The sequence below is a fragment of the Dokdonella ginsengisoli genome (assembly GCF_042652785.1).
Classification (GTDB): Bacteria; Pseudomonadota; Gammaproteobacteria; order Xanthomonadales; family Rhodanobacteraceae; genus Dokdonella_A; species Dokdonella_A ginsengisoli.
Genome location: NZ_JBHSHD010000007.1, coordinates 57,672 through 115,342 on the forward strand (window position 1 = coordinate 57,672; position 57,671 = coordinate 115,342).

42 protein-coding genes and 1 tRNA gene (2 of these 43 cut by a window edge) are annotated in these 57,671 nt (G+C 71.5%); 30 read left to right on the forward strand and 13 right to left on the reverse strand.

The genetic code is table 11. From position 1 onward, the window contains the following. The 6 genes from ACFO6Q_RS07930 to ACFO6Q_RS07955 form a co-directional block, all read left to right on the forward strand. Nucleotides 1-1,511, forward strand: partial view of an ADOP family duplicated permease gene (locus ACFO6Q_RS07930; protein ID WP_380020088.1) — the 3' portion only. 922 nt of this gene lie to the left of the window's left edge; the window shows 1,511 of its 2,433 coding nt (coding positions 923-2,433); the start codon falls outside the window, past its left edge; the stop codon is at nt 1,509-1,511. A 19-nt stretch (nt 1,512-1,530) separates the two neighbouring features. After that, nucleotides 1,531-3,918: an ABC transporter permease gene (locus ACFO6Q_RS07935; RefSeq protein ID WP_380020089.1), complete on the forward strand. Its 2,388-nt coding sequence runs from the start codon at nt 1,531-1,533 to the stop codon at nt 3,916-3,918. 51 nt (nt 3,919-3,969) lie between these two features. Beyond that, nucleotides 3,970-6,387 carry an ADOP family duplicated permease gene (locus ACFO6Q_RS07940; RefSeq protein WP_380020090.1) on the forward strand — a complete coding sequence of 806 codons (2,418 nt, stop codon included), beginning with the start codon at nt 3,970-3,972 and terminating at the stop codon, nt 6,385-6,387. A 25-nt stretch (nt 6,388-6,412) separates the two neighbouring features. Continuing rightward, complete coding sequence (locus tag ACFO6Q_RS07945; RefSeq protein WP_380020091.1) at nt 6,413-7,090, forward strand: ABC transporter ATP-binding protein; 678 nt, start codon at nt 6,413-6,415, stop codon at nt 7,088-7,090. A 73-nt stretch (nt 7,091-7,163) separates the two neighbouring features. Further along, a complete protein-coding gene (locus ACFO6Q_RS07950) occupies nt 7,164-8,549 on the forward strand; it encodes a sigma-54-dependent transcriptional regulator (RefSeq protein ID WP_380020092.1) in 1,386 nt (461 codons plus the stop codon). Nucleotides 8,550-8,643: 94 nt separating this feature from the next. Further along, complete coding sequence (locus tag ACFO6Q_RS07955; RefSeq protein WP_380020093.1) at nt 8,644-9,981, forward strand: sensor histidine kinase; 1,338 nt, start codon at nt 8,644-8,646, stop codon at nt 9,979-9,981. Nucleotides 9,982-9,985: 4 nt separating this feature from the next. On the opposite strand, the gene epmA is transcribed toward ACFO6Q_RS07955, so the two are convergent. Then, a complete protein-coding gene (gene epmA / locus ACFO6Q_RS07960; RefSeq protein ID WP_380020094.1) occupies nt 9,986-10,960 on the reverse strand; it encodes an EF-P lysine aminoacylase EpmA in 975 nt (324 codons plus the stop codon). Nucleotides 10,961-11,076: 116 nt separating this feature from the next. On the opposite strand from epmA, the gene ACFO6Q_RS07965 reads away from it, so the two are divergent. The 4 genes from ACFO6Q_RS07965 to ACFO6Q_RS07980 all read left to right on the forward strand — a co-directional run bounded on the left by ACFO6Q_RS07965 (nt 11,077) and on the right by ACFO6Q_RS07980 (nt 22,139). Further along, nucleotides 11,077-11,802: a hypothetical protein gene (locus ACFO6Q_RS07965; protein WP_380020095.1), complete on the forward strand. Its 726-nt coding sequence runs from the start codon at nt 11,077-11,079 to the stop codon at nt 11,800-11,802. Between the two features lie 229 nt (nt 11,803-12,031). After that, a complete protein-coding gene (locus ACFO6Q_RS07970; RefSeq protein ID WP_380020096.1) occupies nt 12,032-12,634 on the forward strand; it encodes an ECF-type sigma factor in 603 nt (200 codons plus the stop codon). Further along, nucleotides 12,618-15,356, forward strand: a complete 2,739-nt coding sequence (locus ACFO6Q_RS07975; RefSeq protein WP_380020097.1) for a serine/threonine-protein kinase — start codon at nt 12,618-12,620, stop codon at nt 15,354-15,356. Before ACFO6Q_RS07970 ends, ACFO6Q_RS07975 begins: the two co-directional genes overlap by 17 nt. 405 nt (nt 15,357-15,761) lie before the next feature. Beyond that, entirely contained in the window at nt 15,762-22,139 is a 6,378-nt protein-coding gene (locus ACFO6Q_RS07980; RefSeq protein ID WP_380020098.1) for an InlB B-repeat-containing protein, read from the forward strand. Nucleotides 22,140-22,250: 111 nt separating this feature from the next. Here the strand turns inward: ACFO6Q_RS07980 and ACFO6Q_RS07985 are convergent, their stop codons facing one another. Further along, a complete protein-coding gene (locus tag ACFO6Q_RS07985; RefSeq protein WP_380020099.1) occupies nt 22,251-22,883 on the reverse strand; it encodes a Vgb family protein in 633 nt (210 codons plus the stop codon). A gap of 9 nt (nt 22,884-22,892) precedes the next feature. Next, nucleotides 22,893-24,128, reverse strand: a complete 1,236-nt coding sequence (locus ACFO6Q_RS07990) for an ATP-binding protein (protein WP_380020100.1) — start codon at nt 24,126-24,128, stop codon at nt 22,893-22,895. 108 nt (nt 24,129-24,236) lie between these two features. Between ACFO6Q_RS07990 and ACFO6Q_RS07995 the strand changes: the two genes are divergently transcribed. Both ACFO6Q_RS07995 and ACFO6Q_RS08000 read left to right on the forward strand, forming a co-directional pair. After that, nucleotides 24,237-25,040, forward strand: a complete 804-nt coding sequence (locus tag ACFO6Q_RS07995) for a DUF899 domain-containing protein (protein WP_380020101.1) — start codon at nt 24,237-24,239, stop codon at nt 25,038-25,040. After that, a complete protein-coding gene (locus tag ACFO6Q_RS08000; protein ID WP_380020102.1) occupies nt 25,028-25,873 on the forward strand; it encodes a DUF2182 domain-containing protein in 846 nt (281 codons plus the stop codon). The genes ACFO6Q_RS07995 and ACFO6Q_RS08000 overlap by 13 nt, the downstream gene beginning before the upstream one ends. On the opposite strand, the gene ACFO6Q_RS08005 is transcribed toward ACFO6Q_RS08000, so the two are convergent. Beyond that, a complete protein-coding gene (locus ACFO6Q_RS08005; RefSeq protein ID WP_380020103.1) occupies nt 25,874-27,523 on the reverse strand; it encodes a M28 family metallopeptidase in 1,650 nt (549 codons plus the stop codon). Nucleotides 27,524-27,815: 292 nt separating this feature from the next. Between ACFO6Q_RS08005 and ACFO6Q_RS08010 the strand changes: the two genes are divergently transcribed. The 6 genes from ACFO6Q_RS08010 (at nt 27,816) to ACFO6Q_RS08035 (ending at nt 32,780) form a co-directional block, all read left to right on the forward strand. Continuing rightward, the gene (locus ACFO6Q_RS08010) at nt 27,816-28,394 is read left to right on the forward strand and encodes a gamma-glutamylcyclotransferase (RefSeq protein WP_380020104.1); all 579 of its coding nucleotides are present in this window, start codon (nt 27,816-27,818) and stop codon (nt 28,392-28,394) included. A gap of 127 nt (nt 28,395-28,521) precedes the next feature. After that, entirely contained in the window at nt 28,522-29,244 is a 723-nt protein-coding gene (locus ACFO6Q_RS08015; RefSeq protein ID WP_380020105.1) for an rRNA pseudouridine synthase, read from the forward strand. 10 nt (nt 29,245-29,254) lie between these two features. Next, entirely contained in the window at nt 29,255-29,761 is a 507-nt protein-coding gene (locus tag ACFO6Q_RS08020; protein ID WP_380020106.1) for a YgjP-like metallopeptidase domain-containing protein, read from the forward strand. Nucleotides 29,762-29,859: 98 nt separating this feature from the next. Further along, complete coding sequence (locus ACFO6Q_RS08025; RefSeq protein WP_380020108.1) at nt 29,860-30,297, forward strand: hypothetical protein; 438 nt, start codon at nt 29,860-29,862, stop codon at nt 30,295-30,297. Continuing rightward, nucleotides 30,287-31,699, forward strand: a complete 1,413-nt coding sequence (locus tag ACFO6Q_RS08030) for a UvrD-helicase domain-containing protein (protein ID WP_380020109.1) — start codon at nt 30,287-30,289, stop codon at nt 31,697-31,699. Before ACFO6Q_RS08025 ends, ACFO6Q_RS08030 begins: the two co-directional genes overlap by 11 nt. 154 nt (nt 31,700-31,853) lie before the next feature. Further along, nucleotides 31,854-32,780: a Dyp-type peroxidase gene (locus ACFO6Q_RS08035; RefSeq protein WP_380020110.1), complete on the forward strand. Its 927-nt coding sequence runs from the start codon at nt 31,854-31,856 to the stop codon at nt 32,778-32,780. Nucleotides 32,781-32,792: 12 nt separating this feature from the next. Here ACFO6Q_RS08035 and ligA read toward each other — a convergent pair whose 3' ends face one another. Continuing rightward, entirely contained in the window at nt 32,793-35,156 is a 2,364-nt protein-coding gene (gene ligA, locus ACFO6Q_RS08040) for an NAD-dependent DNA ligase LigA (RefSeq protein ID WP_380020111.1), read from the reverse strand. A gap of 386 nt (nt 35,157-35,542) precedes the next feature. Between ligA and ACFO6Q_RS08045 the strand changes: the two genes are divergently transcribed. Continuing rightward, on the forward strand, nt 35,543-36,385 hold the full coding sequence (locus ACFO6Q_RS08045; protein WP_380020112.1) for a tetratricopeptide repeat protein: 843 nt from the start codon (nt 35,543-35,545) through the stop codon (nt 36,383-36,385). A gap of 210 nt (nt 36,386-36,595) precedes the next feature. On the opposite strand, the gene ACFO6Q_RS08050 is transcribed toward ACFO6Q_RS08045, so the two are convergent. Beyond that, nucleotides 36,596-37,036 (reverse strand): hypothetical protein, encoded by a 441-nt coding sequence (locus ACFO6Q_RS08050; protein ID WP_380020113.1) that lies wholly within the window; start codon nt 37,034-37,036, stop codon nt 36,596-36,598. Further along, complete coding sequence (locus ACFO6Q_RS08055) at nt 37,033-37,596, reverse strand: RNA polymerase sigma factor (RefSeq protein ID WP_380020114.1); 564 nt, start codon at nt 37,594-37,596, stop codon at nt 37,033-37,035. The genes ACFO6Q_RS08050 and ACFO6Q_RS08055 overlap by 4 nt, the downstream gene beginning before the upstream one ends. A 125-nt stretch (nt 37,597-37,721) precedes the next feature. Here ACFO6Q_RS08055 and ACFO6Q_RS08060 point away from each other — a divergent pair, with 125 nt between their 5' ends. After that, the gene (locus ACFO6Q_RS08060) at nt 37,722-38,048 is read left to right on the forward strand and encodes a hypothetical protein (RefSeq protein WP_380020115.1); all 327 of its coding nucleotides are present in this window, start codon (nt 37,722-37,724) and stop codon (nt 38,046-38,048) included. Between the two features lie 74 nt (nt 38,049-38,122). Next, complete coding sequence (locus tag ACFO6Q_RS08065; protein WP_380020116.1) at nt 38,123-40,348, forward strand: M14 family zinc carboxypeptidase; 2,226 nt, start codon at nt 38,123-38,125, stop codon at nt 40,346-40,348. A 7-nt stretch (nt 40,349-40,355) separates the two neighbouring features. On the opposite strand, the gene ACFO6Q_RS08070 is transcribed toward ACFO6Q_RS08065, so the two are convergent. Together ACFO6Q_RS08070 and hisS are read right to left on the reverse strand one after the other, a co-directional pair. Further along, nucleotides 40,356-42,245, reverse strand: a complete 1,890-nt coding sequence (locus tag ACFO6Q_RS08070) for an HAL/PAL/TAL family ammonia-lyase (protein WP_380020117.1) — start codon at nt 42,243-42,245, stop codon at nt 40,356-40,358. A 190-nt stretch (nt 42,246-42,435) separates the two neighbouring features. Beyond that, entirely contained in the window at nt 42,436-43,824 is a 1,389-nt protein-coding gene (gene hisS / locus ACFO6Q_RS08075) for a histidine--tRNA ligase (protein WP_380020118.1), read from the reverse strand. A 195-nt stretch (nt 43,825-44,019) separates the two neighbouring features. Between hisS and ACFO6Q_RS08080 the strand changes: the two genes are divergently transcribed. The 4 genes from ACFO6Q_RS08080 to ACFO6Q_RS08095 all read left to right on the forward strand — a co-directional run bounded on the left by ACFO6Q_RS08080 (nt 44,020) and on the right by ACFO6Q_RS08095 (nt 50,513). Then, nucleotides 44,020-44,096, forward strand: a tRNA-Pro gene (locus tag ACFO6Q_RS08080). 184 nt (nt 44,097-44,280) lie between these two features. Beyond that, nucleotides 44,281-44,865, forward strand: a complete 585-nt coding sequence (locus ACFO6Q_RS08085; RefSeq protein WP_380020119.1) for an ECF-type sigma factor — start codon at nt 44,281-44,283, stop codon at nt 44,863-44,865. Beyond that, on the forward strand, nt 44,862-47,621 hold the full coding sequence (locus tag ACFO6Q_RS08090; protein WP_380020120.1) for a serine/threonine-protein kinase: 2,760 nt from the start codon (nt 44,862-44,864) through the stop codon (nt 47,619-47,621). Before ACFO6Q_RS08085 ends, ACFO6Q_RS08090 begins: the two co-directional genes overlap by 4 nt. 135 nt (nt 47,622-47,756) lie before the next feature. Continuing rightward, complete coding sequence (locus tag ACFO6Q_RS08095) at nt 47,757-50,513, forward strand: protein kinase domain-containing protein (protein WP_380020121.1); 2,757 nt, start codon at nt 47,757-47,759, stop codon at nt 50,511-50,513. Nucleotides 50,514-50,537: 24 nt separating this feature from the next. Here the strand turns inward: ACFO6Q_RS08095 and ACFO6Q_RS08100 are convergent, their stop codons facing one another. Next, nucleotides 50,538-50,825: a GNAT family N-acetyltransferase gene (locus ACFO6Q_RS08100; protein WP_380020122.1), complete on the reverse strand. Its 288-nt coding sequence runs from the start codon at nt 50,823-50,825 to the stop codon at nt 50,538-50,540. A gap of 263 nt (nt 50,826-51,088) precedes the next feature. Between ACFO6Q_RS08100 and ACFO6Q_RS08105 the strand changes: the two genes are divergently transcribed. Next, entirely contained in the window at nt 51,089-51,535 is a 447-nt protein-coding gene (locus ACFO6Q_RS08105; RefSeq protein WP_380020123.1) for a VOC family protein, read from the forward strand. A 6-nt stretch (nt 51,536-51,541) separates the two neighbouring features. Here ACFO6Q_RS08105 and ACFO6Q_RS08110 read toward each other — a convergent pair whose 3' ends face one another. Both ACFO6Q_RS08110 and ACFO6Q_RS08115 read right to left on the reverse strand, forming a co-directional pair. Further along, nucleotides 51,542-52,816, reverse strand: coding sequence for an NAD(P)/FAD-dependent oxidoreductase (locus ACFO6Q_RS08110; RefSeq protein ID WP_380020124.1), 1,275 nt, complete (start codon nt 52,814-52,816; stop codon nt 51,542-51,544). Between the two features lie 4 nt (nt 52,817-52,820). Continuing rightward, nucleotides 52,821-53,483, reverse strand: coding sequence for a Pr6Pr family membrane protein (locus tag ACFO6Q_RS08115; protein ID WP_380020125.1), 663 nt, complete (start codon nt 53,481-53,483; stop codon nt 52,821-52,823). 81 nt (nt 53,484-53,564) lie between these two features. On the opposite strand from ACFO6Q_RS08115, the gene ACFO6Q_RS08120 reads away from it, so the two are divergent. After that, a complete protein-coding gene (locus ACFO6Q_RS08120) occupies nt 53,565-54,419 on the forward strand; it encodes a DUF72 domain-containing protein (RefSeq protein ID WP_380020126.1) in 855 nt (284 codons plus the stop codon). Between the two features lie 25 nt (nt 54,420-54,444). Here ACFO6Q_RS08120 and ACFO6Q_RS08125 read toward each other — a convergent pair whose 3' ends face one another. After that, a complete protein-coding gene (locus ACFO6Q_RS08125) occupies nt 54,445-55,254 on the reverse strand; it encodes an aminotransferase class IV family protein (RefSeq protein WP_380020127.1) in 810 nt (269 codons plus the stop codon). Between the two features lie 487 nt (nt 55,255-55,741). Here ACFO6Q_RS08125 and ACFO6Q_RS08130 point away from each other — a divergent pair, with 487 nt between their 5' ends. From ACFO6Q_RS08130 to ACFO6Q_RS08140, 3 genes are all read left to right on the forward strand, one after another. Then, the gene (locus ACFO6Q_RS08130) at nt 55,742-56,692 is read left to right on the forward strand and encodes a DMT family transporter (protein WP_380020129.1); all 951 of its coding nucleotides are present in this window, start codon (nt 55,742-55,744) and stop codon (nt 56,690-56,692) included. Nucleotides 56,693-56,778: 86 nt separating this feature from the next. Next, a complete protein-coding gene (locus tag ACFO6Q_RS08135) occupies nt 56,779-57,138 on the forward strand; it encodes a DUF1428 domain-containing protein (RefSeq protein ID WP_380020130.1) in 360 nt (119 codons plus the stop codon). 80 nt (nt 57,139-57,218) lie between these two features. Beyond that, nucleotides 57,219-57,671, forward strand: partial view of an amidohydrolase family protein gene (locus ACFO6Q_RS08140; RefSeq protein WP_380020131.1) — the 5' portion only. 921 nt of this gene lie beyond the right edge of the window; the window shows 453 of its 1,374 coding nt (coding positions 1-453); it begins with the start codon at nt 57,219-57,221; its stop codon lies off the right edge, out of view.

Below are 57,671 nucleotides of genomic sequence, written 5' to 3' on the forward strand. Positions count from 1 at the left end.
GCGCCTCCGCCGCGCAACTCGCGCTGCCCGCGCTCGGCGAAGGCCTGGCGATCGGCTTGTGCGGTGCGCTCGGCGGCCTCGCCCTCGCCGCCGCCGCGCTGCAGCTCGCACGCGCGTGGCTGCCGCCGGACTGGATGGGCGCCCGGACCCATCTGATCGACGCCGGCGCCGTCGCGTTCGCCTTCGGCGCCGCCATCGCAGTCGCCCTGATCGCCGCCGCGTTCGGCGTCTGGCGCAGTCGCGGCGCCGGCGCGGCGCACGAACTCGCCGCCGGCACGCGCTCCGGCCCGGGTGCCGGCTCGCAGCGCTTCAGCCGTGCGCTGGTGGTGGCGCAGGCGAGTCTTGCGACCCTGCTGCTCGCCACCTCGGCCCTGCTCGCCCATTCGCTGTGGAAGCTGTCACGCGTGGACCTCGGCTTCGACGCGCGCGGCGTGCTGACCTTCCGCCTCAATCCCGCGCCCGCCCTGTATCCCGACACCGCCGCCGTGCAGCGCCTGGCCGAGCGCCTGCTCGAACGGCTGCGCGCGGAGCCGGGCGTGCGCGACGTCGCGCTGACCACGGGCCTGCCGATCGGCTCCCAGTTCAACGTTTCCGCCCGTCTGCCCGACGGCCGTTCGCCGCCGGAAGCGCCGCAGTACGGCGCGGTCAGCGCCGGCTCGTTCGCGACCTTCGGCATTCCCCTGGTCGCCGGGCGCGATTTCGCCGATGCCGACCGCGCCGGCGCCGAGCCCGTCGCCATCGTCAACGCGGCGTTCGCGCGGCAATACCTCGGCGGCGATGCGCTCGGAAAGTCGATCAAGGTCGAGGATGGCGCGGACCTGCCGATGCCGATGATGCGCATCGTCGGCGTCGTCGGCGACGTGCACAAGTTCGGACCGCAGGAAGACGCGCCGCCGACCTACTACGTGCCACTGGCGCAGGTTCCCGACGGCCTCTTCGGCCTGGTGCGCCAGTTCGTGCCGCTGAACGTGGCCGTGCGCGTCGACGACCACGTTCAGCACCACGCGCTGGCCGCCTACGCCGAGCGCATGCGCGCGGCGCTGCGCGAGATCGACGCGCGCCAGGGCGTGGCCGGCCTGCGCCTGCTCGAACGCGACGTCGCCGATGCCACCGCCGTGCAGCGCGCCAACGCCGCGTTGACCAGCCTGTTCGCGACCCTCGCCCTGCTGCTCGCCGGCATCGGCCTGTACTCGGTGACCGCCGTCGCCGTCGCCGCGCGCCAGCGCGAGTACGGCGTGCGCGCCGCGCTCGGCGCCGCGCCGTCGCGGCTGCTGCGCGGCGTGCTCGGCGCCGGCCTGCGCGACGTCGGCCTTGGCCTGGCCATCGGGCTGCTCGTCGCGATCGTCGCCGGGCGCGTGCTGCAGGGTTTCCTGTTCGGCGTCGACGCGGCCGATCCGCTGGCGCTGGCGGCGACGCTGTGCGCACTGCTGCTCGCCGGCCTCCTCGCCACCGCGCTGCCGGCGCTGCGCGCCGCGCGCGTCGATCCGATGCAGGCCTTGCGCAGCGAATGAGCCTCGACCGGGAGCGCCGATGAACCTCGCCCAGATCCTGCGCCGGCACGCGCGTGCGCCGGCCTTCACCCTGATCGTGCTGCTGCTCGTCGGCATCGCCGTGGCGATCAACGCGACCACCTTCGGCGCGCTGCACGCGGTGCGCTGGAAGTCGCTGCCGTTCGCCGACGGCGACCGGCTGGTGGAACTGAAGGTGGAGATGGCGAAGGCCGGATTCGGCTTCGCGCTGGCGGACCGCTTCCGCGACGCGCTGCTCGCCGACGGAGCGCCCTTCGCCGGCGCGCTCGGCTTCGCGCAGCAGGGGGTTTCGCGCTACCTCGCCGACGACGGCACGCCGTGGCAGGTGTCGCGCGTGACGCCGGATTTCGCGCAGGTGCTCGGCGTCGCGCCGGCGCTCGGACGCGCCTTCGTCGCCGACGACGCGAAGGACCGCGCCGCCGTCGTGCTGCTGTCGGACGCGGCCTGGCGCTCGCGCTTCGGCGCCGATCCGGACGTGGTCGGGCGCAGCGTGCGCTTCGGCGGCGCGAGCTACACGGTGGCCGGCGTCATGCCGCGCGGCTTCGCCTTTCCCGACCGCCGCGCGGACGCGTGGATTCCGCTGGTGTGGTCGGCGCAGGAGCGCGACTCGAACGCGCAGTCCTACCTCGGCGAGCTGGCGGTCGTCGCGCGCCTCGCGCCGGGCGCGAGCGTGGCGCAGGCGAGCGAAAAACTCGGCGCGCTGCTGGCGCGCGACGAAAAGCTGGCGCCGAAGTTCGCCGAGGACGATCCGCAGCCGCGCGTGACGCTGCTGCGCGAACGCTACGCCGGCACCGCCAGGACCCTCGAGCTGATGCAGCTCGCCGCGCTGATCCTGCTCGCCGCGGTGGTCGCCAGCACGGTCAACCTGATGTTCGACCGCGTGCTGGCGCGCGCGCGCGGGCAGGCGATCCGCCGTGCGCTCGGCGCCAGCGAAGCGGCGATCGCCGCCGACGCGGCCGTCGACCTCGCCCTGCCGCTGTTCGGCGGCCTCGTCGCCGGGCTCTGCCTCGCGCCGTTCGGACTGCGTTTGCTGCAGGAACTCTCCCTGCTGCCCGCCTCGCTGCCGCAGGGCGGGGATTTCGACTTCGCCGCCGTGGTCGCCGGCGCCGCCGCGGCGCTGGTCGTGCTCGCCGCCTCGCTCGCCACCGTGCCTTCGCGCCGTTCGCTGCACCGCTCCGCGCAGCGCCATGCCGGCGGCCTGGGCCGCGCGCGCAAGGCGATGCTCGTCGCGCAGGTGATGCTGGCCACGGCGATGACGGGCAGCGTCGCCCTGCTCGCGCGCAGCGCCGTCAACGTGCTCGGCGTCGATCGCGGCTTCGACAGCCGCGGCGTGCTGATGACCTCGATCGACGCCTTCGACGCCGCCGGTGCGCGCCAGCGCGGCGCCGTGCCGACCGCCGCGGGCGACGGCTTCGCGCTCGAGGTGGAGGCGCTGCGCGCCGACGTCGCCGGGCTGCCCGGCGTGCGCCACGCCGCCGTCGCCACGATGCCGCCGTTTTCCGGCATGGATTCGAGCGGCACGTTCGGCCTGCCTGCCCTGGCCGAAAAACAACAGGCGCGCGAACGCGAGATCGGCCGCGGCTACTTCGCGGCGATGGGCATCGGCTTCGTCGCCGGCGAGGATTTCCGCGCCGACGGCGAGGCGGCCACCGCCGTCGTCGACGAACGCTTCGTCGCGCGCTACTTCGGCGCCGCCGATCCGCTCGGCGCACGCATCGACCTGAGCGACGACCGCGGCGACCTGCATCCGGCGCGCATCGTCGGCGTGGTGCGCTCGGTCAAGAGCGGCAGCCTGGAGGAAAGCCAAACCCTGCCGACCCTCTATCGCCCGATGCAGGCGCATTCGCCGTACTTCTGGCTGATCACGCGCGCCGGCGAGGCAGACCCGTCGGCGACGGCCGCCGCCGTGCGCGAACGCGTGCTGGCGCGCTTCCCGCACGCGCGCCTGCGCGTGCACGCCGCGCTGGACACGCTGGTCGACGACACCCTCGCCGACCGCCGCCACCTGCTCGCCGCGATCGGCGGTTTCGCGGCGGCCGCGCTGGCGCTCGCCGCGATCGGACTGGCCGCCGTGCTCGCCTTCGCGGTGCGCCGCCGCACCGCCGAACTCGGCGTGCGCCTGGCGCTCGGCGCGACGCCGGCGCGCGTGCGCAACCTCGTGCTGCGCCAGGGCGGCGCGCTGACCGCCGCCGGCCTCGCGCTCGGCGCCGGCCTCGGCCTGGTCCTGTCACGGCTGCTCGCCGACCGGCTGTTCGGCATCGGCTACGCCGATCCGGCCAGCTGGACCGCGGCGCTGGCCGTGGTGGCCGCGGTGGCGCTCGCCACCTGCTGGCTGCCGGCACGGCGCGCCGCTGCGACCGATCCGATCCAGGCGCTGCGACATGAGTGACACCCCGGCCCGCACCCGGCTTTCCGACCTCCGTTCCTTCCCGGACCTGCCATGACCTTCTTCGACCTCCGCCTCCTCCTGCGCCGCCTGCTGCGCACGCCCGGCTTCAGCGCGGTGTCCGTGCTGCTGCTCGGCCTCGCCTTCGGCGCGTTCGCCTGCGTCGCCAGCGTGGTCTACGGCCTGCTGCTGAAGCCGCTGCCGTTTGCGCAGTCCGAGCGGCTGGTGACGGTGGAATCGCGCGTGCTCGGCATTCCGTTCGACGTCGGGCTGTCGACGCCGCTGCGCGAGGAGATCGCCCGCCATGCGCGCGGCCTCGACGGCATCGCGGCCTACCGCACCAGCGACGTGGTGCAGCGCGACGACGGCGGCCGCCGCATCGGCTCGCTGAGCACCGCGCTGGTCGAGCCGGGCCTGTTCGGACTGCTCGGCGCGCAGCCGGCGCTGGGGCGCCTGTTCGTCGCCGAAGACGCCGCCGAAGGCGCGGCGCGCAGCGCGGTGCTGTCGTGGGACGAGTGGCAGCAGCGCTACGGCGGCGCCGCCGATGCGGTCGGACGCACGCTGCGGCTGGAAGACCAGGACTACCGCGTCGTCGGCGTGCTGCCGAAGGGCTTCGTCTTCCCGAGCGGCGAGACGCGCCTGTGGCTGCCGCTCGCCTTCAGCGCCGAAGACCGCGCGCGCACGCGCGCCGGCAACTTCGACGGCACGCTGGCGATCGCGCGCCTGCGCGCGGGCGCCGATCGCGCCGCGGTCGCCGACGAACTGGCCGGTATCGCCAAGGCGATGCCGGAACTCGACGGCGCCTTCGGCGGCAGCTTCAAGCTGCGCGTGGACCCGCTGCGTTCGCTGTGGGCCGGCGATCGCGGCGACGCGCTGCTGCTGATGCTGCTGGCGGTATCGATGGTGTGGCTGGTCACCGCCGCCAACGTCACCAATCTGTTTCTCGCACGGGCGCTGGAGCGCCGCCACGAGACCGCGCTCACCGCCGCGCTCGGCGCGACACCGTGGCGCCGGGCGCGTGCGGCGGTGATCGAGGCGGCCACGCTGTGCGTGGCCGGTGCCGCGCTCGGCGGCGCGCTGCTGCCGGCGGGCCTGGCCCTGCTGCGCCGTTTCGACCTGCTGCCCACCGGCACGCCGCAGTCGATCGGCATCGACGCGCCGACCCTCGTGCTGCTGGCGCTGCTGGCGCTCGCGCTGTGCGTCGCGCTGGCCTTCGCCGGGCTGTCCATGCAGCGTGGCAACCTCAACGACATGATCCGCCACGGCGGCTCGCGCCAGACCGCCGGCGGCGCCGCGCAGACCGCGCGCAAGGGGCTGGTGGTGGCGCAGGTGGGGCTGACCGTCGCGCTGCTGTTCGGCATCGGCGTGCTGCTGCGCAGCTCGCACAACCTGCTCGCCGAAGACGTCGGCTTCCGCCGTGACCACCTGCTCTACGTCGGCCTCTACGATCTGGTTCCCTCCGGCGCGACGCCGGAGCTGCGCACCGCGCGCCTGAGCGAACTGGCCGAGCGCACGCGCGCCCTGCCCGGCGTCGCCGCCGCCGGACTGGGCAGCATGATTCCGTTCGGCACCAGCATCGCCACCACGAACTACTCGCCGCCCGGCCAGGAAGACATCAAGGACAAGCCGATCGGCTACGACCAGAAGGTCGACGCCGGTTACTTCGCCGCGCTCGGCATTCCGATCGTGCGCGGCCGCGGCTTCGACGCCGGCGAGGTGCGCTCGAAGGCAGCGGTGGCCATCGTCGACGAGACGTTCGTGAAGCGGCACTTCGGCGACGCCGATCCACTCGGCAGGCATTTCAAGGTCGGCGCCGGGCCGGGGCTGCCCGATCGCGAGGTCACCGTGGTCGGCGTGGTGCCGACGCTGAAGCAGCGTTCGCTCGACGAAGTGGCCGACCGGCCCGCCATCTACCAGCCGGACCCGGCGCCGCCCTACGCCGCGCTGGCGGTGCGCACGGCGGTCGATCCGTCCGCCGTGGTCGCGCCGCTGAAGGCGCTCGGCGGAGAGATCGCGCCGAAGGAGTCGATCGGTCCGATCGTCACGCTCGGCGAGCGCATCGCCGACACGCTGAAGGACCGCACACGCCTGAACGACCTGCTCGGCCTGCTCGGCCTGACCGCGCTGCTGCTGGCCGCGGTCGGGCTGTACGCGGTGCTCGCCTACGCGGTGCGCCAGCGCACCTCCGAGTTCGGCGTGCGCATGGCGCTCGGCGCGCGCGCCTCGGACGTACGCAGCCTGGTGCTCGGCCAGGGACTGCTGCTGGTCGGCGCCGGACTCGCGCTCGGCCTGCCGCTGGCCTGGGCGTTCGCGCGCCTGCTGTCGGCGCGGCTGTATCGTGTCGGCGCGTTCGACCTGCCCACGCTCGCCGCGGTCGCCGCCGCGCTCGCCGCGGTCGGACTGCTGGCATGCTGGTGGCCGGCGCGCCGCGCCGCCCGCGTCGATCCGCTGGTCGCCCTGCGCGACGAATGAACTCCCCTTTCGCAAGGAAACGCCCGTGTCCCTGATCGAACTGCGCAACGTCGAAAAATCCTTCCCCCTCGCCGGCGGCCGCACCTGGGTGCTGCGCAACATCACGCTGGACATCGTCGAGGGCGAGTTCGTCAGCGTGATGGGCCCGTCCGGCGCCGGCAAGAGCTCGCTGCTGAACGTGCTCGGCCTGATGGACCACGAATGGCAGGGCGCCTACTCGCTCGACGGCGTCCAGGTCGAGACCCTGAATCCGAAGCAGCGCCAGACGCTGCAGCGCGAGAAGATCGGCTTCATCTTCCAGCACTACCACCTGATCGACGACCTGAAGGTGTGGGAGAACCTCGACCTGCCGCTGCAGTACCGCGACGTGCCGGCGAAGGAACGCGCCGCGCGCGTGGCCGACCTGCTCGACCGCTTCCAGATCGTCGGCAAGAAGGACCTGTTCCCGGGCCAGCTGTCCGGCGGCCAGCAGCAGCTGGTGGCGGTGGCGCGCGCGGTCATCACGCGTCCGCGCCTGCTGCTCGCCGACGAGCCGACCGGCGCCCTGCATTCGAGCCAGGCGCGCACGATCATGGACCTGCTGCACGAGCTGAACCGCGAGGGCATGACGATCGTGCAGGTCACCCACAACGAGCCGTTCGCGCGGGAAGCGCAGCGCGTGATCCGCCTGGCCGACGGATGGATCGAGCAGGCCGTCGTATGATCTGCCGCCTTTCGCGCGCGACGCGCGAACTCCGCCGCGTCGCCGCACGCGCCTTTTCCAGTCCCCCGAACGCATGACTCCGAACCTTCTCATCGCCGACGACCAGCGCGACATCCGCGAGGCGCTGCGCCTGCTGCTGAAAGCCGAAGGCATCGGCTGCGTCGCGGCCGACGGTCCGGCCGCGGCGATCGAGGCCGCGCGCAAGCAGCGCTTCGACGCCGCGCTGATCGACCTCAACTACACGCGCGACACCACCTCCGGCGCCGAAGGCCTGGACCTGCTGCGCGAGCTGAAGAAGCTCGACGCCGAACTGCCGGTGATCGCGATGACCGCCTGGGGCACGATCGACGTCGCGGTCGAGGCGATGCGCCTGGGCGCCGGCGACTTCATCGAGAAACCGTGGGACAACCAGCGCCTGGTCAACGTCGTGCGCAACCAGCTCGCGCTGGGCAAGGCACGCCGCAACGAGCGCCGCCTGGCCGCCGAGAACGCGCTGCTGCGCGCCGGCGAGGACGAGGAATTCGTCGCCGCCTCGCCGCCGATGCGCGCGCTGCTGGCCACGCTGGCGCGCGTCGCGCCGTCGGATGCAAACGTGCTGATCCTCGGCGAGAACGGCACCGGCAAGGGCGTCATCGCGCGCAGGCTGCACGAGACCTCCCGGCGCGCCGCCGCCTCGTTCGTCAAGGTCAACATGGGCGGCATTCCCGAGAGCGTGTTCGAGGCCGAGATGTTCGGCCACGTACGCGGCGCGTTCACCGACGCCAAGAGCGACCGCATCGGCCGCTTCGAGCTGGCCGACGGCGGCACCCTGTTCCTCGACGAGATCGCCAACATTCCGCCGGCGCAGCAGCCCAAGCTGCTGCGCGTGCTCGAGGACGGCGAACTCGAGCGCGTGGGGTCCTCGCGCACGCTGAAGGTCGACGTGCGCCTGGTTTCGGCGACCAATGCCGACCTCGCCGCCGACGTCGCCCGCGGCGCATTCCGCAAGGACCTGATGTTCCGCCTCAATACGGTCGAGCTGCACCTGCCGCCGCTGCGCGAGCGCGGCGAGGACATCGCGCTGCTGGCGCAGTCGTTCCTGCAGCGCTTCGCCGCGCGCTACCAGCGCGACGGCCTGCGCTTCGCGCCGTCCGCGCTGCGCGCGCTGCAGAACTACGCCTGGCCCGGCAACGTGCGCGAGCTGTCGCACATCGTCGAGCGCGCCGCGCTGATGGCCGATGCGACCCAGCTCGACGAGGACGCGCTGAACCTGAAGCCGCCCGCGCCGCACGACATCAGCGGCGCCGCCGCGCTGGCGGCGAGCGAATCGCTGACCGTCGAGCAGGCCGAGGAACGCATGGTGCGCCAGGCGCTGGAGCGCACCGGCGGCAACATCCAGCGCGCCGCCGCCCTGCTCGGGCTGAGCCGCCCCTCGCTGTACCGCCGCCTGCAGAAGTACGGCATCGAGCCGGACGCGTGATGCGCACCGCCGCGCGCCGCGCCGGCGGCCGATCCGTGCGCGCGGGCCTTGCGGCTATCATGCCGCCTTCGTGCCACGGGCCGGGACCGCACTAGTGCCGCGCACATCGCGCTGGAGCTACGAACATCGCCTGCTGGCAGGCCTGCTGCTCGTCGCCCTGCCCGCCCTGCTGGCGTTCGGCGCCGCCGCCGCGTTCGCGTTCGACGCGATGTGGAAGGCGGCCGCGGCCACGGCCGCGCTCGCCGCGGTCACGCTGGCCCTCGCGCTCGCGCTGCAGCGCCGCGCGGTGTTTCCGCTGTACACGCTGTCGAACCTGCTCGAGGCGCTGCGCGAAGGCGACTACAGCCTGCGCGGCTCGCGCGCGCGCCGCGGCGACGCGGTCGGCGAGGTCGTATGGGAGATCAACGCGCTGGCGCAGACGCTGCGCGAGCAGCGCCTTTCGGTCGAGGAAAAAAGCGCGCAGCTGACCAAGGTCGTCGCGGCGCTCGACATCGCGGTGCTGAGCTTCGACGCCGACGGCTACCTCACGCTGGCCAATCCGGCCGCCGAACGCCTGCTCGCGCAGCCGTTCGCCGCGCTCGACGGACGCTCGGCGCAGGCGCTCGGCCTCGCCGGCTTCCTCGCCGCGGACGCCGCGCGCGTGGTCGAGCACGCGTTCCCTTCCGGCGCCGGACGCTGGGAGATCCGCCATTCGCGCTTCCGCGCCGACGGGCGTCCGCACGACCTGCTGGTCATCACCGACCTCAGCCGTGCGCTGCGCGAGGAGGAGCGCCTCGCCTGGCAGCGCCTGCTGCGCGTGCTCGGGCATGAGCTCAACAATTCGCTCGCGCCGATCCGATCGATGGCGGCGACCGTGTCCAAGCTGATCGCCGCCGAGCCGCCGCCGGAGGACTGGCGCGGCGACGCACGCAGCGGACTGGACGTGATCGGCGACCGCGCCGACGCGCTGGCGCGCTTCATGGCGCGCTACACCGCGCTGGCGCGGCTGCCGCCGCCGAACCTGCGCGAGGTCGCGTTCGACGAACTCGCGCGGCGCGCGGCGCGGCTGGAACAGCGCCTGGACGTGCGCGTCGCCGGACCCGCCCTGCGCGCCGCACTCGACCCGGACCAGATCGAACAGGCACTGATCAACCTGGTCCGCAACGCCGCCGATGCGGCGCTGACCAGCGGCGGCGACGTCGCCCTGAACTGGCGCGAGGAGAACGGCGCGCTGGTCACGGAGATCGTCGACGGCGGCCCCGGCCTGCCGCCGAGCGGCAACCTGTTCGTGCCGTTCTTCACCACCAAGCCCGGCGGCTCCGGCATCGGCCTGGTGCTGGCACGGCAGATCGTCGAGCAGCACGGCGGCACCCTGGCGCTGGAGAACCGCGCCGACGCGCGCGGCTGCGTCGCACGCCTGCGGCTGCCGATGTCGGCGGCGACGCCGAACTGAGCGCTCAGGCCTGCGCGAACCCGAACGCCAGCACGTCGCGGATATCGTCGGTCTGCGCCAGGCACATCAGCAGGCGCTCGACGCCGAGCGCGACGCCGGCGCAGGCCGGCAGGCGGTCGAGCACGGCGAGCAGGCGTTCGTCGAGCGGCAGCTCGCGCTGGCCGCGCGCGCGGCGGCGCGCGTTGTCGCGCTCGAAGCGCACGCGCTGTTCGGCCGCGTCATTGAGCTCGTGATAGCCGTTGGCCAGCTCGTACGGCCCGAGGTACAGCTCGAAGCGCTCGGCCAGCGGCGGTTCGCCGGCACGGATCCGCGCCAGCGCGCACTGCGTGGCCGGGAAGTCGTGGATCACGGCGATGCGGTCGCGCGCGATTTCCGGCTGCAGGCGATGCGTGATCAGCAGATCGAGCCAGTCGTCGCGCGACAGCTCGCCGGCGTCGATGCGCACGTCGGCCAGCGGCGCGCGCAACTGCTCGATCGACGCGGTGAACGGATCGAGGCCGAGCACGTCGGCGAACCACTCGCGGTAGCTGCTGCGGGTCACCTCGGCGCGCCGCCCGAGCAGGGCCAGCGCCGCCTGCACCAGCTCGACCGTCTCGTCGGCCAGACGCAGATGGTCCCAGCCGACGCGGTACCACTCCAGCATGGTGAATTCGGGATTGTGGCGCCGCCCGGCCTCGCCGTCGCGGAACACGCGGCCCAGTTCGTAGCAGTCGCCGATGCCGGCGGCGAGCAGGCGCTTGAGCGGGTACTCGGGCGAGGTGCGCAGCCAGCGCTGGCGCGAGCCGGCGTCGAGGTGGCCGCCGAACGTGGTGCAGAAGCTCTCGATGTTCGGCTCGGTGTTGCCGGCGGCGCTGAGGATCGGCGTCTCCACCTCGAGCACGCCGCGCTCGGCGAAGAAGGCGCGGATGCGCGCGTACAGCCGGGCGCGCAGCTGCAGCGCGGCGACGGTCGGTTCGGGCGTGGCGGACGGCGGCGTCAACGGGATTTCGCGGCGATACGGGCGGCGAAGTGTAAGGGGTTTCGCCGGCCGGCAGCGACGTCGTCACGCGCACCGGACCGCACTACACTGCCGCGACTTCGACCGGGAACCCGCGCATGCGCAATCTGGACTTCAGCTCGTGGCAGGCCCTGCTCTCGACCCTGCTCGGCATCGCCGTCATCACGCTGATCGGCGTCGGCATCCGCCTGCTCGCGATGCAGACCATCCAGCAACGCCGCGAGCGCGAGAACCGCCAGATCAACGAACGCCTGCGCACGCTGATCGCGGCCTACAAGACGCTCGGCGGCTCGTTCACCGGCAACCTCGCGGTCGATCCGACCCACCTGCGCGACCTGCGCCGGCAGGCCGCCGCGGCCGAAGGCGACGCGGACGCCGACGCGCCGTCCGGCAGCGACCGCGCGCGGCGCATGCGCGACGCGGTGGAGGCCGCGCTGTCGGACATCATCCTGCTCGGCACCGAGGAGCAGGTGCGGCTCGCCGCACGGGCCGCGACGGAACTCGTCGAAGGCCGGCCGATCCACACGCACGAACTGGTCGTCTCGCTGCGCGACTTCGTGCGCGAGGCGCTCGACCTCGATCCGGTGCCGGCCGCGCTGGCGCTGCCGAAGCAGGGTCCGACCCGTCCGGGCAGCGGCGCGGGCGGCGGTGGCGGCCGCGGCAAGGGCGAAGGCGGCGGCAGGGACGAGGCCAAGGGCGGCGGGCGCGGCGGCGGCTCCGGCGGCGGCATGGGCGCGGGCATGGGCCTGGGCGCCGGCCTGGGGCTCGGTTCCGGCGGTCTGCACGACGCCGGTGCGGGCGATGACAAGGACGCCGTGCGCTGAGCGTTTGCGCCGCTTCGGCGGCGAGGCGCGCACCGGCAATCGCGCAACGTGCACGAGTGGCCTGGACCGCGCGCGAACCGCGCGAGCGGCGCGCCTCGCGGCTCCCTCGCCTTCTTCCTCGTCGCTGCAGGCGGACCCGGCCGCGACGATCCGGTCGGCTCCCGGCCTGCCCGGCGGACCCTTCGCGACAGTCGCGGGGCCGGTTGCTAGACTTCGCCGGGGGGATTCGATGAGTGCAAAACCCGGCCAAGCCGCCGCCAGTCCCGAGCTGACGCGCCTGCTGCACGAATGGCGCAACGGCGACGGCCGCGTCTTTTCGGCGCTGATCGAGCAGGTCTATCCGGCGCTCAAGCGCATCGCCCTGCAGCGCGTCGACCAGCACAACGGCGTGGCCACGCTGTCGCCGACCGAGCTGGTGCACGAAACCGCACTCGGCATGATGCAGTCGCCGGCGGACTTCGCCAACCGCGCGCATTTCTTCGCCACCATGTCGCTGGCGATGCGCTCGATCCTGGTCGATCGCGCGCGTGCGCGCGCCGCCGACAAGCGCGGCGGCGACTGCGTGCAGATCAGCCTGTCCTGCGTCGACGCCGGCGAGGACGCGACGACGGCGGTCGACCTGCTGACGCTGGAACAGGCGCTCGGCGAGCTGGAAGCGCTCGACCCGCGCTGCGGCCAGGTCATGCACCTGACCTACTTCGGCGGATTGCAGCAGGAGGAAATCGCGCTCGTGCTCGGGGTGTCCGTGCCGACCGTGAAACGCGACCTGCGCTTCGCGCGTTCCTGGCTGCTGCGCGCGATCGGCGACGGGTCCGATGGCGATCGACGCTGAGCGCTACTCGAGGCTGCGCGACCTCCACGACGCCGTCGTCGACCTCGAGCCCGCCGCGCGTGCTCACGCGCTGGCGCACCTGGGCGCCGATGCCGGACTCGCCGCGCAGGTGCTGGCGCTGTGCGCGGCCGGCGACCGCGACCGCAGCGGCGCCTTGACCGCCGCGCGCGACGGCCTGCTCGACGGCGCGTCCGCGATGCGGCCGGCGGTCGGCGAGATCTTCGGCGCCTGGCGCATCGTCGAGGAAATCGGCCACGGCGGCATGGGCCGCGTCTACCGCGTCGAGCGCGGCGACGGCAGCTACGAGCAGACCGCCGCGCTGAAGTTCATCAAGGGCCTGGCCGGCAAGGCGGCGATCGCGAACTTCATGCGCGAGCGCCAGCTGCTGGCCGACCTCAGCCATCCCAACATCGCGCGCCTGCTCGACGGCGGCACCGGCGCGAACGGACAGCCGTACCTGGTGATGGAATACGTCGCCGGCCTGCCGATCGACGAGCACTGCCGGCGCCACCGTCCCGGCCTGAACGCGACCCTCGATCTGTTCGTCGCCGCCTGCGCCGCGGTGAGCCACGCGCACCGGCAGCTGATCGTGCACTGCGATCTGAAACCGTCGAACATCCTGGTCGACGCGCAGGGCCGGCCGATGCTGCTCGACTTCGGCATCGCGCAGCTCGCCGAGCGTCTGGCCGATGACGCCGCGCACGATCCCGGCGGCGCCTCCGCCGGCTACACGCCCGGTTACGCCAGCCCCGAGCAGCGTCGCGGCGAGCGCGTCGGCGTCGCCAGCGACGTCTACAGCCTCGGCGTGGTGCTGCGCGAGATGCTCGAGGCGGCGAACGTGCGCGCCGGGCCGGAACTCGCCGCCGTCGTCGCAATGGCGACGCGCGCGGATCCGGCCGCGCGCTACGCCTCGGTCGACGCGCTGCGCGAGGACCTGGCGCGACTGCGCGCGCATCGCCCGGTGCGCGCGTTGCCGGCGGCGGCCGGCTACCGCCTGGCGCGCTTCGCGCGGCGCCATTGGCTGGCGCTGTCGGTCGCCGGCGCCGTCGTGCTGCTGACGGCGTCGTTCACCTGGAGGCTCGCCGGCGAAAGCCGCCGCGCGCTGGCCGCCGAGCAGGCTGCGCTGGCCGAGCGCGATCGGGCGCGCCAGGCCGAAAGCCAGGCGCGCGCCTCCGAAGCCGCGGCGCGCGAGACCAGCCTGTTCCTGACTTCGGTGTTCGAAGGCGCCAATCCCGATGCCGGCAGCGGCAACGTCTCCATCGCCACGCTGCTCGACCAGGCGCTGCAACGCATCGAGCGCGACCTGGGCGACGATCCGGCAACGCGCGCGCAGATGTCGGCGGCCTTGGCCAAGGTGCTGTTCGTGATCGGCCAGCACGAGCGCGCGCGTGCGCTGTACGACAAGGCCATCGCACTGGAGCGTACGCAGAACCGGCCGCTGGTGCTGGCGCAGATGCTGATCGACGACGCCGAAGCGTCGCTGCGCTACTCCGACCGGGTCCGGCTGTCGGACTACGCGCGCGAAGCGCTGCGCCTGCTCGAGCGGCACGCCGAGCCGGATTCGCCGGTGCGCGTGAAGCTGACCCTGAGCGCGGCCAAGGTGCTCGGCGTCGACGAGCCCGACGCGGCGGCGGACCTGTTCGAGCGGATGCTGCCGTCGATGCGCCGGCTCGAACCCGACGGCATGGCCCTGTCGCTCAGCCTGTCCGACTACGGCTGGCTCGAACGCACGCGCGGCAACTACGCGCACGCCGTCGCGCTGCTGCAGGAGTCGATCGCGCTGCGCGCCCGGGTGGCGGGCGACGGCAACGAAGAATACGCGCAGGACCTGGAGATCCTCGCCAATACGCTCACCCTGGCGCGCCGCTTCGACGAGGCCGAGCCGCTGTTCCTGCGCGCGCAGGAGCTGCACCGCCGCACCGGCCACATGGACGGCCGCAGCGGCGCCTGGTCGCTGGACCAGTACGCGACCCTGCTCTACGAGGCCGGCCGCTCGCTGCAGGCGCTGCCGCTGTACGACGAGGTTTTCTCGATCGCCGCGCGCAAGGTGTCCGCCGACGACGATTCGCAGCTGGTCTGGCGCCACAACCTGGCCAAGAACGCCGCCATGGCCGGCGACGCGGAGCGCGCCGGGCGTGCGATCGCCGAGGCGCTCGCCGGTGCGCGGCGGACCGGCGCGGCCGACTACCTGCTCGCGCGCTTTCTGCGCACGCAGGGATACATCCTCGGCCTGACCGGCTGCACCGACGAGACCGGCAGCGCGCTCGGCGCGGCCGAAGCGATCTATGCCGCCCGGCACAAGCCCGAGGACGCCGACCTGAACGCGACCCAGGTCGAGCGCGCCCTGTGGCTGGCCACCTGTGGCCAGCCCGACGCGGCCTTGGCCGCGCTCGAGCAGGCGGCGCCCTACCGCGGCGCGCTGAGGCCGCTGCCGTCGTGGCAGTTCGCGCAGGCGCAGGCGCTGGCCCACCTGCAGCGCAACGGCGACGCGGCCGCCCTGGCCGAGGTGCAGCAGGCCGAAGCCCTCGCCGCGACGACCTTCGCCGCGGGCGATCCGCGCATCGCGCTGGCCACGCTGCCGCGCGCGCAATGGCTGCAGGCGCACGGCCGTCGCGACGAAGCGGCGGCGCTGGCGGCCGCCATCCTCGCCGGCGTCGACGGCAGGCTCGTGCCGCACTCGCCCCTGCTCGCGCGCATCCGCGCCTTGCGCGAACCGCGCTGACCTCGCCCGCGCGGGGCTCCGCGCCGGCAGATCGAGGGCGCCTCAGCCGGCGCCGTTCCGGCTCGCCGCGCCGGCCGGCAGCGGCCGCCGTCGCGGCGATGATCCCTGGCGACGCCGGAATACGATTACCGGGGCAGCGCTGCCATTGCTTGATTTCCAGGGGGAAAGACCGTGTCCGATCGCGTTGCCACCGCGCCGCTTCGCCGTGCGCCGACTTCGCCGCTGCGAAGCGATCCGCTGGATTTCAGGCGCGCACAGCCGTCCGTCCCGGCCGCGCAGGGCGCGCATTCGCCGCGCGGCGCAGACCGGTTCGGCGCGCGATCGCCGACGTCCGGCACGCCCGGCTGCCCCGCCGCGCGCCGGTTCGCATCGACATGGATTCCGTCTGTCCGTTCCGGCAACGCCGTGCGCGCCGGCCTGCTCGCCGCCCTCGCGCTGGCGCCGATGCCGCCGGCGCTCGCGGCCTACGCTCCGTGCGATACGCCCGCGTCCGACTGCGAGATCCTCAGCGACCGCACCTATACCGATCCCAATACCTACGACTACACCAACAAGAACACGCTCGACATCATGTCCGCGGGGGGCGTCTACCCCACCATCACGCAGACCGGCGGCACCGTCGTCACCAAGGGCCTGGGGCTGTGGAACGGCGTCACCTGGAACATGAGCGGCGGCACGATCAACGACGCCGGCGATCTGATCGTGGCCATCTACAGCTACGGCGCGATCACCTCGCGCATGACCCAGAGCGGCGGTACGGTGAACGTCGGAACCGACGTCAGGTTCTCGATCTACAACGGCAACACCGGCATCTACACCTTGAACGGCGGGCAGCTCAATGCCCGCTCGGTCGGCCTGGTGGCCGGCTCGGGGAACTCCGCGGCGGCCTACCTCTACCTCAACGGCGGCACGCTGACCGCCAACGAAATCAAGCGCGACGGCGACAGCTCGGGCCAGCAGACGACGGCCGAACTGCGCTTCAACGGCGGCACGCTGCGCGCCGGCAACACCGACAATCCGAACTGGATCAACTTCAACAACGGCTGGGACCGGCGCTACAGCACCACGGTCCTGGCGATCGACGCGGGCGGCGCGATCTTCGACACGAACGGGCGCAGCATGGGCATCCAGCAGCCGCTGCCCGTCGCGTTCTCGCTGGGCAGCCCGGTGGCGCCGGGCATCAGCGGCGGCGGCGTGACCAAGCGCGGCGCCGGCACGCTGACCCTGAGCGCCGGCAACGCCTACACCGGCAACACCGTGGTCGAAGCCGGCACGCTGGCGCTGGCCAACGCGAACGCGGCGGTGAACAGCACGGTGGTGTTGAACGGCGGCACGCTCGCGTTCAGCGCGATCGCGAACGCGACGTTCGGCGGGCTCGGCGGTTCGCAGAACTTCGCGCTGCAGAACGCCGGCGGCGCGGCCGTCGCGCTCGCCGTGGGCAACAACGGCTCGAACACGACCTATTCCGGCGCGATGAGCGGCCCGGGTTCGCTGACCAAGATCGGCGGCGGCACCTTGACCCTGGCCGGCAACAGCAGCTACGCCGGCACGACGTCGGTCAACGCGGGCACGCTGCGCGTCAACGGCACCAGCGGCAGCGGCGCCCTGACCATTGCCGGCGGCGCCACGCTCGGCGGCAGCGGCCGCGTCGCGGGCGCGGCGACCGCGCAGAACGGCAGCCGCCTCGCGCCCGGCAGTTCGCCGGGCACGCTGACGTTCTCCGGCGGACTCGCCTTGAACGCCGGCGCCGTGCTCGATCTGGAGATCGGCACGGCGAGCGACCTGATCAAGATCAGCGGCGGCACGTTCAGCGCGGCGAACGGCATCACGATCAACCTCGCCGACAGCGGCGGCTTCGGCGCGGGCGCCTACATACTGATCGACTTCACCGGCGCGACCGCCAACGCCGGCGCGGCGAATTTCGCGCTTGGCGCCAAGCCGGCCGGAACGTATCTCTACAGCCTCAGCGTGCAGGGCACGAAACTCGTGCTGACCGTGGCGCTGCCGCCGCCGGTGGTGACCGGCGTGAACGTGCCCGCCGACGGCCTCTACAACGCCGGCAGGCCACTCGACTTCACCGTGCACTTCGACAAGGCGGTGACGGCGACGGGCACGCCGCGCCTGCCGATCCTGCTCGACTCCGGCGCAGCGTACGCGAACTACTTTTCCGGCAGCGGCACACGCGACCTGGTTTTCCGCTACACCGTCGCCGCCGGCCACAACGACAGCGACGGCATCACGCTGGTGCCGACGATCAACGTCGCGGCCGGCACGCTGCGCGATTCGGCCGGCACCGATGCCGACCCGACCTTGAACAACCCGCCGTCGACCGCCGGCATCCGCATCGACACCACCGCGCCGCAGGCGACCTCGATGCGCCTCGTCGGTTCGCCGCCGCCGAGCAGCGTGAGCATTACCTACACGGTGACGTTCTCGGAAGGCGTCAGCGGCGTCGACGCGCCCGATTTCAACGTCGAGACGATCGACGGCAACGCGAGCGGCCAGGTCGCCACGGTCGGCGGCAGCGGCGACACCTACACGGTCGTCGTCCATCGCATCGGCGGCGTCGGCCACCTGTTGCTCACCTTGCGCAACGGCGGCACCGGCATCGTCGACGCCGCCGGCAACGCGGTCGCGGGCGGCTTCCGGCTCGGCGATGCGTTCCTGGCCGACGTGCAGCGCCGCTGCTACGTCGACCAGGCGGCCATCGGCGCGAACGACGGCACCCGTTGGGCCGACGCCTACCTCGACCTGCAATCGGCCGTGCGCGATGTCGGCTGCGTGGAAACCTGGGCGGCAAAAGGCGTGTACAAACCCGGCAGCGCGAAGAGCGACAGCTTCCAGCTGCGCGCCGGCGTGAAGCTCTACGGCGGTTTCTCCGGCGTCGAAACCGAGCTGGCGGAACGCACGGCGGCGGTGATCGCCGCCCATCCGACGGTGCTTTCCGGCGACATCGACGGCAACGACGCGACCGACGCGGACGGCGTCGTGCTCGACGCCAACCAGATCGCCGGCAGCAACAGCACCAACGTGATCCTGATGAACAAGGCCGGCGGACCCGGCTACGGCGAGGACACCGTGATCGACGGCTTCGTCGTCACCGCGGGCGACGCCGGCGGCAGCACCGGCGGCGGCCTGCGCTGCGATGCGTCGCTGGCGCAGACCCGATGCAATTTCACCCTGAGCAACCTCCTCTTCAGCGGCAATCGCGCACTCGCCGGCGGCGGCATGAGCCTGTCTTCCAGCGCCGGCAATGCCGATCCGCTCCTGTCGAAGATCGTGTTCCGCGGCAATCGCGGCACGCTGAGCGCCGGTGCGCTCAGCCTCGGCGCCAACCAGGCCGGCGCGACGACGAGCCCGTCGCTGTCCAACGTCGTGTTCAGCGGCAACTCCGCGCCGAACTGGGGCGGCGCGGTCGGGCTCAACGTCAATCTGGGCACGATCGCGCCGACGTTCGACAACGTCACCTTCAGCGGCAACGTCAGCGGCGCGCACCGCGGCGGCGCGATCGCCAGCCAGGCCTTCGGCGGCGGCACCAGCCGGCCGACGCTGCGCAACTCGATCCTGTGGGGCGACGGCGCCGCCGACGATCCGGAGATCGTCCTCGACGGCAGCGGCACCGCCGTGCTCGAGCGCAGCCTCGTGCAGGGCGGCTGCCCCGGCGCGAGCGACTGCACCGACCTGGTCGCCGGCGATCCGCAGCTGGGCGCGCTCGGCGACCACGGCGGCGCCGTGCCTTCCCTGCTGCCCGGCGCCGGCGGCGCGGCGATCGACACTGGCAGCTGCCGTCTGCTCGACGACCTGCGCGGCGTCGCCAGGCCGCAGGGCGCCGGCTGCGACCTCGGCGCGACCGAATACCGGCAGTCGAGCCTGACCATCGACGTCGAAGGCCGCGGCAGCGTCACGGCCGGCGTGCCGCCGACGCCGCTCGCGGGCGACATCGTCGACTGCGCGGACCACTGCAGCGCGACCTACGACGGCGAAGCCGCGCCGAGCGTCACGCTCACCGCGATGCCGGACGCGCTGCAGAACTTCGTCGGCTGGAGCGGCGACTGCAGCGGCAGCGAAGCGGTGGTCACCGTCGCGATGACGCAGGCGCGGACCTGCACGGCGAGCTTCGAGCCGATGCTGTTCACCGTCTCGCCAAGCGTCGACGGCGACCATGGCACGATCGATCCGTCGGCGCCGTTCACCGTCGCCGGCGGCGAAGCGGCCGTGTTCGAGCTGATGCCCGACCCCGACTACCACGTCGCCGGCGTCGACGGCAGCTGCGGCGGCGCGCTGTCCGGACCCGGCGGTACGACTTACACCACCGAGCCGATCGTCGGCGACTGCACGGTGGTGGCGCGCTTCGCCATCGACCAGCACACGGTCGACGCGAGTGTCGACGGCGGCCACGGCGCCATCAGTCCGTCCGGCGCGCTGCCGGTCGACCACGGCGCGGCACAAGCGTTCGTGCTGACGCCGGAAGCGAACTACCACCTCGACCGCGTCGACGGCAGCTGCAGCGGCACTCTGACCGGCAACGTCTACACCACCGATGCGGTGACGCAGGACTGCACGATCGTCGCGCACTTCGCGATCGACCAGCACACGCTGACGTCGAGCGTGGCGGGCGGCCACGGCGCGATCGCGCCGGCCGGCACGCAGCTCGTCGACCACGGCGACACGCGCCAGTTCGTGCTGACGCCGGAGGCGAACTATCACGTCGACCGCGTCGACGGCAGCTGCGGCGGCAGCCTCGCCGGCAACGTCTACACCACCGGCGCGGTGACGCAGGACTGCACGGTCGTCGCGCAGTTCGCCATCGACCAGCACGCGCTGACCTCGAGCGTGACGGGCGGCCACGGCGCGATCGCGCCGGCCGGCACGCAGCTCGTCGATCACGGCCAGACGCGCCAGTTCGTGCTGACGCCGGAGGTCAACTACCACGTCGACCACGTCGACGGAAGCTGCGGCGGCATTCTGGCCGGCAACGTCTACACCACCGCGGCGGTGACGCAGGACTGCACGGTCGTCGCGCAGTTCGCCATCGACCGGCACACGGTCGACGCGAGCGTCGACGGCGGCCACGGGAGCATCACGCCGTCCGGCGCGCTGCCGGTCGATCACGGCGCGACGCAGACATTCACGCTGACGCCGGAAGCGAACTACCACGTCGACCGCGTCGACGGCAGCTGCGGCGGCACTCTCGCCGGCAACGTCTACACCACCGCGGCGGTGACGCAGGACTGCACGGTCGTCGCGCATTTCGCCATCGACCGCCACACCGTCACGCCGAGCGTGGCCGGCGGCCACGGCACGATCAGCCCGTCCGAGGCGCAGACGGTCGATCACGGCACGACGCAGTCGTTCACCCTGGTAGCGGAGGCGAACTACCACGTCGCCAGCGTCGACGGCAGCTGCGGCGGGACCCTGGCCGGCGACGTCTACACCACCGCGGCGGTGACGCAGGACTGCACGGTCGTCGCGCACTTCGCGATCGACCGCCACACCGTCACGCCGAGCGTGGCCGGCGGCCACGGCACGATCAGTCCGTCCGAACCGCAAGCGGTCGACCACGGGGCGACGACCGCGTTCACCCTCACGCCCGCGCCGCACTATCACGTCGACGCGATCGACGGCAGCTGCGGCGGCCAGCTCGCCGGCCAGACCTACACCACCGACGCGATCGTCGCCAACTGCACGGTCGATGCGCACTTCGCCATCGACACCCACACGATCGGCGGAAGCGTGCAGGGCCTGCTCGGTTCCGGCCTGGTCCTGCGCCTGAACGGCAGCGACGACACGCCGATCGCCTCGAACGGCCACTTCACGCTGCAGCCGGCGCTCGACGACCTGGGCGCCTATGCGGTCACCGTTGCGCAGCAGCCGACCGCGCCGGCGCAGCTGTGCAGCGTCGTGGACGGCAGCGGCGTGCTCGACGGCAGCGACGTCACCGACGTCGTGGTCGACTGCGCCCCGCCGCAGCCGCATCTGCTCGTGTCGGTCAGCGACGATCGCGACCACGCGCGCTACGGCCGCCTGGTGAACTACCGGGTGACGGTCGGCAACGACGGCAGCGGCGACGCGACCGGCATCCGCGTGCGCGACCTGCAGCCGCCGCAGCTGGACGGCGCGTCGGCGACCTGGATCTGCATCGACGGCGGCGACGGCGCGAACTGCACCGCGCAGGGCAGCGGCCCGCTGCTCGACACCGAAGTGTCGATCGCGGCCGGCCGCTCGCTGACGTGGCTGGTGACCGCCCCCGTACTCCTCGATGCGCCCGGCCCGCGCGTCGACTACCAGGTCGAGGTCGACGGTCCGGACACCGCCGGCGCGCTCGACAGCGACCTGCTGGTACTGCTGCGCAGCGGCTTCGACGTGATCGGCAGCGACGGCGCCGAATCGATCGGCGAGGCGGCCTGCCGCGCGGCGACCGGACGCACGCAGACGCTCGATGCCGCCGGCGGCTTCGTCTTCGAGCTTGCGGCGGGCGCGGGCAATCGGGTCGAGCCGATCGTGCAGGCGCAGGCGCCGGACGGTACCGGCTTGCGCGTCGAGCGCCTGGGTACGACCGGCGCCGCGCGCGTGCGGCTGGTGGTGTCGGCGCGCGACAAGATCGAGCGCGCCAGCGCCTGGGTACCGGCGGAAGCAGGCATGCCGCTGCTGCTCGGCATCGCCGCGAGCGGCAGCGAGGCGAGCGTGCTGCTGGAAGGCGCGGCGCAGCCGATCGAGCTGGCGCTGCCGTCCGCCGCCGGCGCCGACTTCAGCCTGACCCCGTTCGACGGCAGCTGCCGCTGAGACGATCGCGGCGCGTGCATCACGCGCCGCGATCGGCGAGGGACTAAGGTTCCGCCGACCAGCGGCTGCGGAAGCCGGCGGCCGACCCGCGCAGCAACGCCGGCGGATCGCTCACTTCGGCCGGCGCACCGCCCTGATCCTGCCGCTGCTGCCGCCGCCGCAGTAGAAGCGGTCGGCGCCGTCGGATTCCAGTCCCGACACGAACACGCCGGGCGGCATCTCCAGCTGCTCCAGCACGTCGCCGGTCGCAGGTTCGACGCGGCGCAGCTCGCTTTGATCGCCTTCCCAGGTGGCGTGCCAGAGTTCGCCGTCGACCCAGGTGACGCCGGTGACGAAGCGGTCGGACTCGATCGTGCGCAGCACCGCACCGGTGTCCGGATCGATCTGGTGGATCTTGCGTTCGCGATACTGCCCGACCCACAGCGTGCCCTCGGCCCAGGTCAGGCCCGAATCGCCGCCGCCGCCGGGCGCCGGGATCGTGGCGAGCACGCGTCCGCTTTGCGGATCGATCTTGCGGATGCGGTCGTCGGCGATCTGGAACAGATGGCGGCCGTCGAACGCGGTCCCCGCATGTGCGGCGACCTCGATCGAGCGCACGGTCTCGCCGCTGGCCGGATCGAGCGCGTTCAGGCTGTCGCCGCTGGCGAACCAGACCTGCCGGCCGTCGTAACTGACGCCGTGCACGGCGTCGACGCCCTCGAAGGGACCGTACTCGCGGATGATTTGCGCAGGTGATCGTTTCATGCGGCCATCCTAGCCGCCGGGCAGCGGCACCGGGAGTAACAAGGTCGTCGCGAAACCGGGCAGCGGCGGCGCCAGCCAGCGGCGCGCGCGGCCGTGGCCGAGCGATTGCACCTTGCCGGCTGTGGCCAGCGTCTCCAGCGCGCGCTGTACGGTGCGCTGGCTGGCGCCGAGCGCGAGCGCCAAGGCCGAACTCGACCAGGCCTCGCCGTCGGCGAGCAGGGCCAGCACCGCGGCATGCGGCTCCTCGACCGGGCGCGCCAGCACGGCGACCTCGCCAACGCTGCGCGGCGCGAGCACGAAGCCGTCGCGCGTCGCGCTGATCGCGGCGAGCGGACGCAGCTTGGCACGCAGCCGGCCGATTTCCACGCGCAGGCGCGCGCGATGCGTCTCGTCCGCGTAGCGGGTGTGGAACGCCTGCGCGATCAGCACGTCGCGCGCCACGTCGGCCGGCCAGGCCTCGGCGAGCAGCCGCGCGAGCGCGAACAGCATCGGCCGCGTGGTCAGCGCGATCGTCGTGCCGCCGCCGTGCACGGCGTGGCGGCAGGCGTCGACGACCAGCGTGCGCGAGGCCAGCAGTGCCTCGACCTCGGCCAGCCGCAACGATCGCTCGCGGCCGCGCGAGATCGCGCGCGCCGCCGGCGCGTCGAGCAGCGCAGAGACCTCGTCGACTTCGGCGATCAAGGCCGGCACGCCAGCCTGGCGCGCGGCACGCGCCGCCGCGGCGAGGCGCGTGCGCGCCGCTTTCGCGTGCAGGCGGCGCAGCGCGATCCCGGCGCCGGCCAGTTCGTGCACGGCCTTCAGCGCGGGCGGCAGCGGCGCGGCGTCGAGCCGATCCAATTCGAGCCGGTCCAGTCCGCGCTCGGCTTCGTCGAGACGGCCGATCAGCAGCAGGCGCCGGATCTCCAGATGACGCGCATGCGCGGCGTTGGCGAGGTCGCCGTACGTTTCCAGCGTGGTGCGCGCCGCGGCCAACGCCTTCGTCGGCCAGCCCAGGTCGCGCGAGGCAAGCGCGATCTCGGCTTCGGCGACGACGCAGCGCGCGCGCGCCACCGCCTCCTTCGCACCGAACAGGCGCGCGGCGCGGCGCAGCAGCGCTTTCGCGCGCGCGAACTCGCCCAGCTGCGCCATCGCGATGCCGCGCAGCGCGAGCGCGGGCGCGTCCTCGCGCAGGGCGACGCGCTTGAGCGCACCGAGCGGATCGCCCGCCGCCAGCGCGCGTGCCGCCGCAGTGATCAACGAGTCCATCCAAATCCCGCCACACTTGTCACTCACCGCCGGCGGCGGTCCGCGCTCAATCTACCGCATGACCGGCGACCGACGGGGTCGCCGGCATCGCATCGAGGAGAACGAGCCATGACCCACCGGACCGGAACGCGCGAGGAATGGCGCGCCGAGCGCCTGCAATTGCTGCAGGCGGAAAAGGAGCTGACGCGGCGCAGCGACGAACTGGCGCGACGCCGGCAGGCGCTGCCGTGGGTGCGCGTCGAGGAGTCCTACCGCTTCGACACCGAGCAGGGCGAGGCCACGCTGGCCGAGCTGTTCCGCGGTCGCTCGCAGCTATTGGTCTACCACTTCATGTTCGGACCTGGCTTCGAGGCCGGCTGCCCTTCGTGCTCGTCGATCGCCGACGGCTTCGACGGCCTGTTCGTGCACCTGGAGAACCACGACGTGGCCTTCACCGCGGTGTCGCTCGCGCCGCTGGCCAAGCTGCAGGCGTACCGCCGGCGCATGGGCTGGTCCTTCCCCTGGGCTTCGTCGGCCGGCAGCGGCTTCAACGCCGATTTCAACGTCTGGTTCAGCGAGGAACAGCTGCGCGACGGGAGCATGGAATACAACTACCGGCGCGAGACCTCGCTCGCGTGGCGTGACGGCGAGAACGCCGGCGCCGGCGCGGAAGCGCAGCTGGCCGCGACCTGCGGCACCGACGTATCCACCTACCACCGCGACCGGCCGGGGCTGAGCGCGTTCGCGCTGCACGACGGTGCCGTGCATCACGCCTACTCCGCCTACGCGCGCGGCCTCGACGGCGTCTGGGGCATGTACCAGTGGCTCGATCGAGCGCCGAAGGGCCGCAACGAGACCGGCATCTGGTGGCGCCGCCACGACGAGTACGACGACGCCGCGGCGGGCAGCGCAGTCGCGTCATGCTGCGCCTGAATCCGGCCATCGGCTCGGGCGGTATCGCCGCCTGCCGGGACGTCCCGTCCCGGCACGGCGACTCGCGCGTCTTCTTCGGCCTCTGCGCGATGCTGTTCGTCGCCGGCGCGGCGGTGACGATCCTCTGCCACGGGCCGATGGCGAATGCGGAACCGGGGCTCGGCGGCTGGACGCTGCCGGGCGCGTGGGACGCGATGTGCGGAACGTCGCCGTCGGCATCGACGGCGACGTTCCTCGTCCTGTGGTCGGCGATGACGCTGGCGATGATGCTGCCCTCGTTCGCGCCGGCCTTGTGGCGCTGGCGCGTTTCGCTCGCGACCGGCCGCACGAGGTGGCTCGCCGGCGCTGTCGCGATGGCCGGCCTCGGCTACTTCGTCGCGTGGAGCGTCGTCGGCCTGTGCGCGTTCGCGGCGAGCCACGTCGCGGCGATCGTCGTTCTGCGCGAACCGGGTGTCGTGCTGGCGTTCCCGGTCGTCGGCGGCGCCGTCGTCACGCTCGCCGGCGCGTTGCAGTTCAGCGCCTGGAAGGCCCGCCATCTCGACGCCTGCCGCGGCTGGCCCGCCTGCAGCCGCGGCGGCAACGCGAGCCTCGCCTCGGCCTGGCGGCACGGCCTGCACATCGGCCGCCATTGCGTGTGCAGCTGCGCCGGATGGACGACGGCGCTGCTCGTCGGCGGCTCGATGGATCTCGGCGCGATGACGCTGGCGACGGTGGGGATCACGGCGGAACGCCTCGCGGCGGACGGCAAGTCGGCCGCGCGTATCGGCGGCGCTATCGCCGTCGGCCTCGGGTTGGCGCGCCTGGCGAGCGCCGCGGTTCTCGCCTGGCGGTGATCAGCGCCGCGCGGACGCCGTCCGCTCGCGCACCGCCTTGAATTCCGATCCGGCCTTCCACGCCGGCCAGCGCGTGGAATCGGCGAGGTCGCGGCCGATGTCGGCCATCACGGCGATGTCCTGCACCGCGCCGGCGAGATTCCAGTCCGGCCCGTAGGCGTCACAGGGCTGGTGGTAGCAGCGGCCAGTGTAGTCGTCGACCCACTTCTGCCCGGCCGCGCGCCCGCCGTCGACGAGATCGGACGCGCCGGCGATGCCCATCATCAGCAGCACCGGCACGCCGCGCTTGGCGAACGAGAAGTGGTCCGCGCGATAGAACAGGCCGCGCTCGGGCAAGCTCTCGGGCGTGACGCTGCGCCCCTGCGCCTTGGCGTATTTCGCCAGATCGTCTTCGAGCGTGTCCTGCCCCGCGCCGACGAGAATCACGTCGCGCGCCTTGCCGGCGGTCTGCAGGATGTCGAGGGTCAGGTTGGCGACCGTCTTCTCCAGCGGATGTACCGGGTCGAGCGCGTAGGCTTCTGAACCCAGCAGACCGCGTTCCTCCGCGGTCCACAGGCCGAACACCACGCTGCGCTTGGGCGCCGGCTGCGCCTTGAACGTGCGCGCGATCTCCAGCAACGCGGCGACGCCGAGCGCGTCGTCGTTCGCGCCGCGGCGGATCGTGTCGCCCTTCGCGTCCGCCGGGCCCTTGCCGTAGGCGTCCCAATGCGCGCCGTAGAACACGACTTCGTCCGGCCGCTCGCTGCCGGTCAGCTTCGCCAGCACGTTGTGGCTCTGCACGACTTCGTGCGCGACCGGAATGTCGGCGGAGAACGTCGTGCCCTTCAGAGCCACCGCGCGGAAATCCGGCCGCCGCGCGGCCTTGCGTTGCGCGGCGAGATCCAGCCCCGCGTCGGCGAACAGCTTCGTCGCCGCCTCGCCCGAGATCCAGCCTTGCAGCGCAAGGCGGCTCAGCTTGTCCCGCGTGCGCTCGATGTCGTAGTTCTCGCCCTGCGGACTGGTGACGACGTTCCAGCCGTATCCCGCGCCTGGCGTGTCGTGCACGATCAGCGCGCCGATCGCGCCGCGACGCGAGGCTTCCTCGAACTTGTAGGTCCAGCGGCCGTAGTAGGTCATCGTCTTGCCGCCGAAGCGGCCGGCGGCCGGCTCGCCCTTGGCCGCTTCGAAATCCGGATCGTTGACCAGGAACACCGCGACCTTGCCGGCGAGGTCAGCGCCCTTGAAGTCGTCCCACTTCCGCTCCGGCGCGTCGACGCCATAGCCGACGAAGACCAGCGGCGCATGGTCGATCACCGCGCGGTCCTCGGGGCGGACCGTCGAGAGATACACCTCCCGGCCACGCTGCCAGGTTTGCGTTTTTCCACCGATCGTCACGCCCAGCGTCGCCGGCGTGCCGAGTTTCGTGTGCAGCAGGGAGGCGACCTGCACCCAGCTGCCGTGGCGTCCGCCCGGTTCCAGTCCCAGCGCCTGGAAGCGGCCGATCAGATAGCCCACCGTGCGCTCCTCGCCCACCGTTCCCGGCGCGCGGCCCTCGAAGAAATCGGAGGCGAGCGTCCGCACGGTGTCGGCGAGGCGGTCGGCGTCGATGTCCTGCGCGGCAACGGGCGACGCGAGGGAGGAAAGCAGCAAGGCGACGAGCGGGAACTTCATTGGGCTGTCCGGTGCAAGATGGCGCGAAAGCGCGCGGGGAGACATTCACGCGATCAGGCGCGAACTTCGGAGGACTTCCGATTCTGCCGCTATTCCCACAAGGCGTTCCACCATCGAAGACTGCTCATCCAAGTCGCCGCCTTCCATGGATGCCTGCGTTCGCGGGCATGACGTCAGGCGAGTCAATCGGACTTTCCTCAGCCGTGCAGGCGCTTGCTTCCCGACGCCCAGAGGTCGGCAAGTGAACCGCACGCTGTACCATGCGCGCAGGACGTTTCGCTCGCCACTACCGATGTCTCACGACACGATCGCGCTCAACCAGCGCATGAACCGTTTCGGCGGCCACGCGCAGGTGTGGCTGTTCGGCTACGGGTCGCTGATCTACAAAGCCGATTTTCCGTACATCGAACGGCGCCAGGCGCGCATCCGCGACTGGTCGCGCCGCTTCTGGCAAGGCTCGCACGATCACCGCGGCACGCCCGACGCGCCCGGCCGCGTGCTGACCCTGGTGCCGGATCCGGGCGCGCTCTGCGCCGGCATGGCCTACCTGATCACGCCGGAAGTGTTCGCCCATCTCGACCATCGCGAAAAGAACGGCTACCTGCGTCACGCGACGACGATCGAGTTCGACGACTGCGACCGCGCGGAAGGACTCGTCTACATCGCAGCACGCACCAACGCGGCTTGGCTCGGCCCGGCCTCGGAGGCGGAGATCGCGCACCATATCGCGACGTCGGAAGGGCCGAGCGGCCCCAACCGCGACTACCTCACGCACCTCGCCGAGGCGCTGCGCGCGCTCGGCGAGCACGACGCGCACGTGTTTGCCGTCGAGAAGCACCTGAATGCGCTCGACCGTCGGGAACCCGGCTGAGGGTATCGACGTCCGGCCGATCGTTTTCTCTACAGGAGGAGGAATACTCGCGGCGGCATGACGGCCGAAACGCCTGCCCGCGGCGCACACCTTTAGACTGCACGCCCTGCTTTCCCGACCCTTGCCCATGTCCGACCCCGTTCGTCTCGCCAAACGCGTCGCCGCCCTGCTCCGCTGCTCCCGCGCGGAGGCCGAGCGCTACATCGAGGGCGGCTGGGTATCGGTCGACGGGATGGTGATCGAACAGCCGCAGCATCGGGTGTCGACCGAGACGGTGACCGTCGACCCCGATGCTCGCCTCGAAGCGGAAGAACCCGCGACCGTTCTGCTGCACAAGCCCGCCGGCTTAGACACCATCAGCGGCCCCAATCCGGCCACGGCACTGGTGACGCCGGCGACACGCTGGGCGGAAGACGTTTCCGGCGTGCGCCTGCTCAAGCGCCATTTCGTCCGGCTGACGCCGCTGGTGCCGCTCGACCGTGACGGCAGCGGCCTGATGGTTCTGACCCAGGACGGCCGCGTCTGGCGCAGGCTCACCGAAGACGGCGACCAGATCGAGCAGGAGTTCATCGTCGAAGTCCACGGCGAGATCGCGCCCTACGGCTTGCACCGCCTCAACCACGGCCTCAGCCACCAGGGGCGCGTGTTGCCCCCGTGCAAGGTCAGCTGGCAAAGCGAAACCCGCCTGCGCTTCGCGATCAAGGCGGTACAGGGCGGGCAGCTGCGCGACATGTGCGCGCAGGTCGGGCTCGAGGTCGTGGCGATCCGGCGCATCCGCATCGGCAAGATCTCGCTCGGCAAGATGCCCGCGGGGGCCTGGCGTTATCTGCCGGTCGGCGAGCGCTTTTGAGGCGATGCCCTTGAAGTACCTCGCGGGATATCCCGAAGCCACCCAAGCGCGAGTTCGCGCCCTGATCGCGCAGGACCGGCTCGGCACGTACTTGCGCGACAAGTACCGCGAGCCGCACGAGGTGCGCACCGACAAGGCGCTGTACGACTACGTGCAGGCTCTGAAGGAGCGCCACCTGCGCAAGGCCGAACCGCTCAACAAGGTCGTCTACGACGGCAAGCTGCAGGTGATGAAGCATGCACTCGGCACGCACACCGCGGTGTCCCGCGTGCAGGGCAGTCGGCTCAAGGCCAGTCGCGAAATCCGCATCGCCGGCGTGTTCCGTGATGCCCCGGGGGACTTCCTGAAGATGATCGTGGTGCACGAACTGGCGCACTTGAAGGAACGCGAGCACAACAAGGCTTTCTACCAGTTGTGCACGCACATCGAAGCGGACTACCACCAGTTGGAGTTCGATTTGCGGCTGTATCTGACCCATCTGGAATGCAAAGCCTGGATGGTCGGTAGCGGGAGCTAAAAAGGAATGGGTTGGCGCGAAAGGGCAATGGCGGCGGCTCCCCTGAGAGGGGCCTCCTTCGAGGCCAGGCCCTTCGCGCCCTGGGTTATCGAACGGTCGTGTTGGTTGACAATGACAAGCCGACCGATCCTGGGGTCATCGCCACTCATCAAGCCGCAGGTGGCCGACACATCCAATGGGAGACGGGTCGCGCCACCGAGCACGAGTTGTTTCTTTCCCTTGATGACACGGGCGTAAATGCGCTGATCGCACGGGCGGTGACCCTCCATGGACAAGAAAGCGTAGCGGACAGCATCCGCATTTGCTCAGGAGGAGCATTCACCTTGAATGGAATACAGGGAGAGGCACTGTCGAATGGATTCCAACCCAACGTGCGCCAGCTGTTGGGCGATGTCGCCCACAAGAGTAGGTGGTTCAAACAACAAGGCATCTTCGAGGGCATTGCTCGAGACATCGTCGGTCCGCGGTTCGCTCAGGCCTCGCCAGGCTTCCAGCAACACATGAACAATCTGTTTGGCTGGGCTCATGAGCATTGAGGATGATCTGCTCGTAGTTCGACGCGGCTCGGTGACAGCTCCCGCGGGATGCGGCAAAACCCACACGATCGCCGCTGCCTTACGCCAGCATCGCGGCCACCTTCCCGTCTTGGTGCTGACGCACACAAACGCAGGCGTCTGCGCATTGCGCCTCAGGCTTCGGAGTTTGGGCGTGCCTGCGAGCGCCTATCGGGTGGCCACCATCGATGGCTTTGCCAAGCGACTGGCCGCGACCTTCCCCCGACGGAGCCAGATCAACCCAGGCGTGCTCGAACTGAACAACCCAGGGGCGGACTACCCCGCGATAAGCCAGGCGGCCATCACCGTCCTCGAGGGCCGCCATCTGGATGGTGTCCTGTCGGCCACCTACTCGCGACTTCTGGTGGATGAGTATCAGGATTGCTCCCAAACTCAGCATCGGATCGTCAACAACTTAGCGCTCGCCCTTCCTACCTGCATCTTGGGCGACCCCATGCAGGCAATCTTCGGCTTCGCAGAGCGCTTGGTTGATTGGCAGGCCGACGTGCTTACGAACTATCCGTCGATAGGAGTGCTAAACATCCCTTGGCGTTGGCTCAACGCAGGGACCGGCGATCTCGGAACATGGCTTCTCGGTGCACGCCATGAACTCGAGCGTGGGCACAAGATCGACCTACGCACCTTGCCTCAACGTATTGAATGCATCCAGGTAGCTCCTGACCAGGGCGACATCCGCAGACAGGTCACCATGCGGATACGTGCCGCAACCGGCCAGGGGTCGGTGCTGGTCATTGGAGACGCCCGCAACGTGGCCGGTCGGCATCAGTTAGCCGGGCAAACTCCCGGGGCCACCGTTGTTGAAACGGTCGACCTGCGGGACCTCACCAGCTTCGGCCGCAATTTCGATCCGATCGCTGCGGATGCCACGGCGCGGTTATTGAACTTCGCTTCGTCACTCATGACCAACTTGGCCGCTGCTCAGACCCTTCAACGTTTGGCTTCGTTGCGCGTCGGCCGCGCTAGAAATCAGGCTACGCAGATGGAAGCCGCATTGCTGATGTTCGAAGAGGAACGAACATTGAGGGCCGCCCACGGGGCAGTCATGGCTATGCGGGAACAAGAGCAAGTGCGCGTTTATCGGCATGAAGTCTTGGAGCGATGCTTGCGCGCTCTTGAGCAAGCCTCGGACGGACGCTGCTCTTTCCATGAAGCAACGATCCGCGAACGCGAAAGGTTCCGCCAGAGGGGGCGCCCATTGGCGCGAAAGAATGTAGGAAGCACGCTGCTCTTGAAGGGGTTGGAAGCTGAGGTGGCGGTAATCCTCCACCCGGAAGCAATGGACGCCCGCCACCTCTATGTGGCTTTGACCCGGGCCTCCCACCGCATTGTCGTTTGCTCGCCCACCCCTGTCTTGCCGTCCTAGAGCTACGTCTTATTGGTGCTGTCCCCTTCGCGCCTCCAACTAAAGCGGCCGGCTCGCCCCAGTACCTCTGCCGATGAGAACTCGGGTCGGAGTGCACTTTCCTTGCGCCGCGTGCGGCGGCCGCTACACTGGCCGAAAAACGACGGGGCCAGACGTGTCCGCAATTCCACAGCCGGTGGTGGCCAAGCTCACGCGCGCCGCCATCTTCATGGTCCTGACCCTGAAACCCGAGCCCGAACATCGCCGCACGGTGCGCGCGCTGTGCGCCGACCTGTCCGGGCTGCTGCGCGCGGTCGGCTTCCGCGACCTGGAAGGACGCCTGTCCTGCGTGATGGGCTTCGGCTCCGATGCCTGGGACCGCCTCTTCGGCGAACCGCGGCCGAAGGAGCTGCATCCGTTCCGCGAGATCCGCGGGCAGCACCACGCGGTCTCCACGCCCGGCGACATCCTGCTGCACCTGCGCGCCACGCGCATGGACCTGTGCTTCCAGCTCGCCATCCAGATCATGTCGCGTCTGGGCGACGCGGTCGCCACCGCCGACGAGGTGCACGGCTTCGCCTATTTCGACGACCGCGACCTGCTCGGCTTCGTCGACGGAACGGAGAACCCGGTCGACCAGGCGGCGATCGACGCGGCGATCGTCGGCGACGAGGACCCGGCGTTCGCCGGCGGCAGCTACGTGATCGTGCAGAAGTACCTGCACGACCTGAAACGCTGGAACGCCGTGCCGGTGGAGCAGCAGGAGAAATTCGTCGGCCGCACCAAGCTCGACGACATCGAACTCGACGACGACGCCAAGCCGAGCTACGCGCACAACGCGCTGACCACGATCGAGGAAGACGGCGAGCAGCTGGAGATCGTGCGCGACAACATGCCGTTCGGCGAGATCGGCAAGGGCGAGTTCGGCACCTGCTTCATCGGCTACGCCCGCTCGCCGCGGCGCATCGAGCAGATGCTGGTCAACATGTTCGTCGGCCGTCCGCCCGGCAACTACGACCGCCTGCTCGACTACAGCAAGGCGGTCACCGGAGCGCTGTTCTTCGTGCCGTCGGCGACGTTCCTGGACGCGGTCCCGGACTGACGGCCGACGGCCCTAGGCCTGCTCCGCCAGGAACGCCTGCAGCTTCGCCTCGTCCCAGATCTCCACGCCAAGCTCCTGCGCCTTGTCGAGCTTGGAGCCGGCGGCCTCGCCGGCGACGACGAAGCTGGTCTTCTTCGACACGCTGCCGGCGACCTTCGCGCCGAGCGCTTCGAGCCTGGCCTTGGCTTCGTCGCGCGTGAGCGCGGTCAGCGTGCCGGTGAGAACGACGGTCCTGCCTTCGAGCGGGCCTTCCGCGGCCACGTCCGCCGCGGGCACCACGCTGCGCAGCTTCGCCAGCGCGTCGGCGCAGCGGCGCAGCAGCAGGCCGCCCGCGCCGGAATCGGCGAAGGCGCGCAGCGCGGTCGCGGTGTCGGCCGGCAGCCCGGCCGCGGCCAGCGCCTCGGCGTTGGCGGCGAGGACGGCCTGGATCGAATCGAACGCCGCGGCGAGCTGGTCGGCGCGCTTGGCCGTGAGCTTGGGAATCTCCGCCTGCGCCAGCACGTTGCCGAGCGCGAGTTCCGCGCGCAGCTTCGGCGACGGCGCGTGCACGTCGGTGATCTCCACGCCGCGCGCGAGCAGGTCGTCGATGACGCGCTGGTTGCCGGGCTGCTCGAAGAACGCGTCGATCGCGCGCGCGACCTCGCCGCCGATGTCTGGCACCAGCTTGAGCAGCGGCCACGGCAGGTGGCGGATCAGGGCGAGGTCGCCGAACCAGGCGGCCAGCGCCTTGGCCGTGCTCTCGCCGACGTGCTCGATGCCGAGCGCGTAGAGGAAGCGTTCCAGCGTGGTGCGGCGACTGTGCTCGATCGCCTCGATCAGGTTCTCGGCCCATTTGGTCGCGATCTTGCCGGCCTTCACCGTCTCCGGCGTCGTTCCGTCGCGCTCGTCGGCGCGGCGCTTCATCTCCAGCAGGTCTTCGAGCTTGAGCTTGTACAGGTCGGCGACCGAGCCGAGGTAGCCGAACTCGCCCAGGTCCTCGATGTAGCGCTCGCCGAGGCCGTCGATGTCCATCGCGCGGCGCGCGGCGAAATGGAACACCGCCTGCGTGCGCTGCGCGGCGCAGGTCAGGCCGCCGGTGCAGCGCGCGACCGACTCGCCCTCCTCGCGCACGATGTCCGAACCGCAGATCGGGCAGTGCGAAGGCATCTGCCAGGGATGCGTGCGCGCCGGGCGCAGCTCGGGCACCACGCGCACGACTTCCGGGATCACGTCGCCGGCGCGGCGCACGATCACCGTGTCGCCGACGCGCACGTCCAGCCGCGCGACCTGGTCGGTGTTGTGCAGGGTCGCGTTGGTCACGGTGACGCCGCCGACGAACACCGGTGCCAGCCGCGCGGTCGGCGTGGCGGCGCCGGTGCGGCCGATGTTGACCTCGATCGCCTCGACGCGCGTCTGCTGCTCCTGTGCCGGGAACTTGTGCGCGATCGCCCAGCGCGGCGTGCGGCCGACGAAGCCGAGCTCGCGCTGGCCGGCGAAGTCGTCGAGCTTGTAGACGACGCCGTCGATGTCGAACGGCAGCGCGTCGCGCTGCGCGCCGATGCGCGCGTAGTAGGCGAGGCACCCGGCGGCGCCGCGCGCGGTGTCGACCAGGGGACTGACCGGAAAGCCCCACTCGCGCAGCTTCTTCAGCATCGCCGAATGCGAATCGGGCAGCTTGCCGCCCTCGACCACGCCGAGCGCGTAGGCGTAGAACGCCAGCGGCCGCTGCGCGGTGATGCGCGGATCGAGCTGGCGCAGGCTGCCGGCGGCGGCGTTGCGCGGATTCACCAGCGGCTTGATCTTGCCGTCCGAGGCGCGCGCCTTCTCGTTGTAGGCCTCGAAGCCGGCGCGCGGCATGTACACCTCGCCGCGCACTTCGAGCACGGCGGGCCAGTCGTTGCCGCGCAGCTTCAGTGGGATCGCTTTGATCGTGCGCAGATTGGCAGTGACGTCCTCGCCGCGCGCGCCGTCGCCGCGCGTGGCGCCGCGCACGAACACGCCGTCCTCGTAGCGCAGGCTGATGGCGAGGCCGTCGAACTTCGGCTCCACCGAGAACAGCGGCGCGTCGATCTCCAGGCGCTCGACGATGCGGCGCACGAAATCCTCGACTTCGCCGTCGGTGAACGCGTTGGCGAGCGAGAGCATCGGGATCTCGTGCAGCACCGTGGCGAACGCCGACGACGGCGCGTTGCCGACGCGCTGGGTCGGCGAATCGGGCGTCGCCAGCTCGGGATGCTCGGCTTCCAGCGCTTCCAGCTCGCGCATCAGCTTGTCGTACTCGGCGTCCGGGATGTCGGGATCGTCGAGCACGTGGTAGCGGTAGTTGGCGTCGTCGATGCGCGCGCGCAGCTGCGCGGCACGCGCGGCGGGCTTGTTGCGGGAATCAGGGGCGGTCATGGCGCGGATTCTAGAGTGTTTCCCGGCTGTCTTAAGCGGCCGTCGACAGCTTCGTCATCCTCGCAAAAACGGGAGGCGCTTCTCAACAGCCGAAGGCTGGTCGTACATCACCCGCCCACCTGTCCTGGCTCAACCGTGGACCGTACCGCTCGCGCAAGAAAATCGTCTCTCTCGCAGGGACGCCGAGAACGCAGAGAAGATCATCCGAAAGAATTCTTCTTGCTCTCTCTGCGTTCTTGGCGTCTCTGCGAGGGTCCGCCTCTCGCCGCTGCACCGCGTTGTGCGGCGGCTGCACCTCGGTCAGCGCAAGCCTTGCCGCACGGCGGCGTGACGCGTCGCCCGGTTGTGCGCACACTGCGGCGAGTACCTGCCGACAGGAGGCTGCGATGGCGAAGAAGGACTGGGCGGCGTTTGCGCACCCGGACAAGGCGTACGACTACGCCGGCGACAAGCTGGCCAAGGCGTGGGCGAAGCTGCACGCCGGCGACCAGGAGCCGTTCCCGGACGACGAGCACGTCGCCGCCCTGCTGAAGGCCAGTCCGAAGCTGGGCAAGGACGCCGGCGCGATCGCCGCGCAGCTGCAGGACGCCTGGCGCGCCTTCCATCGCGGCGATTTCCAGCAGGCCTACGAACAGGGCGTCGCACTGAAGGCGGCCGGCGCCTCGGTCGCCGTCAAGGCCGGCGGCATTCACGCCACCTACCTCGTCGACGACGCCAAGGCCCGCGTGGCGCGCTACGAGGAGCTGGTCCGCCTCGCCGACGAGGCGCTCGCGGCGCTGCCGGGCGAGGCCAACAGCCACTATCGCCGCGCGTTCGCGATCGGACGGCTGAGCCAGGCCATCTCGATCACCCAGGCGCTGGCGCAGGGCCTGGCCGGCAAGGTGCGCGAAGCGCTCGACCGCACGCTCGACCTCGCCCCCAGGCACGCCGAGGCGCATACCGCCTTCGGCCTGTACCACGCCGAGATCGTCGGCAAGGTCGGCGGCATGCTGGCCAAGCTGACCTACGGCGCCAACGCCGCCGACGCGGAGAAGCACCTCAAGCAGGCGCTGAAACTCACGCCGGATTCGCCGATCGCCTGGATCGAGTACGGCAACGGCCTGCTGCTCCTGCACGGCGACAAGCGCGAGGACGAGGTCGCCGAGGCCTGGGACAAGGCGGCCAAGCTGAAGCCGCGCGACGCGATGGAAGCGCTCGACGCGGCCTGGGCGCGCGAGCAGCTCGAATAGCGTCCGGCTGCTCGAATGCGGATGGCGCGGGGATTGCCGGAAGAACCGCCGGCGCGCGGGCGCGAAGATTCGAGCGGGGCTTTCAATGGATGCCCGCGTTCGCGGGCATGACGTCGATGAGGCGGTTCGGGCTTGCGCAGCGGACTGTTCGCGCGCGCGCTGTCCGCCCCGTGAGGCGAGCGCGTGCATGCGGCTGCGGGCAAGCTCGCGCTAGCGCAGATGCCCGCGCCAGCCCTCGAACAGGCGCGAGACGCCGACGCAGGCCAGCAGCGCGAACAGCCACGGATTGGCCAGCAGGCGCGCGACCGGCGCCAGGGTCTGCAGCCAGCCCAGGCCGATGACCGCGATCGTCGTGCCGACCGCCAGTCCGAACAGCGCCACCAGCACGCCGATCAGGCCGCGCTCGAAACGGCGGTCGCGCTCCTCCGCCGCGGCGGCCTCGGCTTCGACGTGCTGCACGACGCGGCTGGCGAAATCCGCCGGCAGGGTTTCGTCCAGCGGCTGGCGCAGGGCGCGCGCGAGCTGCCGGTAGCGCAGCAGGCGCGCGTCCTCGCCGGCGCTGGGCAGGCCGCGCCGCTCCTCGTCCAGGGCGCGTTCCTGCCGCTCCCATTCGCGTTCGATCGATGCCCGGCGGTGATGTTCGGTGCTCATGCGGCGACTCCGAAGCGGTTTTCCAGGGCCTCGCGCAGGCGCAGGCGCGAGCGGAACAGGTGGCTCTTGATCGTACCATCGGCCAGACCGGTGATCTGCGCGATCTCGGCGATGGACGCCTCCTCCAGGTGATACAGCGTCAGCACGGTGCGCTGCAGCGGCGGCAGCGCCTCGATCGCCGCGTGCAGGTGGCGCGCCGCCTCGGCGTCGGCGCAGGCGGCCTCCAGGTCGAACTCGTCGCCGACGCTGTCGAGCACGTCGTCCTCGTCGGCGGCGGCCGGCTCGGCCAGCGGCAGGCGCTGCTTCTCGAGGTGGCGCAGCGCGATGGAGTAGGCCACGCGGCCGATCCACGACTTCAGCGCGCTCTCGTAGCGGTACTGGTGCAGCGACTGGTGCACGCGCAGGAACGTCTCCTGGCACAGCTCGCGCGCGTCCTCCGGATGGCGCACCATGCGCTGGATGATGTGCCAGCACAGGCCCTGGTACTCGCGTACCAGGCGCTCGAAGGCGCCGCGCTCGCGCGCGAGCACGGCTTCGACCAGGGCACGGTCCGGGTTCATGTGCGGGCATCATCCATGCCGGCTACGGATACGTCGAGCGCGGCGGCGGTTGCAGCGGGGCAGCTGCAACCGCCGCCGCCCCGCCCGTATCCCAGATGCCCGAACCCCCAACCCGCGAGTCCGCCATGGAATTCGAACTGCTGATCCCGATCGTGCTGTTCCTGTGCATCACCTACTGCGTGAAGCTGGTGATCGACGCCCGCCTGCGCAGCAGGATGCTCAAGGAGGGCGGATCGACCGAGCTGATGCGCTCGATGGTCCAGAACGAGCAGCAGCAGCGCCGCCAGTCCTCGCTGCGCTCGGGCCTGATCCTGACCGCGGTGGCGATCGGCTTCGGCACGATCCAGGCCTTCGGCTGGAACGAGATCAACGCCGGCGTCGTCGCCGTGCTGGCCGCGGCGACCGGCCTGGGCAACCTCGTGTTCTACGCGCTCACGCGCAAGCTGGACTGAACCGCGGTTTCGTCGCTTCCGCACGCGGCGGCGCACGGCTAGTATCCGGCGGGCCCTCCTGCGCCGGAACCGCCATGCGCCCTTCCCTGCTCGTTCTCGCCCTCGCCGCCTGCTGCGCGAACCCGCTTCGCGCCGAGGAATGGGTGATACAGGCGCACTATCCCGACCGCGCCGCGCTGATCCGCGCCGCGTCGCGCTTCCAGCACGTGGACGTCGACGCGCAGCGCCAGGTCCTGCGCGTGGACACCGACGAAGCCGGCATCCGCGCGCTCGAGGACGCCGGCCTGAGCGTGAGCATCGACGCCGGCGAAACCGCGCGCCTGCGCGGCGCCTACGCGAAGATGCGCGAGGCGATCCAGTCGCGCGCGCCGCAGTTGACCGGGGACGGCTACCCGAGCATCCCTGGCTACGCGTGCTACCGCACGGTGGAAGGCACCTACCAGACCATGGACGACCTGGCCGCGGCGCAGCCGGGCCTGGCCGAGGTGCACGAGATCGGTCCGACCTGGCAGAAGACGCAGAACACCGCCCAGGGCTACACGATGCGCGCGCTGCGCGTGACCAACCTCGCCACCGCCGCGGCCGATCCGCAGCGGCCGAAGATGGTCGTGTTCGGCTCCATCCACGCGCGCGAGTACACGCCGGCCGAGCTGCTGACGCGCATGGCCGAATGGCTGGTGACCGGCTACGGCAGCGACGCGCAGGCGACCTGGCTGGTCGACCACGTCGACTTCCGCTTCGTGCTGCAGGCCAATCCGGACGGGCGCAAGAAGGCCGAAACCGGCATCTGGTGGCGCAAGAACACCGACACGGTCAGCGGCAACTGCAGTTTCGACGCGGAGAGCTCCGGCATCGACCTCAACCGCAATTTCCCGTTCCACTGGCATACCACCGGCGAGACCGGCTCCAGCAGCGACCGGTGCGACGAAACCTATCGCGGCCCGACCGCCGGCTCCGAACCGGAGACGCAGAACCTCGTCAGCTACGTCGCCGGCGCGCCCGGCAGCGGCGGCGTCTACAGCGGCGGCGTTCTGCCCGACCGCCGCGCCGACGGCGTCGACGCCGCCGCGCCGGACGACTACGCCGGCCTGTTCTTCGACATCCACAGCTATTCGCGACTCGTGCTGTGGTCGTGGGGCGACACCGAATCGCCGGCGCCGAACGACACGGCGCTGCGTTCGCTCGGCCGCCGCATGGCCTGGTTCAACGGCTACACGCCGCAGGCCGCGATCGAGCTGTATCCGACCGACGGCGCCACCGACGACACGTTCTACGGCCTGCTCGGCGTGCCGTCGTACACGATCGAGCTGGGCAACGCGTTCTTCGAATCGTGCAGCTCGTTCACCGGCGCGACCTATCCGAAGAATTTCGCCGCGCTGAAATACGCCGCGCGCACCGCGCACGCGCCGTATCGCCTGGGGGCCGGGCCGGACGTCTACGACCTAGCCGTCTCCGCCGTCGCGCAGGGCGCCGGCGGGTCGTACGTGACGCTGACCGCCACCATCGACGATCTGCGTTACAACCAGTCCAATGGCTCGCAGACCACCTACGCGATCCAGGCCGCCAACGCCTACCTCGACACGCCGCCATGGCAGCCCGGCGCGACGCCGATCGCCCTCGCGGCGACCGATGGCGGCTTCAACGGCAAGACCGAGGCGGTGCACGGCGACGTCGCCCTGAGCGGCCTCGCGCCGGGGCGGCACATCCTCTACGTGCAGGGCGTCAACGCGCTCGGCGGCGGCACGCCGGGTGCACCGGACGCGGTGTTCGTCGACGTGCCGGCGCCGTCGGGCGACGTCACCGCCACGCCGGTGGCAGTCGGCGAAGGCGCGATCGACCCGTCGACGCCGCAGACCGTGCCGTCCGGAACTTCGCTCGGCTTCACCCTGACGCCGGCGCCGGGCCACCACGTGGCGACGGCCGAAGGCTGCCCCGGCACGTTCGCCACACCGACCTACACGACCGCGCCGCTGCTCGCCGACTGCACGCTCACCGCGACCTTCGAGCCCGATCCGCACACGGTCGGCGGCACCCTGGCGGACCTCACCGGCGACGGCCTCGCGCTGCGCCTGAACGGCGGCGCGGAACTGGCAATCCATCCGCCGGCGACGACCTTCCTCTTCCCCGACCCGCTGCCCTACGGCGCCGCGTACGAAGTGACGATCGCGACGCAACCGGCGGGCCAGACCTGCACGATCGCCGACGCCGCCGGCACCGTGGCCGCCGACGTCGACGACGTCGCGGTGAGCTGCGCGGACGCGTCGTCCGACGTCATCTTCGACGACGGCTTCGATCCGTAATCCGGACTCAGCCGACCAGCGTTCCGGACGCCACCAGCTCGCAGACCGCCTTCACGTCGCCGTCCATCGCGCGGTCGCGCGACATGAATGCGATGCGCTCGCGGATCGTCGCGTGCGCCTTCGCCACCGCCTCGCCGGCGTGGAAGTCGCGCGCGCCGGCCAGCGCGGCGGCCAGCGCCTGCACCTCGCTCTCGAACTGCGCGCGCGAGGGATGATTCGCCTCCGGCGCGTTGGCGATCTTCGCCGCCAGCTCGCGCCAGTCGCCGCGCTCGGCCAGGCGGCGTGCGGCGTTGAGCATGTCCTGGCGGTAGTCCAGCGCCTGCGCCGCGGTGTACAGCTCCAGCGCCAGCACGTGGCTCAGGTCCTCGGTCATCTCCAGCACGTGGCGCGCCTCGTTGGCGCCCATCGAGACGTGGTCCTCGGCGTTCGCGCTGGTCGGCACCGAATACACCGAGGCCGGATGCGCGCGCGTGGCGAGGTCGTTGACCAGCGCCGCGGCGGTGTACTGCACGATCATGAAACCGGAATCGGTCGCGTCCTCGTTGCCGATCAGGAACGCCGGCAGGCCGTCGTTGGTGGCTGGATCGACCAGCTTGTTCAAACGGCGCTCGGAGATCGATGCCAGTACCGGAATCGCCGCCTTGACGTAGCTCATCGCCAGCGCCAGCGGCATGCCGTGGAAATGGCCAGCGGAGACGACCTGGTCCTCGATGACCTCGGCGCCGGCCGCGTCCGGGAACACCAGCGGATTGTCGGTGACGGCGTTGAGTTCGATGTCGAGCACGCGCGCCGCCTGCGCGATCGCGTCGCGCACGGCGCCGTGCACCTGCGGCATGCAGCGCAGGCAGTAGGCATCCTGCGGCTGGTGCTTCTTGCCGCCCTTGAACGGCAGGAAGCGCGTGTAGAACGCCTCGCGGCCGTGGCGCTGCGAAGCCGGCACCCAGTCCCAGGCGATGTCGAAGTTGCGCTGGCGGTCCTGCGCGTCGCTCCACGCGTCGGCCAGCCAGCTGCGGAAGCGCGGCACCAGGTGATAGGCGATGTCGGCCAGCGTCGAGCCGCGCAGCAGCGCGCGGATACGCTCGGCAGTCTCGACCTGCCCCGGATGCGGACGCAGCGCGTGCACTTCCGGCTTGAACGCGCCGACGCGTCCGGCGAAGGCGTCCAGCGTCATCGCCGCGGCGAGGTCGGCGGTGGCCACCAGCGTTTCCAGGCGATCCAGCGCGAGCACGCCGCAGGCCAGCATCTGCGCGGTGCCGTTGTTGAGCGCGAGACCTTCCTTGAACGACAGCCGCACCGGCTCGAGGCCGGCGCGGCGCAGCGCTTCCGCGCCGCTCACGCGCTCGCCGCCGTGGAACGCCTCGCCGCCGCCGAGCAGCACGATCGCCAGATGCGACAGCGGCGCGAGGTCGCCGCTGGCGCCGACCGAACCCTTCTGCGGAATCAGCGGGATCACGTCGCGGTTCAGCAGCTCGCCCAGCGCCTGCAGCGTCGAGACGCGGATGCCCGAATGCCCGCGCATCAGCGTGTTGATGCGGATCGCCAGCATCGCGCGCACGACCTCGGCCGCGAACGGCTCGCCGACGCACACGGCGTGCGTGATGACGAGGTTGTGCTGCAGCTCTTCCAGCAGCGTGCCTTCGCGCTTCTCCGGATTGCCGCCGGGCAGCTCGTCGCGCACGCGGTGCGCGCCGAGCAGCTTGTCCGCGTTGCTGCCGAAGCCGGTGGTGACGCCGTAGATCGGCTCGCCCACGCTGACCTTCTCGGCGAGGAAATCGGCCGCGCGCTGCACGTGCACGAGCTGCGCCGCGTCCAGCGCGACGCGCGCACCGCGCGCGATCGCGACGAGCTGCTCGCGGGTCAGGCTGTTGCCGTCGAGGGTGATGGTGTTCTTCTGCATTGGAATTCGAACCTTGTTCCGTGCTGCCGTCATTCCCGCGAAGGCGGGAATCCAATTTGCTTTCGAGGGCATAGCGGCCAAGCACCGTGGATGCCCGCGTTCGCGGGCATGACGTCGCGGGTGGCCGGATGGCGCTGCAGAAACCCGATGCCTCCTGCGCGGGCCGGCTGCCTCTGCCAGAGCAACACTCTTACCCGCGCGGCATCGCCGCCGCCTGCGCGATCTCCACGCGCAGGGTCTCGGCCAGCTCCGCGCGCGCGACCTCGAACTGCTCCTGCTTGCGCAGGTCCTTGACCGTGACCACGCCCTTGGCGATCTCGTCCGATCCGAGCACGAGCACGAAGCGGATGCCGGCGCGGTCGGCGTACTTGAACTGCTTCGCCAGCTTGCCGGGCTCGACCACCGCCTCGGTGTTGATGCCGGCGCGGCGCAGCTCGGTGGCGAGTTCGAGGTAGCGCGGCAGCTCGTTCTCGTCCATCTGCGCGACCAGCGCCTGCACCGTGCTGCGGCCGCCCTTGAGCAGGCCGGCCTCGCGCAGCTGCCAGTACAGGCGCGTGGCGCCGATCGAGATGCCCACGCCGGGCAGCTTCGACTTCGTGTAGTGGCTGGCGAGGTTCTCGTAACGGCCGCCGGAGCAGATCGAGCCGATCTGCGGGTGGTCGTTCAAGGTCGTCTCGTAGACGGTACCGGTGTAGTAGTCCAGGCCGCGCGCGATCGACAGGTTCAGCGCGAAGTGCGATTCCGGCACGCCGAAGGCCTTGATCAGGGTCAGCGTCTCCCTCAGCTCCGCCCTGCCCTGTTCGAGCGCCTCGCTGCCGGCGCCGAGCGAATCGAGCTTGGCCAGCGCCTGGTCCAGCGAGGTGGAGCGGAACGCGACGAAATCCAGCAGTTTGCCGACCGCGTCGGCCGAGAGCCCGAAGCCCTCGCCCGTCAGCGTGGCGCGCACCGCGTCGACGCCGCGCTTGTCGAGCTTGTCGACCTCGCGCAGCACCGCCGCCTGCCGCTCCGCATCGGTCAGGCCCAGTCCCTCGAGCCAGCCGCGCATCAGCTTGCGGTTGTTGACCTGGATCGTGAACGCGCCGATGTCCAGCTCGCGGAACACGCTGTAGATGACCGCCGGCAGTTCGGCGTCGTAACGCACCGACAGCGCGTCCTTGCCGACCACGTCGATGTCGCACTGGTAGAACTCGCGGAAGCGCCCGCGCTGCGCGCGCTCGCCGCGGTAGACGCGCTGGATCTGGTAGCGGCGGAACGGGAAGGCCAGGTCGTGCTCGTGCTCGGCGACGTAGCGCGCCAGCGGCACGGTCAGGTCGAAGCGCAGCGCCAGTTCCGGCACCTCGCCGTCCTTGGCCGCCTGCAGCGCGCCGGTGGACTGCACGAAATACACCTGGCGCTCGGTCTCGCCGCCTTCCTTGGTCAGCAGCACGCTGGAGAATTCCATCACCGGCGTCTCGATCGGCAGGAAGCCGTAGCGTTCGAAGTTGCGCCGGATCGCGTCCAGCATGCCCTGGAACTCGACCTGGTCGAGCGGCAGCAGTTCGAGCACGCCGGGCATCGTGCGGGCGGGTGTGAAAGCCATGGATGTCCTTGAAATAATCGCGCCGCGGCGGCGGCGGAGCCGCGGCGGACGCGGGCCGCCTAGGTTAGCAGATGGCCGTGCGCGGCCGGGCGGCGCGGCGGACCCGCAAGCCGGCGCCGGAAGGCCGCCGTCGCCGGACGTATTGCACACCGCGTTGGCCATCGTTAGAATTCGCGGCCCGCTACGGCGGACAGTCGGGGTGTAGCTCAGCCTGGTAGAGCGCTACCTTCGGGAGGTAGAAGTCGCAAGTTCGAATCCTGTCACCCCGACCAACTCTTTCGACGAAAAGGCCACCGCAGCGCGGTGGCCTTTTTCGTTGCCGCGAGCCGGCCGGGGAACGGGGTTGGGACGCAGGATGCGCACCGTGACGAACAGCCAGTGCGGGGCGGCCGGGGAAGCCGTACTCTGCGCTCCAATTCGCCCCCTTCCCCGGTTTGCAGCCGCGTGGTGCCGAGTATGGACAGGCCCGCAACTCCCCTCGCCGACCCCGATCGAGCGGCCGTCACCGGCCTGCTGCACGCCTGGAGCGGCGGCGACTCGGGCGCCGGCGAACGCCTGACCGAGCTGGTCTACGCGCGCGTGCGCGCGATTGCCGGCAAGCACCTGCGCCAGTTCGGCGAGCGGCTGACCCTGCAGCCGACGGAACTGGCCAACGAACTGTTCCTGCGCCTGATCGACGCCGACGTCGCCTGGCAGGACCGCCGCCATTTCTACGGCGTGGTCAGCGTGGCGATGCGGCGCATCCTGGTCGACGCGGCGCGCGCGCGCGGCAGCGAGCGGCGCGGCGGCGGCGAAGTGCACGTCACGCTGTCGGCCGCCGAGAACGCCGCCGGCGGCGACTCCGGCGAGGCGCTGGCGCTGGAAGAAGCGCTCGACGCGCTGCGCGCGATCGATGCGCGCAAGTGCGAGATCGTCGAGCTGAACTACCTGCTCGGGCTCAAGCGCGAGGAGATCGCCGAGGTGGTCGGCGTGTCGGTGCCGACCGTCGACCGCGAACTGCGCTTCGCGCGCGCCTGGCTCAAGCAGCAGCTCGCCGCATGAATCCCGAGCGCTGGCAGCGGCTGCAGGAACTGTTCGACGGCCTGATCGCGCTGCCGCCGCAGCGGCGCGCGGCCTGGCTGGCCGACGCCGAGGCCGACGCGGCGCTGCGCGCCGAGGCGCTCGCCCTGGTCGAGGCCGAGGAACGCGACGGCGACGGCATGACCTCGCGCCTGCGCGAGGCCGCCGCGCGCGAAACCTCGCCGCCGCCGGGCCGGGAGCTCGGCGCGTACCGCCTGATCGAGGAGATCGGCAGCGGCGGCATGGGCACCGTGTTCCTCGCCGAACGCATCGACCAGGCCTTCGACCGGCGCGTGGCGATCAAGCTGCTGCGCGGCATCCCCACGCGCGAGTCGACGCAGCGCATGCGCCGCGAGCGGCAGATCCTCGCCGACCTCAGCCACCCGAACATCGCGCGCCTGCTCGACGGCGGCAGCACGGCCGACGGCCAGCCGTACCTGGTCATGGAATACGTCGACGGCGTGCCGCTGAACGCGTTCTGCGAACAGCGCGCGCTGCCGACCGCCGCGCGGCTGGAGCTGATCGGCCGGATCTGCGCCGCCGTGCAGTACGCGCACCAGCGCCTGGTCATCCATCGCGACCTGAAGCCGGCCAACGTGCTCGTGCGCGCCGACGGCGAGCCGATCCTGCTCGACTTCGGCATCGCCAAGCTGCTCGCCGAAACCGGCGGCGACGCCGAGCAGACCGGCCTGCCGTGGTTCACGCCGGCCTACGCCAGCCCCGAGCAGGTCAAGCGCGAGCGCGTCAGCACCGCGACCGACGTCTACGGCCTGGGCGTGCTGCTGTACGAAGTGCTCGCGCAGGCCCCGCCCCGGCCCGCCGCCGACGGACGCCTGCCGCCGCCGAGCCGCAGCGCGCAGCGCCGCATCGATCCCGAACTCGACCTGATCGTGGCCAAGGCCACGCATCCGGAGCCGGACCGCCGCTACGTCTCGGCCGCGGCGTTGGCCGAAGACCTGACGCGCCATCTGCACGGATGGCCGCTGCAGGCCGCGCCGGACCGCGTGGGCTACCGGCTCGCCAAGTTCGTCGGCCGGCACCGGCTCGCCACCGCCGCCGCGCTGGCGGGCCTGACGCTGGCGACGCTGTTCACCTGGCGCCTGGCGCGCGAGCGCGACCGCGCGCTGCGCGCCGAAGCGGTGGCGCAGCAGCAGTCGGCCACCGCCGAGAGCGTGGTGGAGTACCTCGTCGCGCTGTTCCGCTCGGCCTCGCCCGACGAGATCGGCACCGCGATGATCGCGCCGCGCGACCTGGTCGACCGCGGCCGCAAGGAGATCCGCGCGCGCCTGGCCGACGCGCCGCTGCAGCGCGCGCGGCTGCTCGGCACCTTCGGCCAGATCTACAACGAGCTCGGCCTGCAGGACGAGGCCGCCGAGAGCTTCGCCGAAGCGGCCGGGATCGAGCGCGAGCACGGCACGCCCGAGCAGCGCGCGCGCTACCTCGCCGACCAGGGCTATGCGCTCAACCTGGCCGAACGCTCGATCGCGGCGGTGCCGGTGCTGCGCGAAGCCGAAAGCCTGCTCGGCGAGATCGATGCCGGCGAACGCACGCAGGTCACCGAGCTGCTGACCACACTCGCCATCGCGCTGTCGCGCAACGGCGACACCGAGGCCGGCGAGGCGACGGCGCGGCGCGCGCTCGGCTACGCGGCGCAGGCTGCCGGCGAAGGCAGCACGCTGTACGCGCAGGCGCTCAGCGGCCTGGCCGAGGCGCAGCTGCGTGCGAACCGGCTCGGCGACTCCGAAGCGACGGCGCTGCAATGCCTGGAGCTGATGCGCCGGAACCAGCCGGAGGATTCGGCCGAGGTGATTTCCGCCAGCGGCTTCCTGACCCAGATCTACGACCGCCAGGACCGCTTCGCCGACAGCGAGCGGCTGCTGCGCCGCATGCTCGAGGTGCGCCTGCGCACGCTCGAACCGGACAGCGCCTGGGCGATCACCGCACGCAACAACCTCGCACGGGCCGTCTACGAGCAGGGCCGCGTGGTCGAGGCCAGCGCGCTGTTCCGGCAGAACCTGGACTACATGCGCGCGCGCAAGCAGGAACAGAGCCCGTCCTACCTGATCGGACTGAACAACCTGGCCAGCCTGCTCGAGCAGGCCGGCGACTACCCCGGCTCGCTGGTCCTGTTCGAGGAAGTGGAACGCCGCGCGAGCACGGACGGCACCGGCGGCGACGCGCCGATGCTGCCGATGCTGCGCCAGAACCATGCCCGAAACCTGCTGCTGAACGGCCGGTTCGACGAAGCCTATGCGCGGCTCACCACCGAGATCGAAGGCGCGGATGCGGCCGCGCTGAACGCGCGCCGCCTGCTGCACCTGGCCGAATGGATGCGCCGCAAGCACCGCTACGAGGACGCGCTGCGCTACCTGGACCAGTCCTCCGCCGCGTTCGCCGCGCTGTATCCGGAACAGCATTCCAGCCACGGCGCGGTGGCGCGCGTGCGCGGCCTGGTCTACCGCGACCAGCAGCGCCTGGACGAGGCCGAACGCGAGCTGCGCAGTGCGGCCGAGAACTTCGCGCGCACCGGCAGCAAAGACGCCAACCCGACCATCGAGGTCGAACTGCAGCTGGCCGACGTGCAGCTGTCGCGCGGCAACGTCGACGAGGCGCGCGAGCTGCACGCGCGCGCGACGCCGCTGCTGGAGGAACGCTTCGTCGCGCAGTCGGTGGTGCGCGCGCAGCACGCCGCGCTGGGCCGGCGGCTCGCCGCCGCCAAGCCGCTCGCCAGCCGCTGACCTCGCCGCCCGCCGGGCGGCGATCGGTCGGGACGCTCGGTTCGGACGATCGGTTTGCGCGCCGGACACCGTATTGGTCGGATGAACCCTGCCGCTACGCGGCGGAAGGCCGCCACCCGCAACGCGACACCGCGCATGGACCACTCCGAAATCTCTCCCGCCCGCTGGCAGCGCCTGCAGGAGCTGTTCGACGGCCTGCTCGCGCTTCCCGCCGGGGCGCGCGCGGCATGGCTCGCCGGCCTCGGCGACGACGAGGCGCTCAAGCGCGAAGCGGTGCGGCTGGTCGAGGCCGACCAGGGCGGCACGGCCGGCCTGCCGCACGCCAGCCTGCGCGCCACCGCGTCGCCGGGTGGCCGCCTCGGACCGTACCGCCTCGGCGAGGAGATCGGCAGCGGCGGCATGGGCACGGTGTTCCTCGCCGAGCGCGCCGACGGCACATTCCGCCGGCACGTGGCGATCAAGCTGCTGCGCGGCTTTCCGACGCGCGAGTCGGCGCAGCGCCTGCGCCGCGAGCGGCAGATCCTCGCCGACCTGGATCATCCCAACATCGCGCGCCTGCTCGACGGCGGCAGCATGCCCGACGGGCAGCCGTACCTGGTCATGGAATACGTCGACGGCGAGCCACTGAACGAGTTCTGCCGCCGGCGCGACCCGCCGCTGGCGGCCAAACTGCAGCTGATCGACAAGATCTGCATGGCGGTGCAGTACGCGCACCAGCGCCTGGTCATCCACCGCGACCTGAAGCCGGCCAATGTGCTGGTGCGCGCCGACGGCGAGCCGATCCTGCTCGACTTCGGCATCGCCAAGCTGCTCGATCATTCCGACGCGCCGGCGCAGACCACCCGCCTGTCGTGGCTCTCGGCCGCCTACGCCAGCCCCGAGCAGCGGCGCGGCCAGCGCGTGGACACCGCCACCGACGTCTACGGCCTCGGCGTCCTGCTGCACGAAATCGTCTACGGCATCGCACCGACGGCGGACGGGCAGCTGCGGCTGCCGGAGCGTTCCCACCGGCGGCGCGTGAACAAGGATCTCGCCCGCATCGTCGCGCAGGCGACCCGCGCCGAGCCCGAGCGCCGCTACGGCACCGCCGCGGCGCTGGCCGAGGACCTGCGGAACTGTCTCGGCGACCGCCCGGTGCTCGCCGCCCGCGACCGGCCGGCCTATCGCCTGGCCAAGTTCGTGCGCCGCCATCGCATCGCCGTCGCGGCGACGGCCTGCGCCCTCGCCGCCGGCGCCGGGCTGACCTGGCGCCTGGCGCAGGAGCGCGATCGCGCGCGCCAGGCGGAACGCATCGCCGAACATCGCTCGGCGGCGGCCGAGGGCGTCGTCGACTACGTGGTCGCCCTGTTCCGCTCGGCATCGCCGGAGAACAGCGGCAATCGTCCGATCACCCCTCGCGATCTCGTCGATCGCGGGCGGCGGGAGATCGGCACGATGCTGGACGACGCGCCCGAACAGCACGCGCGGCTGCTCGCCACGCTGGGCAAGCTCTACCTCGAACTCGGCCTGACGCAGCCGGCGATCGACGCCCTCGGCCAGGCCGCCGAGCTGGCCGGCGCGCACGGAACCCCGCGCCAGCGTGCGAGCTATCTGGCCGACCAGGGCCTGGCGATGATCCTCGCCGAGCGCACCGATCTCGCCCAGGCCACCTTGCAGGAAGCCCTCGCCACACTCGGCGAGGCAGCGCGCGACGAACGCAAGCTCGCCGCCGAGATCCTCTCCACGCTCGCCATCGCGCAGGCGCGCAACGGCGATCCGGCGGCCGCCGAGGCTCACGTGCGCCGCGCCCTCGACTATGCCGGCGACATGACCGGCCGCGACCGCCTCGCCTACGCGCGCAGCCTCTACGCGTCGGCCGAGGTGAAGATCCGCCTCAACCGTCTCGACGAGGCCGAACGCGAAGCCGAACGCAGCATCGCGCTGATGCGCAGCCTGCTGCCGATCGACGCGCCGGAGGTGCTCAACGCGCAGGGCATCCTCGAAACGGTGTACGAGCAGCAAGGCCGCTACGCCGACGGCGAACGCCTGCTGCGCGGCATGCTCCAGGCGCGCCTGCGCACGCTCGATCCGGCCAGCCTGTGGGTGGTCACCACGCGCATCAACCTCGCCCAGATGGTCCAGCTGCAGGGTCGCATCGTCGAGGCGATCGCGCTGATGCGCCAGACGCAGGAGCTGCTGCGCGACAGCGGGCAGCGGCAATCCCCGTCGTACTCGCTGGTGCTGAACAACCTCGCCAGCGCGCTCGAGCAAGCCGGCGATTTCGCCGGTGCGCAGCCGATGTTCCGCGAGGCGTTCGACCTGCTGCTGGAGCAGAGCGAGGATCCCGACAGCCCCGGCCTCGCCGTCTATCGCCTCAACCTCGGTTTCAACCTGCTCAAGAACGGCCAGATGGATGCCGCGCTCCCGCTGATCCAGGCGCCGGTCAAGGGCAGCGACGATTCCAGGGACGTCAACGTCGCGCGCGTCAACCGCCTGTTCCGCCTGGCCGAATGGATGCGCCGCAGCCATCGGCTCGACGAGGCGTCCGCGCACACCGAGCAGCTCGAGGCGGCGCTGCGCAAGCTGGAACCGCCGACGCATCCGCGATTCGGCTATCTCGCCCGCGCGCGCGGCCTGATCCTGCGTGACCGCGACCGTCTCGCCGAAGCGGAGACCGAACTGCGCCGCGCCGCCCAGATGCTGTCGCAGAAGATCGGCCGGAACGCCAACAACACGATCGAAACCGAACTCGACCTCGCCGAGGTGCTGCTCGCGCGCGGCAAGGTCGACGACGCGCGCGCGCTGCACCAGCGCATGGCGCCGCTGCTCGCCGAGCGCTTCGTGCCCGACTCCGCGGTGCGCAAGCGCCACCTCGCGATGGCGCGCCGGCTCGACGGCGGCGCGGCGCGCTGACACCGCGCGCCGCGAAACTCCCGGCTAGCGGCGACCGGCCAGATCGGCGTACTGCGGATGCCTGGCCAGCCACGCAGCGGCGTAGGAGCAGGCCGGCACCACGCGCCAACCCTCGCGCCGGGCCGTGTCGAACGCCGCAAGCGTCAGCGCGGCGGCGATGCCGCGGCCGCCGACCGCGGCGGGCACGCCGGTGTGGGTGATGGTCAGGACGCCGTCGTGCAACTGGTAGTCGAGCACGCACAGCGCGCCGTCGACGGTGGTCTGGAAACGGCTCGCCGCTTCGTTGCGGACGATCGTGTAGTCCTGGCTCATGGGCGGCTCCGCCGGCGGGGCAAAGCGCGAGGCTAGCCGCTTTCGCACCCGGGCGTAACCTGCGTCCTGGCGCGAGGTGCCGCATGGCTTTCACCTGCATCCGTCCCGCCGCGCCGCTGCACGCGTCGATGCTCGTCGACCTGCCCGAGGACGAGGCGCGCGTTCACGCCGACGACGCGCAGCGGCGGCGCCTTGCCGGAATCCGCGAGACGCGTGCGGCGCGGCGGACTACGCTGTGCGGGTCCACTCTTACGGAGACGCCCATGTCCCGCCACGCCGCGAACACCGTTTCCACGATCATTCCGGGCCTGCGCTATCGCGACGCGCTGGCCGCGATCGACTGGCTCTGCAACGCGTTCGGCTTCGAGAAACAGGCCGTCTACGCCGACGGCGACGTCGTGCACCACGCGCAGCTCACCTTCGGCAACGGCATGATCATGCTCGGCTCGGTCGCGCGCGCCAGCGACAGCGCCTGGGGCGATCGCATCGCCCAGCCCGACGAGATCGGCGGCCGCGAGACGCAGGCGCCCTACGTGATCGTGGCCGACTGCAAGGCGCACTACGAGCACGCGAAGGCGGCCGGCGCAGTGATCGTCGACGAGTACGAGACCAAGGACTACGGCGGCGCCGGCTACAGCTGCCGCGACCTCGAGGGGCATATGTGGAGCTTCGGCAGCTACGATCCATGGAAGCCGGCCGACGCCGGCTGATGCGCGCTACTTCGGCCGCTCGCGCTCGCGGCCGATGATGATGCGTGCGTAGCGCTGGTAGGTGAAGTACGACCAGATCCATTCCCACATCACGACGATGCGGTTGCGGAATCCGATCAGGAAGAACACGTGCGCGACCAGCCAGAACAGCCAGGCGAACACGCCGGACAGGCGCAGGCCGCGCAGGTCGACGACCGCGGCCATGCGTCCGATGGTGGCGAGGTTGCCGTAGTCGCGGTAGCGGAACGGCCGTGACGTGCGGCCGGCGAGGCGGTCGCGGATCGCCGCGCCGACGTAGGCGCCCATCTGCTTGGCGGCCGGCGCGACGCCGGGCACCGGCTTGCCGTCCGTCGCGACGCTGGCGAGATCGCCAATCACGAACACGTCCGCATGGCCGGGCAGCGACAGGTCCGGCTCCACCTTGACGCGGCCGGCGCGGTCGCGCTCGGCGCCGAGCTGCGCGCCGAGCGGCGAGGCGGCGACGCCGGCCGCCCACAGCACGGTGCGCGCGCGGATGCGGCGCTCGCCGAGCAGCACGCCGCGCTCGTCGATGCCGGTCACCGCCTGTCCGGTCAGCACCTCGACGCCGAGCCTGCACAGCTGCACGCGCGCCTTCTCCGACAGCGACTCGGGCATCGACGGCAGCACGCGCGGGCCGGCCTCGACCAGGTGCACGTTGGCGGTGCGCGGATCGCTGCGGCGGAACTCGCGCGGCAAGGTGTGGCGCGCGATCTCGGCCAGCGTGCCGGCCAGTTCCACGCCGGTCGGGCCGCCGCCGATGACGACGAAGTTCAGCCACTCGGCGCGCGCCGCCGGATCGCTCTCGCGCTCGGCGAACTCGAATGCCTCGAGCATGTGGCGGCGGATGAAGAAGGCGTCGTCGAGCGTCTTCAGTCCCGGCGCGTGCGCGGCCCAGTCGTCGTGCCCGAAGTAGGAATGGCGCGCGCCGGTGGCGACCACCAGGTAGTCGTAGCCGAGTTCGCCGCTGGCGAGCGTGACGCGCCGCGCGTCCACGTCGACGGCGGTCGCCTCGTCCATCAGCACGGTCACGTTGCGCTGCCGGCGCAGGATGTGCCGCAGCGGCGCGGCGATGTCCGGCGAGGACAGGCCGGCCATCGCGACCTGGTACAGCAGCGGCTGGAACAGATGGTGGTTGGTGCGGTCCACCAGGGTCACGCGCACCGGTGCCGAGGCCAGCGCGCGCGTCGCCCACAGGCCGCCGAAGCCGCCGCCGAGGATCAGCACGTGGGGTTCGCGCGAGATCGTTCCGGTATCGTCCATGCGCTCATTCTGCCCGATCGCCGGCCCCCGCCGGCAGCACCGCGCGCCGCCGCGCCATCGCGCGATCGAGCGCGACGAGGAGCAGGCCGAGCGCGAGGAACAGCACGCCGACCAGCACGCCGTTGCGCAGCACCGCGGCGTAGCCGAGCGCGCCGACTTCGAGGAACGGATACGGATACCAGCCGGTCCAGGCGCCGTGCAGCAGCGACCACAGCAGGAACACGCCGGGGAACAGCAGCCAGCGCGGCGCATCGCTCCAGCGCAGGCGGCCGTGCCCGGCGGCGACCAGCCACCAGGCCAGATACGCCAGCGGCGTGACGTAGTGCAGCGCCTTGTCCACCAGCCACTGCGCGCCGGTCGGCGCCCAGGTGGCGCTGAGCACGAAGAAATACACCAGGCCCGTCACGCCGATGCACAGCGCCACGCCGCCGCGCACCGCCGCGTCGGCGAAGAAGCCGGCCCGGCGCGCCGAGCGCAGCGCGGACGTCACCGTCAGCGCCACCAGCAGGTTGCTCAGGATCGTGAAGAAGCTGAAGTAGCGCAGCGTCGCCACCCACGGCCCGGGATCGTTCCAGGTCCCGGCCAGCATCAGGACGTACTGCGCGAGCAGCGCGGCCCAGGCGACGACGGCAACGCCGAGCGCGAGCAGACGGGTCGATGACGACATGCGGATTTCGCTTCCACGACCGGACGCCGCATCATAGCCGCGCAGAGCGGCCGCGAACCGTCCGCGATACCGGAGTTGCGCATGCCCAAACCGACATCCGAAGCCGGCGACCTGTTCGCCGCGCCCGCCTCCCGCGCCGGACGCGTGCGCGCCGGCATCGGCGGCTGGACCTACGCGCCGTGGCGCGACAATTTCTATCCGGCCAAGCTGGTGCAGCGGCGCGAACTGGAATACGCCAGCCGCGCGCTGACCGCGATCGAGGTCAACGGCACCTACTACGGCGCGCAGAAGCCGGCCACCTACGCGAAGTGGCGCGCGGAAACGCCCGACGGTTTCGTCTTCTCGCTGAAGGCGCCGCGCTACGCCACCGACCGGCGCGTGCTGGCCGAGGCCGGCAAGACGATCGCCGACTTCGTCGACGGCGGGCTGGCCGAACTCGGCGACCGCCTCGGCCCGATCAACTGGCAGTTCCAGCCGGGCAAGACTTTCGACGCGGCCGACTTCGGCGCCTTCCTCGAGCTGCTGCCGCGCACGCTCGACGGCCGTGCGCTGCGTCACGTGGTCGAGGTGCGCCATGCAAGCTTCCTGTGCGCCCAATACGTCGAACTCGCGCGCCGGCATCGCGTGGCGACGGTGTTCACCGACTCGCCGAAGTACCCCTCCTTCGCCGACCTCACCGGCGATTTCGTCTACGTGCGGCTGATGCGCAGCGAGGCCGCGCAGGCGAGCGGCTATCCGCCCGCCGCGCTCGACGGCTGGGCCGCGCGCGCGAACGCCTGGGCGATGGGCGAGGAGCCCGACGACCTGCCGCGCGTGCTCGCGCCGGCGGCGCGCACCGCCGCACGCGACGTGTTCGTCTACTTCATCAACGGCGCGAAGGAGCGCGCGCCGCACGCGGCGATGGGCCTGCTCGAACGCCTGCGCGGGGCCGCCTGATCCGGCGGACGGATATCGGCAATCCCTAGATTCGCTGCCAAGGCGCCGTTCGCACCGCCGCGGCGAGCGCGCCGGCCAGCTCCGGCGCCGCGGCGAATTCGACCGCGTCGATCGCGGCGATCGGCTGCACGGCGCAACCCGAATTGGTGAAGAACGCGGCGCGGAAGTTCGCGATCTCGTCCAGCCCGACGCGGCGCACGAGGCTGGGCACGCCGGTCTCTCGCAGGCCGGCCTGCAGCAGCTGCATCGACACGCCGCGCAGCATCGGCGCGTCGGGCCAGACCACGCGCGCGCCGTCGAAGAAGCCGACGTTCCAGATCGAGCCTTCCGACACCGCGCCGTCCGCCGTGACGAACAGCGCGTCGTCGGCGCCGCGCGACTGCGCCAGGCGGCGCTGGTGGAACAGGCCGAAGGTGCCGACGTGCTTGATGTGCGGCGCCTCGCGCTGGTAGCGCACGCTGGCCACGCGCAGCGGCGGACCGGCCGACGCGCGGGCCGGAGCGGTGGTGACCAGCACGTCCGGTGCGGCCGGCGTCAGCGGACGGTCGCGGTCGAAGCGGCGCGAGAACACGTTCACACGCAGCGAGAGTTCGTCCGCGCCGGCGACCGCGCGGCGCATCCAGCCACGCGTCGCCTCGAGGTCGAGCGGGTGGCCGAACAGTTCCTGCGTGGCCTGCTGCAGGCGCTGCAGATGCAGGTCCAGGCCCGGCGCGCAGCCGTCGCGCACCTGCATCGAGGTGAAGTGGCCGTAGTTCTGCACCGCCAGCAGGCGCAGATCGTCGAGCCCGGCCGGCTCGCCGTTGAGTTCGATGCGGTTCCACGCCTGGCGATTCATGCGCCGATTGTCCGGGCGGCACGCGCGGGCTGGCAATGCCTTGCGCGGACGCAGCGTCGCAGCGGTGCCCGGGGCCGCACGGAAGCGGACGCACGAGCGTGCAGGCGCGAACCGGGATCGCTTCCATGGATGCCCGCGTTCGCGGGCATGACGGCGGGGGTGTCATTCCCGCGGCATCGGAAACCCCCTTGCCACCTCACAGGGTTCCACTCGTTCGCGGAACCGCGTCGAACCGCGCCGTCATTCCCGCGAACGCGGGAATCCATTGCGGCGTCGAGGAATGTCGGCATGCCCCCACCGACGAGAGGACACGGCGCCTGAGCCGCCCGCCTCGGGCTAGAATGCTGCGCTGCATCGTCGCCGCGGCAGCGCACCGCACCGCCTCGCTGCGCACACCCGGCCGCCCTCGTCTGCCGTGCTCGCCGCTTTCGCGGGCAGAGCGGGAGACGGCGACGCCGTTCCCGTGGACACCCGAGGATTCCCGATCGTGCACGCGCTCTCCCCCGCCGCCAAGGCCCAATGGCAGATCCATTTCTGCGTCCTGCTGTGGGGCTTCACCGCGATCCTCGGCAAGCTGATCACGCTCGACGCGCTGCCGCTGGTGTGGTGGCGCATGCTGCTGGTGGTGGCGGCGCTGGCGCTGCTGCCGCGCGCGTGGCGCGGCCTGCGCGCGATGTCCGGCCGGCTGATGCTCGCCTACGCCGGCATCGGCGTGATCGTCGCGCTGCACTGGCTCACCTTCTACGCCTCGATCAAGCTCGCCAATGCTTCGGTCGGCGCGACCTGCATCGCGCTGGCGACGCCGTTCACCGCGCTGATCGAGCCGAAGCTGGCCGGGCGCCGCTTCTCGATGCGCGAGCTGCTGCTCGGCCTGGCCGTGCTGCCCGGCGTGGCGCTGGTCGCCGGCGGCGTACCGACCCAGATGCGCCTGGGCCTGCTCGTCGGCACGGTGTCGGCGGTGCTGGTCGCGCTGTTCGGCTCGCTCAACAAGCGCCTGGTCGAGCACGGCGACGCATTCTCGGTGACCGGCCTGGAACTGGGTGCCGGCGCGCTGTCGCTGATGCTGCTCGCGCCGGTGCTGGCGCTGGTGCACCCCTCGCTCGGCGGCGATCCGTTCGTGCTGCCGGGCGCGCACGACGGCGTCTATCTGGTCGTGCTGGCGCTGGCCTGCACGCTGCTGCCGTTCAGCCTGTGGCTGGTCGCGCTGCGCCACATGAGCGCGTTCGCCACGCAGCTGGCGACCAATCTGGAACCGGTCTACGCGATCGCGCTGGCGGCGCTGCTGCTGGGCGAGCAGAACGAGCTGACGCCGATGTTCTACCTCGGCGCCGCGATCATCATCGCAGCGGTGTTCGTGCACCCGCTGATCATGCGCCCGCGGCGCATCAGCCAGCCGGAGCTGGCGGCCACGGCCGAGGCCAAGGGCGTCACCGAATGAATTTCGCCGGGCCTGTCGATTTGCGCTGACACCGATCGTCGTCTTCGGGAAGGCCGCCGCCGGCGGCCATCTGCCGAGGAAGCCCCATGTCCTACGTCGACGGTTTCGTCCTTCCGGTGCCGAAGGCCAATCTCGCCGCCTACCGCAAGCTGGCGCGTCTGGCCGGCAAGATCTGGCGCGAGCACGGCGCGCTGCACTACGTCGAGTGCGTCGCCGACGACGTGCAGCCGGGCAAGGTCACCTCCTTTCCGCAGGCGGTCAAGCTCAAGCCCGGCGAGGTCGTGGTGTTCTCGTGGGTCGTGTACAAGTCGCGCGCCGAGCGCAACCGCATCGTGGCCAAGGTGATGGCCGATCCGCGCCTGGCCGCGCCGTCGGACCCGAAGAAGCTGCCGTTCGACGGCATGCGCATGTTCTGGGGCGGCTTCAAGCCGATCATCGAACTCTGAGCGGCGCACGCTGCAAACCCCTCGCCTCCATGCCGCATCGAAGAGGCGACGGCGCCTTGCGCGCGCCGCGAGGATCCGCCTTGAGCCCCGTCCATCTCGCCGCGGCCGCCTGCGCCGCCTGCCTTGCGCTGCTGTCCCCGCGCCCCTTCGCCGCCGAGTCGGCGCAGGGCGCGGTCACCGCCTTCGTCGACGTCAACGTGGTGCCGATGGATTCCGAGCGCGTTCTGCCGCACCGCACCGTGCTGGTGCGCGACGGCCGCATCGCGGCGATCGAGGCCTCGATGCCGGTCCCGCCGGGCGCGCGGATCGTCGAAGGCCACGGCCGCGCCTATCTCGCACCGGGCCTGGCCGACATGCACACGCACGCCGACACCGCCGAGGAGATGAAGGTCTATCTCGCTAACGGCGTGACCAGCGTGCTGAACATGGGCGAGGCCTCGAACGCGTTCGTCGGCCGCATCCGGCAGGCGATCCACGCCGGCACCAAACCCGGTCCGCACGTGTACGCGGCCTTCGTCGTCGACGGCTCGCCG

Excerpts from the sequence above, each read along its gene's own strand:
- ACFO6Q_RS07935 (WP_380020089.1), top strand. The coding sequence starts at position 1,531 with ATGAACCTCGCCCAGATCCTGCGCCGGCACGCGCGTGCGCCGGCCTTC.
- ACFO6Q_RS07940 (WP_380020090.1), top strand. The coding sequence starts at position 3,970 with ATGACCTTCTTCGACCTCCGCCTCCTCCTGCGCCGCCTGCTGCGCACG.
- ACFO6Q_RS07950 (WP_380020092.1), top strand. The coding sequence starts at position 7,164 with ATGACTCCGAACCTTCTCATCGCCGACGACCAGCGCGACATCCGCGAG.
- ACFO6Q_RS07965 (WP_380020095.1), top strand. The coding sequence starts at position 11,077 with ATGCGCAATCTGGACTTCAGCTCGTGGCAGGCCCTGCTCTCGACCCTG.
- ACFO6Q_RS07970 (WP_380020096.1), top strand. The coding sequence starts at position 12,032 with ATGAGTGCAAAACCCGGCCAAGCCGCCGCCAGTCCCGAGCTGACGCGC.
- ACFO6Q_RS07975 (WP_380020097.1), top strand. The coding sequence starts at position 12,618 with ATGGCGATCGACGCTGAGCGCTACTCGAGGCTGCGCGACCTCCACGAC.
- ACFO6Q_RS07985 (WP_380020099.1), bottom strand. The coding sequence starts at position 22,883 with ATGAAACGATCACCTGCGCAAATCATCCGCGAGTACGGTCCCTTCGAG.
- ACFO6Q_RS07990 (WP_380020100.1), bottom strand. The coding sequence starts at position 24,128 with ATGGACTCGTTGATCACTGCGGCGGCACGCGCGCTGGCGGCGGGCGAT.
- ACFO6Q_RS07995 (WP_380020101.1), top strand. The coding sequence starts at position 24,237 with ATGACCCACCGGACCGGAACGCGCGAGGAATGGCGCGCCGAGCGCCTG.
- ACFO6Q_RS08000 (WP_380020102.1), top strand. The coding sequence starts at position 25,028 with ATGCTGCGCCTGAATCCGGCCATCGGCTCGGGCGGTATCGCCGCCTGC.
- ACFO6Q_RS08005 (WP_380020103.1), bottom strand. The coding sequence starts at position 27,523 with ATGAAGTTCCCGCTCGTCGCCTTGCTGCTTTCCTCCCTCGCGTCGCCC.
- ACFO6Q_RS08010 (WP_380020104.1), top strand. The coding sequence starts at position 27,816 with ATGTCTCACGACACGATCGCGCTCAACCAGCGCATGAACCGTTTCGGC.
- ACFO6Q_RS08015 (WP_380020105.1), top strand. The coding sequence starts at position 28,522 with ATGTCCGACCCCGTTCGTCTCGCCAAACGCGTCGCCGCCCTGCTCCGC.
- ACFO6Q_RS08030 (WP_380020109.1), top strand. The coding sequence starts at position 30,287 with ATGAGCATTGAGGATGATCTGCTCGTAGTTCGACGCGGCTCGGTGACA.
- ligA (WP_380020111.1), bottom strand. The coding sequence starts at position 35,156 with ATGACCGCCCCTGATTCCCGCAACAAGCCCGCCGCGCGTGCCGCGCAG.
- ACFO6Q_RS08045 (WP_380020112.1), top strand. The coding sequence starts at position 35,543 with ATGGCGAAGAAGGACTGGGCGGCGTTTGCGCACCCGGACAAGGCGTAC.
- ACFO6Q_RS08050 (WP_380020113.1), bottom strand. The coding sequence starts at position 37,036 with ATGAGCACCGAACATCACCGCCGGGCATCGATCGAACGCGAATGGGAG.
- ACFO6Q_RS08055 (WP_380020114.1), bottom strand. The coding sequence starts at position 37,596 with ATGAACCCGGACCGTGCCCTGGTCGAAGCCGTGCTCGCGCGCGAGCGC.
- ACFO6Q_RS08060 (WP_380020115.1), top strand. The coding sequence starts at position 37,722 with ATGGAATTCGAACTGCTGATCCCGATCGTGCTGTTCCTGTGCATCACC.
- ACFO6Q_RS08065 (WP_380020116.1), top strand. The coding sequence starts at position 38,123 with ATGCGCCCTTCCCTGCTCGTTCTCGCCCTCGCCGCCTGCTGCGCGAAC.
- ACFO6Q_RS08070 (WP_380020117.1), bottom strand. The coding sequence starts at position 42,245 with ATGCAGAAGAACACCATCACCCTCGACGGCAACAGCCTGACCCGCGAG.
- hisS (WP_380020118.1), bottom strand. The coding sequence starts at position 43,824 with ATGGCTTTCACACCCGCCCGCACGATGCCCGGCGTGCTCGAACTGCTG.
- ACFO6Q_RS08085 (WP_380020119.1), top strand. The coding sequence starts at position 44,281 with ATGGACAGGCCCGCAACTCCCCTCGCCGACCCCGATCGAGCGGCCGTC.
- ACFO6Q_RS08090 (WP_380020120.1), top strand. The coding sequence starts at position 44,862 with ATGAATCCCGAGCGCTGGCAGCGGCTGCAGGAACTGTTCGACGGCCTG.
- ACFO6Q_RS08095 (WP_380020121.1), top strand. The coding sequence starts at position 47,757 with ATGGACCACTCCGAAATCTCTCCCGCCCGCTGGCAGCGCCTGCAGGAG.
- ACFO6Q_RS08100 (WP_380020122.1), bottom strand. The coding sequence starts at position 50,825 with ATGAGCCAGGACTACACGATCGTCCGCAACGAAGCGGCGAGCCGTTTC.
- ACFO6Q_RS08105 (WP_380020123.1), top strand. The coding sequence starts at position 51,089 with ATGTCCCGCCACGCCGCGAACACCGTTTCCACGATCATTCCGGGCCTG.
- ACFO6Q_RS08110 (WP_380020124.1), bottom strand. The coding sequence starts at position 52,816 with ATGGACGATACCGGAACGATCTCGCGCGAACCCCACGTGCTGATCCTC.
- ACFO6Q_RS08115 (WP_380020125.1), bottom strand. The coding sequence starts at position 53,483 with ATGTCGTCATCGACCCGTCTGCTCGCGCTCGGCGTTGCCGTCGTCGCC.
- ACFO6Q_RS08120 (WP_380020126.1), top strand. The coding sequence starts at position 53,565 with ATGCCCAAACCGACATCCGAAGCCGGCGACCTGTTCGCCGCGCCCGCC.
- ACFO6Q_RS08125 (WP_380020127.1), bottom strand. The coding sequence starts at position 55,254 with ATGAATCGCCAGGCGTGGAACCGCATCGAACTCAACGGCGAGCCGGCC.
- ACFO6Q_RS08135 (WP_380020130.1), top strand. The coding sequence starts at position 56,779 with ATGTCCTACGTCGACGGTTTCGTCCTTCCGGTGCCGAAGGCCAATCTC.